The sequence below is a fragment of the Catenuloplanes atrovinosus genome (assembly GCF_031458235.1).
Classification (GTDB): Bacteria; Actinomycetota; Actinomycetes; order Mycobacteriales; family Micromonosporaceae; genus Catenuloplanes; species Catenuloplanes atrovinosus.
Genome location: NZ_JAVDYB010000001.1, coordinates 8,828,711 through 8,886,381 on the forward strand (window position 1 = coordinate 8,828,711; position 57,671 = coordinate 8,886,381).

Genomic DNA, 57,671 nt, shown 5'->3' on the forward strand with positions numbered 1-57,671 from the left:
CCAGCTCGTCCAGGCCGGCGTCGATGTCCGCGGTGGTGCACTGCGGCACGTCCTGGATCTCCCGGCAGCCGAACAGCTCGGAGCTCTCCACGCCGACCGTGACCGCGAGCTTCCCCTCGGCCGCGATCGCGCGGACCTGCTCGGGCGTGGACGCGAGCCGGAACCAGCCCCGGCCGGGCCCGCCGCTCTGCGCGTCCACGTAGTCCTGCATCGAGCGCAGGTAGTCCGCCTGCGCCCGCAGCTGCGCGGTCTCGTCGCAGGACGTGTCGCGGGTCGGGTAGAGCTCGCAGATCACCCGGTTCGCCACCAGCAGCGTGTTGAGCACGCGCTGGCCGGACCGCCAGGCGCGCTCGATGCCGCGGAAGTAGGACTGTTCGTGCAGCAGGCTGTTGTGCTGCGGCCAGTCGCCGAACGTGGGCCAGCCGTCCTCGCGCGAGTCGATCGGGTCGGTGCCCGCGATGATCGCCTCCAGCAGCGCGCCGATGCCGAGCGTGGCGTGCGACGCGCAACCCCTCAGCGCGACCGCGGGGCCTCCGGCCGCCCACGCGTCGGCGCAGTGCAGGTCGCCGCCGAACGCGTCCGCGGCCGTGACGTGCGCGTGGCCGTCGATCCAGCCGTACAGCCGGCCGTCCGCGTCCACGCCGCGCGCCGCGGTGCCGGTCACCCCGGTCGCGATGTCCTCGACCGGGACGCAGCCGGTGGCCGGGGCGGCGGTCAGCGTGGCCGGAGTGCCGGCGCCGAGGCGCCCGAGCAACGTGCCGAGCCCCTGGCCGGTCTCGGTCGAGGTGAGCCGGTAGCGGCCGTCGCCGGTGGTGACCGTGGTCCAGTCGGCGCGGGCGCTGTAGCCGCGGCCGGGAAGAACGAAACCCACGGCGCTCTGGTACGGGTACGCGCCCGCCGCGTCGCGGATCGTGTAGCGGCCGAGCCCGGTGGCGTCGAACCGGAACCGCTCCGCCGCGGCGGCGACCGCGGTGAACCCGTACCCCCCGTTGTTCTTGGTGATGTGCCGGCCGTCCGGCGCGGCGAGCGTCACGCAGTCGTCGTCGAGATCGTAGGCGGCCGCCCACGCCGCGGCCTGCACCGGCGCGGGAACGACGAGGAGCAGGGCGGTCAGCGCGGCCTTCATCGGGCACCTCCGGTTGGGAGATCATCTGATCCACCAAGAGCCACCAGCATAGGGGCGGCGCGACGGGCGCGAAAGGGATAGGGTCCGGTCCATGTCCGTGCTGTCCGTCGACGGCGTCACGCTGGGCTACGGCGGCGAGCCGGTGCTGCGGGACGTCTCGGTGCGCGCCGAGCCCGGCCGGCTGCTGGCCGTCACCGGGCCGTCCGGCGCCGGCAAGACCACGCTGCTGCATGCCATGGCCGGGCTGCTGCGCCCGTCCGCCGGCGAGGTGCGCGTCGGCGACGAGGCCGTCCGCGACCGCGACCACGCGGTGTCCCGGCGCGTCGTGCTGGTGCCGCAGGACAACGGGCTGGCCTCGATCCTCACCGCCGGGGAGAACGTGCAGGTCGCGCTGATGGCGGTCGGCGTGCGCCCGGCGGACGCGCGCGCCGCCACCGCGGCCGCGCTGGCCTCGCTGGGCCTGGCGGAGCAGGCCGGGCAGTTGGTCGAGGAGCTGTCCGGCGGTCAGCAGCAGCGCACCGCGCTGGCCCGCGGGCTGGCGCTGGCCGGTGACGTGCTGCTGGCCGACGAGGTGACCAGCGAGCTGGACGCGGTGAACCGGCAGCGGGTGCTGGAGCGGCTGCGCGCGGAGGCCGACCGGGGCGCGGCCGTCGTGTTCGCCACGCACGACGCGGAGGCGGCCGCGTTCTGCGACGCGGAGCTGCATCTGCGAGATGGCCGCGCGGAGAGCTTAGCGATCGTTAAGTCCGCGCCCTAGACTGGCGGCATGGATGCCGAGCAGATCGCCGCCGGCCGTGCGCGCTGGCAGGCCCGGTACGACGCGGCCCGCAAACGGGACGCGGACTTCACCACGCTCTCCGGCGAGCCGGTCGCGCCGCTCTACGGCCCCCCGCCCGACGCCGACCTGCCCGGCTTCGCGCGGATCGGCTGGCCCGGCGAGTTCCCGTACACGCGCGGGCTGTATCCGACCGGCTACCGCGGCCGGGCGTGGACCATCCGGCAGTTCTCCGGGTTCGGCAACGCGCGGCAGACCAACGAGCGGTACAAGATGCTGCTCGCGGCCGGGGGCGGCGGCCTCTCCGTGGCGTTCGACATGCCCACGCTGATGGGGTACGACTCGGACGACGCCCGCGCGCTCGGCGAGGTCGGGCACTGCGGCGTCGCGGTGGACTCGGCCGCGGACATGGACGTGCTCTTCGACGGCATCGACCTGGGCGCGGTCACCACCAGCATGACCATCTCCGGCCCGGCCGTGCCGATCTTCTGCATGTACCTGGTGGCCGCGGAGCGTCAGGGCGCCGCGCTCGGGTCGCTGGACGGCACGCTGCAGACCGACATCTTCAAGGAGTACATCGCGCAGAAGGAGTGGCTGTTCGCGCCGGAGCCGCACCTGCGCCTGATCGGCGACCTGATGGAGTTCTGCGCGGCGGAGATCCCGCGCTACAAGCCGCTGTCCGTCTCCGGCTACCACATCCGGGAGGCGGGCTCGACGGCCGCGCAGGAGTTGGCGTACACGCTGGCGGACGGCTTCGGCTACGTGGAACTGGGCCTGTCCCGGGGGCTGGACGTCAACCGGTTCGCGCCCGGGCTGAGCTTCTTCTTCGACGCGCACGTGGACTTCTTCGAGGAGATCGCGAAGTTCCGGGCCGCGCGCCGGATCTGGGCCCGCTGGCTGCGCGACGTCTACGGCGCCACCGACGAGCGCGCGATGTGGCTGCGCTTCCACACGCAGACCGCGGGCGTGTCGCTCACCGCGCAACAGCCGGTCAACAACGTGGTACGGACCGCGGTGGAGGCGCTCGCGGCCGTGCTCGGCGGCACCAACTCGCTGCACACCAACGCGCTGGACGAGACGCTGGCGCTGCCCACCGAGGAGTCCGCGGAGATCGCGCTGCGCACCCAGCAGGTGCTGATGGAGGAGACCGGCGTGGCGAACGTGGCCGACCCGCTCGGCGGCTCCTGGTACGTGGAGGCGCTCACCGACCGGATCGAGGAGGCGGCCGAGGCGATCTTCACGCGCATCCGCGACCTCGGCGGCGACGGCACCATCACGTCCGGCATCCTGCGCGGCATCGAGGACGGCTGGTTCACCTCGGAGATCGCCGAGTCGGCGTTCGCGTACCAGGCGGCGCTGGAGAAGGGCGACAAGCGGATCGTCGGCGTGAACGTCCACACCGGTACGGTCACGAAGGACCTGGAGATCCTGCGCATCTCGCACGAGGTCGAGCTGGAGCAGCGCAAGACGCTGGCCCGGCGGCGCGCCGCGCGGGACGGCGCGGGGGTGCGGCGCGCGCTGGACGAGCTGGCGGCGGCGTGCCGTACCGACGTGAACCTGATCCCGGCCATGCTGGACGCCGCCCGCGCGGAGGCCACGCTCGGCGAGATCTGCGGCGTGCTGCGTCACGAGTGGGGCGTCTACCGGGAGCCGGCCCGCTTCTGAGCAACAGCCTGGTATCGGTTCCCGGAGACGGGGACGCCGGACCGGCCCGAGATCGCCTACCGTCGCAGTGACGGGCGGCGATCCATGGGGGTGGGCGGCATGCTGGGACTGCTGGCGGGCCTGATCCGCGGCCATCGCGCCCGGCTGCTGATCTTCGCGCTGCTGGCCGGGCTGTGCGTGGCCGCCGCGGCCGCCATCCCGGCCTGGTCCGGCGCGGCCGCGACCGGCACCACGGTGTCCGCGCTCGGCGACACCGCGCCCGGTGACCGGTCGGCGCGGCTCGGCGGCGTCCTGCGCCCCGACCCGCTCGCGCTGGCCGCCTCCGCGACCGTGGCGGCCGACCTGCTGCCCGGCGCCCGGTTCACGCGGTACGCCGCGGTCGGCGCCACCGTCACCGGCGCCGGCCCGGACGGCCCGGAGACGTTCCGGCTCCACCACCTGGACGGCGCCTGCGCCCGCCTGGTCCTGGACGGCGCCTGCGCGGACGGCCCGGGCGAGATCATGATGTCGGCCGAGACCGCCGCGCGGTTCGGCGTCGCGGCCGGCGACCGGATCGGCCTCCAGGGCGCGCCCGGCGCGGCCGTGCCGTTCACCGTCACCGGCGTGTTCCGGCCGGCCGAGGTGGACGACGAGTTCTGGACCGTGCGCACCGCGCCCGGCCTGACCCCGGACCGCGGCGCGCTGCTCGGCGACCGCGGGGGGTTCGAGCCGCTCGGCGTGCCGGCCACCGACGTGACGTACGACTACGTGCTGCGCACCGACGTGCCGCTGGACGTGCCCGCGATCCGCGCCGACCTGGCCGGGCTCACCCCGCAGCGGCTCGACGACCTGATCCTCAACACCCGGCTGCCCGTGCTGCTCGACGGGCTGCGCGGCAACGAGGACGCGCTGTTCCGCGGCGCCACCGTCACCGCCGCGCAGCTCGCGCTGCTCGGCGGGTTCGTGCTGCTGCTGGCCGCCGCGCAGCTCGCGGCCGAGCGCCGGGACGAGGCCGCGCTCGCGGCGCTGCGCGGCGCGCCGGCCGGCACCAGGAGCCTGGTCGCGGTCACGCCCGGCCTGCTCGCCGTGCTGATCGCGGCGCCGGCCGGGCTGGCCGCCGGCTACGGCGCGGCGGCGCTGGCCGCGCGCGCCGAGTTCAGTGCCGTGCCGCCGCCCGAGCCGTCGCTGGCCTGGGCCGGCGTGGCCGCGCTCGGCTGCGTCGCCGTGGTGCTGATCGCGGCCGTGGTGCACCGGCCGCGCGGCCCGGTGCTGGAGGGGCTGCGCCGCACGCCGTCCCGGCTCCGGGTCCAGCCGCTGGACGCGGTCACGCTGGTCGTCCTGGCGCTCGCGGCCGCGGCCTGGTTCGAGATCGACAGCGCCGGCGCGCCCGCGGCCGAGGGCGTGGCGCTGCTCGGGCCCGCGCTGTTCGCGCTCGGCGGCGGGCTGCTGGCCGCGCGCCTGGTGCCGCCGCTCGCCGCGCGCGTGGCCACGCACCGGTTGCGCACCGGGCGGCTCGGCTCCGGGCTGGCCGCGCTGCAACTGGCCCGGCGGCCCGGCGGCCACCGCGTGATCACGCTTTTCGCCGCTGCGATCGCGCTGCTGGTCCAGGCCGTCGCCGCGGCCGACCTGGGCGTCCGGGCCGCCGGCGAACGCGCCCGGTGGGAGGTCGGCGCGGACCGGGTGCTCGCGGTGCGCTCGACCGGCCCGCAGGCGCTGCGCGACGCCGTGCACCGGGCCGACCCGGACGGGCGGTGGGCGATGCCGGTGCTGCGCGCCCGGCACGGCGGCGCCCCGCTGCTCGCGGTGGAGCCGGAGCGGGCGGTCGCGGTCATGGCCCGGCCGCGCGGGCTCGACCCCGGCCGGCTGGACGCGCTGCCCGGCCTGCTCCGGGCGGACACCAACCCGGTGGTGACGGTCGACGGCGGCACGCTGGTGCTGGACGTGGAGGTGGACGAGCTGTCCACCGCGGACGACCTCGCGGTGCACCTGGTCGACCCGGCCGGCACGCCGGTGACGGTCAGCCTGCCGCTGCCGCTCACACCCGGGCGCACCACGGTCCGGGCGCCGGTCGAGGGCTGCGCGGCCGGCTGCCGGCTGGTCTACCTCGGGTTCGTGCCCGGGCCGGCCGGCCTGCGCCTGCTCGAGCTGCGCCAGGAGGGGCCGGACCGGACCGTGCTCACCGGCGCGGAGCTCGGCGCGCCCGGTCGCTGGCGGCCCGGCTTCAACCTCGGCGCCGCGCTGCTGTCGATGCGGCAGGACGGCCCGTGGCTGGCCGCCCGGTTCGAGGGCACCAGCCCGCGCGACTCGCCGATCGAGGTCCGGGTGCGGCAGGCGGACGTGCCGGTGCCGGTCCCGGTGGTGGTGGCCGCGGCCGAGGCGGGCGTGCAGGCGGACGGCATCCGCGAGGCCACCGGCTTCGACCTCAGCACGTGGCCGGTCACCATGACCGGCGGGCTGCCCTCGGTGCCCGGCCTCGGCCACAACGGCCTGCTGATCGACTACGAGTACGCGGTACGGCTGCTGGAGGGGCCGGCGCTGAACGCGACCTACGAGGTGTGGCTGGCCCCGGACGCGCCGGCCGGGGTGCGCGACGACCTGCGCGCGGCCGGGCTGACCGTGGTGGGCGAGACCACGATCGACGCGCGGGCCGCCGAGCTGCGCGCGCAGGGGCCCGGGCAGGCCGCCCGGCTGCACCTGGCCGCCGCCCTCTTCGGCATGGTGCTGGCGCTGGCCGGGATCGTGCTGGTCGGCACCGTGGAACGGTCCCGGCGCGCGGCCGACCTGGGCGCGCTGCGGGCGCAGGGCCTGTCCGCCTCGGCCGCGGGCACCGCGTCCCGGTGGGACCGGGTGGTGCTGGTGCTGTCCGGCGTCACGGCCGGCGTGCTGCTCGGACGGCTCAGCTGGGCCGTGCACGACGGGCTGCTGCCGGTCTTCGCGGACGGCGCCGCACCGTCCGTGCCCGTGCAGCCGTACTGGGCGGCGGCCGCGGTGGCGGTGGCGACCGCGGCGCTGCTCACCGCCGCGCTCCGCCGCGACTCCCGCCCGGATCGGGCATCACCAGCCCGCGGCCGGGCATCCCGGGCGGGGGACCGGCCGTGATCGCGCTGGTGCGCGCCGCGCTGCGCGCCCGGTGGCGGTCCGCGCTGGTGATGATGCTGCTCGCGGCCGCCGCCGCGGGTGCCGCCGCCGCGCCGCTGCTCTACGAGCCGGCCGCCCGCCGCGCCGCCACCGTCACCGAGGTCGCCGCGGCCCCGGCCGCCGAGCGCCGGCTCACGGCCGAGCGGCACCTCTCACCCGTGGTGCCGGACCGCACACAGCCGGAGCGCGCGTTCCCGCCGGAGCTGATCGGTGACCTGCCGACCGTGGCCGGGTTCGACTCGATCGGCGGGCTCTGGACGAACGGGCTGATCGTCGACCCCGCGGCCCTGCCGCCGGACCCGGGCGAGACGCTGACCGGGCTGAACGGCACGCTCGCCTGGCGGAGTGAGGTGTGCGCGCACCTCACGGTCACGGCCGGGCGCTGCGCCACCGGATACAACGAGATCGTGGCCAGCGCGCGGACGGCCGACCGGGCCGCGCTCGCGGTCGGCGACACCGTGGTCTTCCACACCTCGGACCGGTACCCGCTGAACCGGTACACCGTGGTCGGCCTGTACACGCCGGCCGACCCGGCCGCGGGCTACTGGGCCGGGCGCCCGTTCTTCGCCGGGTGGCAGGCGCGCGATCCGGTCGCGGACCCGTTCTTCACCACCCGGGAGACCGTGCACCGCACGCTCTCCGCCGACTACGTCGAGGCGGCCGACCTGGTCGCCCGGCCGGAGGCGTTCCCGGGCCCGGCGCGTACCGCCACGGACGTGGTGGGCCGCTGGGCGGCCGGCACCGAGTGGTCGGTACGGACCGACCTGCACGCGCTGGACGCCCGGATCACGGCCGGCGACGCCCAGCTCCGCGACGGGCTGGCGCTGGCCGGGCTGCCGCTGGTGCTGCTCGCCTGGCTGGTGCTCTGGTTCGCGGTCTCGTTCGGCGTGGCGCTGCGCCGCACCGAGGCCGGCCTGTTCGCGCTGCGCGGCACGCCGTCGTCGCTGCGCTGGGCGCTGGTCCTCGCGGAGGCGGTGCTCCCGGTGCTGGCCGGCACGCCGCTCGGCTACCTGGCGGCCTGGCTGCTGGTCTCGGTCGTGTCCGCGACCACGCTGGACGGCGCGCCCACGGTGACGCCGGCCGCGGGCTCGATGTGGTACGCGGTCGCGGCCGTCGCCGGCGCGCTGCTGGTCGGCCTGGCCGCGCAGTGGCGGGCCGTGGTCGCGCCGGTCGCGGTGCTGCTGCGCGCCACGCCGGCCCGGCACCGGCAGGTCGCGGTGAGCACGCTGGACGTGGTGGCCGGCGCGCTGGCCGCCGCCGCGGCGTACCAGGTGAGCGCCGTCGACGAGCCGGCCGGCGGGCTGGAACTGCTGGTCCCGATGCTGATCGCGCTCACCGCCGGGCTGCTCGGCGCGCGGCTCGCCGGGCTGCTGGCCGGGCGCGCGGCCGGCCGGGCGCTGCGCCGCGGCCGGCTGGTGCGCGGGCTGGCCGCCGCCGAGTTCGCCCGCCAGCCGGCCCAACTGCGCGTCGTGGCGATCTCCGTCATCGTGTTCGCGCTGGTCGGCTTCTCGGCCACCGCGTCCGTGGTGGCGGCGGAGGGCCGCGGCGATCGGGCCCGGATCGACCTGGGCGCGCCCCGCGTGCTCACCGTCGCGGACGCGGGCGAGCAGGACCTGCTGCGCGCCGTGCGCGCGGCCGACCCGGAGGGCCGGTACGCGATGGCGACCGCGCGGATCACCCGGGCCGAGCTGGACGCGCTCGCGGTGGACAGCACCCGGCTGGCGACGGTCGCGGACTGGGACCCGCGCTTCGGCCCGGACGCGGCCACGGTCGCGTCACTGATCCGGCCCCGCCCGGCCACCCCGCTGCGGATCACCGGCGAGTCCGTGACCGTGCGCGCGACCGCGGTGTCGCCACCGCCGGACACCCGCCTCTGGATCACGCTGCTGCCGGCCACCGGCCCGATCGTCCGGGTGCGGGCCGGCGACCTGCGGGACGGGACGCACGAGTACCGGGCCGCCGTCCCGGCCTGCGCGACCGGCTGCCGGCTCGGCGTGCTGGAGGTGGAGACGCCGTTCGCCGTGGAGTACGCGGTGGACGTGACCGTCTCCGCGATCACGGACGCGACCGGGCCGGTCGACGCGGGCCTGACCGACCCGGCCCGGTGGCGCGTCACCTCCGGCTCCGTGCTGGACAGCCCGGACCTGGCCGTGGACGCGCGCGGCGCCCGGCTGTCCCACACCGGCCGCGGACGGCCCGACCTGCGGCTGATCCCGGTCGTGACGCCGGTCCCGCTGCCCGTGGTCACCGGCGGCGAACCGGACGACGTGCTCCCGTCCGCGACCGGGCCGGTCCCGATCGCGCGCGCCGGGCACCTCGCGGCCGGGCCGGCCGGCGCGATCACACTGGTCGACCTGGAGTACGCGGACCTCGCCGCCTACGACGCCGCGATGGCCGCCGAGCCGCAGGTCTGGCTGCGCGCGGACACGCCGGACTCGGTGGTGACGGCACTGACCACGCACGGGCTGGTGATCACGGGCGAGCGCACGGTGGCGGAGCGGACCACGGTCCTGGCCGGCCAGGGCGCCGCGCTGGCGCTGCGATTCCACCTGCTCACCGCGGCCGGCGCGGTGCTGCTCGGCGTGGGCGCGCTCCTCGTGCTCGGCGCGGACCGGCCGCGGCGGGTCCGGCAGCTGCGCGCGCTGCGGGCGCAGGGCCTGGGCGCCGGGCCGGCGTGGCGGAGCCAACTGGTCGCGCAGCTCGCGGTGGTCGGCGCGGGCGTGGTGCTGGGGCTGGCCGCGGGCGCGCTCGCCTGGTGGATGACGCGCGGCGCGATCACGTACTACGTGGACGACTGGGCGGGTCCGGCCCCGCCGGACTGGCCGCGGGCCGAGGCGCTGCTCGGGCCGGTCACCGCGCTGGTGGTGCTGTCTCTGGTGGCGGCCGGTTCGGCGCTGTCGCTGCGCCGGGCGGTGGAGGAGCGATGAGCCGATCCGGGGGTACGGACGCGCCTCGGTCCGGGCCGCGCGGCGGCGTACCCGCTGATGGTCGTGATGGTGATCTGCGAGGGGTGGTCGGGTGAACGGGATCGCGGTGGTGTGCCGGCGGGTGGTCCACATCTACCGGGTGGAGGGCAACGACGTGGTCGCGCTCTCCGGCGTCGACCTGGACATCGCGCCGGGCAGCACGGTCGCGCTGGTCGGGCCGTCCGGGTCCGGCAAGTCCACGTTGATCGCGCTGCTGGCCGGCCTGATGCGGCCGTCCGCCGGCCGGGTGCAGGTCGGGCTGGTCGACCTGGGCAAGGCGGCCGACGCGGAACTGGCCCGCATGCGCGGCACCGACATCGGCGTGGTGCTCCAGGGCGCCGCGCGCAACCTGCTGCCGCACGCCACGCTCGCCGCGAACATGTGGCTGGCCCAGCGGCGCGCGGCCAAGGTCCGGCCGGCCGACGTCGAGCCGGTCGAGCGGATCCTGGGCCTGGTCGGGCTGGGCGGGTTCGGGGAGGCCACGGTCGGCGAACTGCCGCCCGGCGCCCAGCAGCGCGCCGCGCTCGCGGTCGGCATGGCCGCCTCGCCCGGGCTGCTGCTGGTGGACGAGCCGACGTCCCGGCTGGACCGGTCCGCGCGGGACGAGGTGCTCGACGCGCTGGAGACCGTCAACCGCGAGCGCGGCACCACGATCGTGGTGGTCACCCACGACCCCGAGGTCGGCGCGCGGCTCGGCCGGGCGATCACCATCCGGGACGGCCGGGTCGGCGCGGAGGGCCGCGACGGGCAGGAATTCGCGGTGGTCGCGGGCGACGGGACGGTGCAGTTGCCGCCCGCGATGCTGGAGAGCTACCCGCCCGGCACGCTGCTCGCGGTGGAGAACGTGGAGGGGCAGGTGGTGATGGTGTCGGCCACCCGGCCCGCTGTAGGGGACGGCACACCGTGATCGGCGGTCGGTCGAGGCGGCGGCGCCTGTTCGCGTGCGAGACTAGACAACCATGAGCGACCCACGGATCACCTCGTCGATCTTCACCCGCGGCGCGGTCGACCTCGGTGCGCTGCGGAGCACCCCGCAGCCGACCGCCACGCCCGCGCCCGCGGCGCGTCCCGCCGCACCCACCGCACCCACCGCGGCCCCCGCCTCGCCGTCCGGCGCCGTCACCGTCATCGACGTGACCGACGCCGGTTTCCGCGCCGACGTGCTGGAGCGGTCCCTGACCACGCCGGTCATCCTCGACTTCTGGGCCGAGTGGTGCCAGCCCTGCAAGCAGCTCTCCCCGGTGCTCGAGCGGCTCGCCGAGGAGGGCGGCGGCTCCTGGGTGCTGGGCAAGGTCGACGTGGACGCCAACCCCGGCCTGGCCCAGGCGTTCCAGATCCAGAGCATCCCGATGGTCGCGGCCGTGGTCGGCGGCCAGCCGGTGCAGGGCTTCCAGGGCGCGCTGCCCGAGGCCCAGGTCCGGCAGTACATCGAGGCCGTGCTCAAGGCCGCGGGCGTGCAGTCCCCGCAGCACGAGGACCCGCGCCTGGCCGAGGCCGACGACGCGATGATGGACGGCGACCTCGACGCGGCCGAGGCGGCGTACAAGAAGATCCTCAACGAGTCCCCGGCCGACCAGGCCGCCGAGTCCGGGCTCGCCCAGGTCGCGCTGTTCCGCCGGGTGCAGGGCGTCGACCCGGGCGCCGTGCTCTCCGTCGCGGCCGGCGCGCCCGACGACGTCAAGGCGCAACTGCTCGCCGCGGACGTGGAGGTGCTCAGCGGCAACGCGGCCGAGGCGTACCAGCGGCTGATCAAGCTCATCCGCCGCGTCTTCGGCGACGATCGCGAGACGGTGCGCCGCCACCTGCTCTCGCTGTTCACCGTGGCCGGCCCGGACGATCCCGCCGTCGCCAGCGCCCGCCGCGCGCTGGCGAACGCGCTGTTCTGATCGGCCGCCGCCATGCGCCGGATCGCCGTCCTCGACGCACCCTCCAATCTCGGTCTGCGCCCGCCGACCGCGACGTCGGTGCCGGGCTGCGCCAAGGCGCCAGGCGCGCTGCGGGACGCGGGGCTGCTCCGCCGGCTCCGCGCCCGCGACGCCGGCTGTCTGACGCCGCCGCGGTACGACCCGGGTGACTGGCGGCCCGGCGACGGCGTCAGCCACGCCCCGGAGATCGCGGCGTACTCGGTGGCGCTCGCCGACCGGATCGGCGCCATCATCGACAACGGCGAGTTCCCGATCATCCTGGGCGGCGACTGCTCCGTGTCGATCGGCTCCGCGCTGGCCATGCGCCGCCTCGGCGAGTCCGTCGGCGGCCACGTCGGCCTGGTCTTCGTGGACGGCCACTCCGACTTCCGGCACCCCGGCAACGCGTCCTACGTGGGCGCCGCCGCCGGCGAGGGCCTGGCGCTGATCACCGGGCGCGGGCAGGCGGACCTGACCGCGCTGGAGGGCCGCCGGCCGTACTACCGGGACATCGACGTGGTCGTGGTCGGCATCCGCGCCAACGACGAGTACCGGCTGGACCTCCAGGCCGCCGGCATCGTCACCCGCCCGGTCCCCGCGCTGCGCGCCGAGGGCGCGCCCCGGTCGGCCCAGTGGGCGCTGGACCAGATCGCCGACTGCGCCGGCTTCTGGGTACACATCGACGTGGACGTGCTCGACCCCGCCGTGATGCCCGCGGTCGACGCGCCGGAACCGGGCGGCATCGCGTTCCCCGAGCTGGAGGCGCTGCTCGAACACCTCGTGGGTACGCCGCACTGCCTCGGCATGGAGATCACCGTCTTCGACCCGGACTACGACCCGGACGGCTCGTACGCCAGGGAGATCGTCGCCACCGTCGGCGCGGGAATCGAGGCGGCCGGCCGTCTCCTGGCCACGCCGCGACCGCGGAACGAGGGCTCACCGGAGCCGTCCGGCCCCGCGGAGGTGGTGGCCGCGGCGCCGGCGCCGGGAACGTACGAGGCGCTGGTGGCGCGGGGGGCCGGCGGGTTCCTGGGGGTGAGTGGAGGGCCGGCGGACGCCGCTGATCCGGCGCCCGAGGGTGATGAACCCGGGCCGGCCGGTGACGCGGTCCCCGGGGTGGTGCCCGCGCCGCGGCCGTCCGGCGAGGCCGGCGATCCGGCGTGGTCCGGTCCGCGGTCTCCCGGCGACGCCACGGCGCCGGGGCGGCCGGGTTCGCGGTCCGGTGAGGACGGTGGTCCGGGATCTCCTGGCGATCTCACGGTCGCGGGGCGGCTGGGCGCGCGGTCCGGTGAGGACGGTGGTCCGGGTTCTCTTGGCGACCCCACGGCCCTGGGGCGGCTCGGTTCACGGTCCGCTGAGGACGGTGGTCCGGGTTCTCTTGGCGACCCCACGGCCCTGGGGCGGCTCGGTCCACGGTCCGGTGAGGACGGTGGCCCGGCGTGGTCCGGACTGCGGTCGCCCGGCGACGCCACGGCGCCGGGGCGGCTGGGTTCACGGCCGTCCGGTGCCGACGAGGGGACGCGCGGCGCGTCGTCGTCGGCGAACGACGTCGACGCGGACGGGACGCGCGCCTCGGGCGTGCGCGCCTCGGGTGTGGCCGACGATGCGCCCGGCGCCGGTTTGATCCGGCGCGTGCGGCCGGACGCGGAGCCGTCGGCCGGGGACGCATGGCCGGCCGATGACGACGAGGCGCCGCCGCAACGCTCCGCCGGCCGCGGCGTGCCGGCGCAGCCCCGGCCGCCTGTGGCCGACGATGACGATCTCGCCGCGCCTCCGGTGCCGAACACGATAAGAGAAGCCCTGGCCCGCCGGGAGGCGCAGTCCCGGAAGACCACGCCCACCTCGATAGCCGAGGCCGCGGCGCTGGCCAAGGCCCGATTCGCGGCCGCCGCCGCCGCTGCCGCCGCGAAGCCCGACCCCGAGGACCCCGACCTCCCGCTCTCCGTCAGCGGCCCCGCCGGCGGCGTGATCCCGTCGCCGCTCACCATCGGCGGCCAGCACGTCGACGCCGGCCGCCGGGCCGGCCAGCGCCCCGCCAAGCCCGCGAAGCGCGCCGACACCCCCGCCCGCCGCAGCGGCTGGGACCTCGACGACCTGACCAGCCGCTCCGGCCTGCTCTCCCCTCGGCGTACCCCGGCCCCCGGCACCCCCGCCGACCCCGACGCCGGCCGCCCCGGCGGCCTGCGCCGCCCGGCCGCCGACGAGACACCCCCGGCCGAGCCCACCACCAGCATCAGCGTCACCAACCCCGACGTGGTACGCCCCGGCGGCCTCCGCCGCCGCCCCCCGAAGCAGACCGGCACCCCGCGCCGCCCCTCCACCCCCGGCACGACCGGCGACTCGGCCCCCGACCACGCCGACCCCGAGGATCCCGCGCCGGCACCCACCCCACCGAACGGCACCACTGCGTCCACCGAGCCCGGCACCACACCCGCGGACCCGCAGCCCTCGGCCGCCCCAGCGATGACGCCTCAGCCGGACTCGGCAGCCTCGTCCGGCACTCCACTTCACGACGGGTCCGATTCATCCGCCGAGAGCGACATATCCGGCAACGAGAGGGCCGGTCAATCTTCGTCGGAACCGGACGCATCCGGTGAAAGCGATTTGTCCGATCCTGAGACCGCTGCCGCTGCCGCTGCCGCTGCCGCTGCCGCCGAGGCCGATACTGACGCTGACGCCAAGGCGGATGCTGAGGTTGACGCTGACGCTGCCGCCGAGGCGGATGGTGACGCTGACGCCAAGGCGGATGCTGAGGTTGACGCTGACGCTGCCGCCGAGGCGGATGGTGACGCTGCCGCCGAGGCGGACGCTGATGCTGACGCCGCTGCCGCTGCCGCTGCCGCTGCCGCTGCCGCTGACGGGGACGCGGATGCCGAGGCTGATGCTGACGTTGCCCAGGCGGATGCTGGCGCGGATGCCGAGGCTGATGCTGACGTTGTTGTCCAGGCGGATGCTGACGCTGTTGCCGAGGCGGATGCTGACGTTGTTGTCCAGGCGGATGCTGACGTTGTTGCCCAGGCGGCTGCTGACGCTGACGCTGTTGCCGAGGCGATCGCTGAGGCTGACACAGTCGCCGAGGCGGGCGCCGACGCGGACGCCGAGGCGGATGCTGAGGCTGACGTCTTGCTTCAGCAGACACCGCGGTTCTCGTCTGAAGTGGACAGGGCGACGTCGCACGATGAGCGGAAAACGCACGAATCCAACGTGTCCGACGAAGGCGACATACCCGGTATCGATGATCGGGAGCTGGCCGACGTGACCGCCGATGTGTCGAAAGAAGGCAATTCTTCCGGCATGAAGGGCCTGGCGGGAAGCGACCACCGAGTCGGTGCTTCTGACGCCGGTGGTTCGGAGTCGGGTGATGGGGCGGATGCCGGTAATTCGGAGTCGGGGGATGCTGCGGATGCCGGCCCGGAGCCGGGTGACGCCGCGGATGGCGTGAGCAGTGCGGATGGCGAACCAGAGGGCATCGCGAGTCCTGCGGACCTTGCGGCACCGATAGGCCTCGGGACCGCGGTCGGCCCCGACAATCGGGAAGACGGCGCGGCCGGTGAGCCCGCCGGTCTCCTGGAATCCGCCGATGCGGCGTTGGTCGATACCGCCGGCCAGGCCGACGCCGACGCAGCCATCGACGAGTCCGGCGCGGACCTCACCGCTGATGAGGCCGAGCCTACCGGCCTCGATCCGGCCGAGGAGGGCGCAACGTCCGGTGTGGACGGTCCTGTCGACAGCGTCGATCCGGCCGATTCTCCCGACGCCGCCGGTCTCGTGGATGAGGTTGCGACCGGTTCCGTGGATGAGGCCGACATCAGTCCCGCGCACGCCGCCACCGAGTCGGTGGATCGGGCCGCCACAAGTCCCGCGGACGAGGCCTCGCCCGGTCTTCCGGACGCGATCGATCACGTGAACGAGGCCGCGACCGGCGGCAGCGAGGCCGAACCGGACGGCGAGCCGGACAACAACGATCCCGTATCCGCAGACAACGACGCCGAGCCGCCCGCCGGCGCCGACACTCCACCCCACCCGGACGCGGACCGACAGAACCAAGATCCGGCCGACGCCTGGCCGGACGGTGGCCCTGAGGCGGGCCGAGAGGACCGGGAGCCGGCCGACGGGCCGGACGGTGGCCTTGAAGCGGGCCGAGAGGACCGGGAGCCGGCCGACGCCCGGCCGGACGGTGGCCTTGAAGCGGGCCGAGAGGACCGGGAGCCGGCCGACGCCCGGCCGGACGGTGGCCTTGAAGCGGGCCGAGAGGACCGGGAGCCGGCCGACGCCCGGCCGGACGGTGGCCCTGAAGCGGGCCGAGAGGACCAAGATGCGGCCGACACCCGGCCGGACGGCGGCCCTGAAGCCGGGCGGCAAGACCAAGATTCGGCCGATACCCAGCGGCACCAGCTACCACACCAGCCCACGCCCGCCGAGGTGGATGGCCGGCCGCAAGCCGGTGAGCAGGCCGGGGCCACCACCGTCCTGGGCCGGCTGCGTCGCCTGATCGGCTCCTATCCCGCTCCGGTCGGGCCGCCGCCGTCCGCCGGCCCCGGCCGGCTCCGGCGGGCCGCACCGTCGGAGCCGGACGACCCCGACCGCTGACGGGCCGGGGAACGGGGGCGGCGCTACAGCGCCGAGTAGAAGGATTTCACCACCGGTACGGCCGCGCCCACGCCGGAGCCGCCGCCCTCGACGAACGCCGCCACGGCGATGTCCCCGCGCCACCCGACGAACCACCCGTGCGTCTTCTCCGGGTCGGCCGAGTCGTACTCCGCGGTGCCGGTCTTGCCGTACACCGGGTCGCCCTTCACCGACTTCAGGTCCGTGCCGGTGCCGTTCGTGACGACCTCGCGCATCATGGCCTTCAGCGCCGCCACCGACGTTTCCTTCAGTGGCGCGGCCGGCGCCGGCGAGCCGGCCGGCGCCGGGTCGACCACCAGTTTCGGCCCGATGAAGGAGCCCCGCGCCACGGCGGCCGTGGCCGCCGCCATCGCGAGCGGGCTCACCACCGTGGTGCCCTGCCCGAACGAGGCCGCGGCCAGCTCCGCGGCCGGCGTTCCGGTGGAGGGCTTGCCGGTGTACGCCTCCGCGCCCACGTCCCAGGTGCCGCCGATGCCGAGTTGCGCGCTCGCGCTGGCGAGGCCCGGGGCGCCCAGTTTCGACGACAGCGCCGCGAACGCGGTGTTGCAGGAGCGGGCGAAGTCGGTACGGAACGGCACGGTCCCCAGCTCCAGGTCGTAGGCGTTCTTGAACTCCCGGCCCTCCACCGTGTAGGTCTTCGGGCACGCCACCGGGCTGTCCAATCCGACCGCGTTGGCGTCGAGCAGCCCGAGCGCCGCGACCATCTTGTACGTGGACCCCGGCGGCACCTGGGCGGTGAAGGCCAGGTTCTCCGCCCCGCCGTTCGGCCCGTTCGCCGCCGCGACGATCGCGCCGTCGGAGATCCGGATGGCGACCAGCGCGGTCCGCTTCGTCTCCTTGCCGACCGCGTCGTCCGCGGCCGTCTGGATCTTCGGGTCCAGCGTGGTCTTGACCGGCGTGCCCGCGCCCGGTTCGGCGCGCCACACCTCGGTGAACGTCGGTTCCCCGGACGGCGTGGTCTGCGTGATCAGCACGGCCTCGCCGGGTGTGCCGCGCAGTTGCTTGTCGTACCGCTCCTGGAGCCCGCCGTGCCCGACCTGGTCGCCGATCTCGAACTGGCCGGGGTTGGCGTCCATGTCCTCCTTGGTGACGTCGCCGACCGTGCCGAGCAGCGCGCGGGCGAAGACGCGGGTGGGCGCCAGCATGCGTGTCTCCTGGCGGGTCACCAGCCCGGGCAGGTTTTCGACGTTGGCCCGGATCTTCTCGTAGTCGGTGTCCCGCAGCGTGGCCACGATCACCTCGCTGTCCGGTTCGGCGGCCTCGACCTCGGCCTTGAGCCCGCTGACGTCCACGCCGAACTGCTTCAGCTCCGCGCCGAAGGTGGCGACCGTCTCGTCCAGGTCGGTGGCGAGCTTCGGGTGCAGGCCGACCACAATGATCTTGCGGTCCGTGAAGATCGGCGCACCGGTGCCGTCCATGATCGCGGCGCGGGTGCCGGTGAGCCGCTGCACGCGCAGTTCCTCACCGTCCTTGAGCTGTGGGTGGACGACCGCCGGCTGCCAGATCACGCGCCACCCGTCGTCGCCGCGGGTGAGCCGTACCGGCGTCTGGTATTCCCACAGGTGGCCGCCCGGCAGCGTCCAGGAGACCTTCACGTCGCCGGTGGCCAGCGTGTCCTCCTCGGCCGGCTCGGGCGCGGACAGCTCCGGCGGCGTGTCCTTCAGCTCGCCGGAGAGCGTCTGGATGGCGGTGACCACCTCGGCGGGGGCCATGGTCTGCCCGGCGGCGGAGACCACCCCGACGCCGTCGAGGTTGCCGGCGCGCCAGCCGGCCAGGAACGCGTTGAGCGCGTCGGCGGCGCCGTTGGAGCCGGAGCAGGCGGTGAGCGAGGCCCCCGCCAGCAGCAGCATCGTGACGGCGGTCGCGCGGAGCCTGAGCATGGTTACCTTTCGACAGGCCGTGATCGATGGTCGAAACGGTAGCCGACGCGAGGACCCGAGTGGGGGACCCCGATCGGCGTACCGCCGGATGGGACGCGGCGTACGGCCGTACCCCCGAACGGGTTTGAAGGTTTTGACCAGCGGAAATCCTCACGTGGCCGAGGATGGGACGGTGCGGCCGGGCCCGACTGGCGGGACGACCGCACGGTCGCGCGGCGGATCTGCCGGACCGAGGGCCTAGGCTCGGGGTCGAGAACATGACCCACAGCGTGGTGGGGCGAGGGGAGCTGCACCGATGGACCGGCGCCAGGTGACCGGCGGGGACGACGACATCCAGGACGACGAGGTGGCCGTTCCGGTCCCCGGGTCCGAGGCGATCGAGTCGGGGGTGAGCGCCCGCGAGGTGGAGGACTCCGAGCTCGAGGAGCCCCTGCCGAACGCGGAACGGCTGGTCGCGCAGGCGGTCGCGCTGGCCGGTGAGGATCACGACGCCGCGAGCCTGGTGGACCGGTTCTGGCGCTTCGCCGCCGACGAGGAACTGGTCGGGTATACGCCGAAGTCGCTGCTCGACGCCGCGCTCAAGCACCGTGAGCTGGCCGCGCAACGGGTGCCGGGCGAGCTGAAGCTCACCATCGAGGAGCTGTCCGAGCAGGGCCGCACCGTGATCGGAGTGGTCACCGACGACATGCCGTTCCTGGTCGACTCCGTGACCGCGCTGCTGGAGGGCTACCACCTCGACATACATCTGCTGGCCCACCCGCTGCTGGTGGTGCGCCGCGAGCCGCTGGGCGCGCTGACCGAGGTCGCGGCCGAGGTGGAGCCGGACGAGGGCATCGACGGAGACCTCGTCGAGAGCTGGATGCGGATCGACATCGACCCGGTCCGCGACTCGGCCACCCGCGACCAGCTCTACCGCGAGTTGCAGCGGGTGCTCACGGACGTGCGCGACGCGGTGGAGGACTGGCCGCGGATGCGCCGCCGCGCGCTGGACATCGCGGCCGAGCTGACCGCGGTACGGGAAACGCCGGAGCGCCCGCCGGTGCCGGAGAAGGACCTGACCGACTCGATCGAGCTGCTGACCTGGCTGGCGGAGGAGCACTTCACGTTCCTCGGCTACCGGGAGTACGAGCTGGTCGACGGCGACGACGGGGACAAGGTGCTGCGCGCCACCATGGGCAGCGGGCTGGGCATCCTGCGCGGCGATCAGCAGACGCCGCGCGTGCTGTCCACGATGACCCCGGAGGCGTACGCGAAGGTGCTGGAGAAGCGCCTCCTGATCATCACGAAGGCGAACTCGCGGGCCACCGTGCACCGTTCCGCCTACCTGGACTACATCGGCATCAAGACGTTCGACGCGGCCGGCGAGGTGGTGGGGGAGCGGCGCTTCCTCGGGCTGCTGGCCACGGACGCGTACCGGACCAGCGTCACCGAGTTGCCGGTGGTCAAGCGCAAGGTCGCGGAGGTGGTGGAGCGCTCCGGCCTGTCGCCGCGCAGCCACTCCGGCAAGGACCTGATGGCGATCCTGGAGACGTACCCCCGGGACGAGCTGTTCCAGATCAAGGTGGACGACCTCTACCACGCGGTGATCGGCGTGCTGCGCATGGCCGGGCGCCGCCAGCTGCGCCTGTTCCTGCGCCGGGACGGCTACGGCCGGTTCATCTCCTGCCTGATCTACCTGCCCCGCGACCGGTTCACCACGGTCAACCGGCTGCGCATGCAGGAGATCCTGCTTCGCGAGCTGAACGGCGTGGGCGTCGACTACACCACCCGGGTCAGCGAGTCGATGCTGGCCCGCGTGCACTTCATCGTGCGCACCGACCCGGCGAACCCGCCCGGCGTGGTGAACGCGGACGCGCTGGCCGAGGAGCTGGCGTACGCGACCCGCCTCTGGGACGACGACTTCCGCCTGGTGCTGGACCGCAAGCTCGGCGACGGCCAGGCGAAGCGGCTCTACCAGCGGTACGTGGAGGCGCTGCCGGAGAGCTACAAGGACCAGTACAACCCGTACGAGGCCGTGCAGGACCTGGCCAAGCTGGAGCTGCTCGAAGAGGCCGGCCAGCTGGAGATGCACCTGTTCCCGCAGGACGACGAGGTCCGGTTCAAGGTCTTCCGGTACGGCGAGCCGATGGTCCTCTCCGACGTGCTGCCCGTGCTGCACTCGCTCGGCGTGCGCGTGCTGGACGAGCGCCCGTTCGAGATCTCGCTCGACCCCGCGTCCGTCTTCCTCTACGACTTCGGCCTGCGCCTGCCCGACTCGCACCGCGCGCTGCAGGAGGTCCGCCCGCACGTGGAGAACGCGTTCGCGGCCGCCTGGCGCGCGGAGGCGGAGGTGGACGGCCTCAACGAGCTGGTGCTCCGGGCCGGTCTCACCTGGCGGCAGGTGGTGGTGCTCCGGGCGTACGCGAAGTACCTGCGCCAGGCCGGCGCGGTCTACTCGCAGGAGTACATGGAGGCCACGTTCGTGCAGTACCCGGCGATCGCGGCCGCGCTGGTGCGGCTGTTCGAGACCCGGTTCTCGCCGTGGCTGCAACTCGGCGAGGCGGAGCGCACCCGGCGCGCGGACGCGATCGTCGCCGAGATCACCGAGCGGCTGGACGAGGTGAGCAGCCTCGACCAGGACCGGATCATGCGGTCCTTCCTGACCATGGTGCTGGCCACCCTGCGCACCAGCTTCTACCAGCGCGGCAAGGACAACCGGCCGAAGTCGTACGTGGCGTTCAAGCTGGACCCGCAGGCCATCCCGGACCTGCCCGCGCCGCGCCCGATGTACGAGATCTTCGTCTACTCGCCGCGCTTCGAGGGCGTGCACCTGCGCTTCGGCGCGGTCGCGCGCGGCGGCCTGCGCTGGTCGGACCGGCGCGAGGACTTCCGTACCGAGATCCTCGGCCTGGTCAAGGCGCAGATGGTGAAGAACGCGGTGATCGTGCCGGTCGGCGCGAAGGGCGGTTTCGTGCTGAAGCAGGCGCCGCCCTCGTCCGACCGCGACGCGTTCCTCGCCGAGGGCGTGGCCTGCTACCGGCAGTTCATCGCCGCGCTGCTGGACGTCACGGACAACATCTCCGGCGGTAAGATCGTCCCGCCGCGCGAGGTGGTCCGGCACGACGGCGACGACCCGTACCTGGTGGTCGCCGCGGACAAGGGCACGGCCACGTTCTCCGACATCGCGAACGAGATCTCGGTCGGCGCGGACTTCTGGCTCGGCGACGCGTTCGCGTCCGGCGGCTCGGCCGGCTACGACCACAAGAAGATGGGCATCACCGCGCGCGGCGCCTGGGAGTCGGTCAAGAAGCACTTCCGCGACCTGGGGCTGAACACGCAGACCGAGGACTTCACCGTGGTCGGCGTGGGCGACATGTCCGGCGACGTGTTCGGCAACGGCATGCTGCTCTCCGAGCACATCCGGCTGGTCGCCGCGTTCGACCACCGGCACATCTTCCTCGACCCGACGCCGGACGCGGCCACCTCGTTCGCGGAACGGCAGCGCATGTTCGCGCTGCCGCGCTCCTCGTGGGCCGACTACGACACGTCGCTGATCTCCCCGGGCGGCGGCGTGTTCCCGCGTACCGCCAAGTCCATCCCGGTCTCCGCGGAGGCCGCTGCCGCGCTGGGACTGAGCGGCCCGGCGAACCTGAGCCCGCCGGAACTGATGCGCGCGATCCTGCTCGCCCCGGTCGACCTGCTGTTCAACGGCGGCATCGGCACCTACGTCAAGGCCGAGTCCGAGTCGCACGGCGACGTCGGCGACAAGGCCAACGACGCGATCCGGGTCAACGGCGGCCAACTGCGGGTGCGCGTGGTCGGCGAGGGCGGCAACCTGGGCCTCACCCAGCGCGGCCGGATCGAGTTCGCGCTCAACGGCGGCAAGATCGGCACCGACTTCATCGACAACTCGGCCGGCGTCGACTGCTCCGACCACGAGGTCAACATCAAGATCCTGCTCGGCGGCGCGGTCGCGGACGGCGAACTGACCGTCTCCGACCGGGACGCGCTGCTGGCCGAGATGACCGACGAGGTCGCCGCGCTGGTGCTGCGCGACAACTACGAGCAGGCCGGCGCGCTCGGCACCGCGTGCGCGCAGTCCCAGTCGCTGCTGCCGGTGCACCGGCGCATGGTCACCGACCTGGTCGCGGCCGGCCACCTCAACCGTGAGCTGGAAGCGCTGCCCAGCGACGCCGAACTGGACGCGCGCGGCGGCGGCTTCACCGCGCCCGAGTTCGCGGTGCTGCTCGCGTACACCAAGATCGTCCTGGAGAAGGAGCTGGAGGACGACCCGATCGCGGACGAGCCGTGGACCGCGGACGTGCTCAGCCGCTACTTCCCGACCGCGCTGCGCGAGCGCTTCGCCGACCGCATGCCCGGCCACCGCCTGCGCCGCCAGATCGTCACCACCTCGCTGGTGAACGAGGTGGTCAACCGCGGCGGCACGTCGTTCGTCTACCGTGCCATGGACGAGTCCGGCGCGTCCGCCGCCGACGTGATCCGCGCCTACACCGTGGTCCGCGACGTCTTCGGCCTGCCCGACCTGTGGGCCGCGGTCGAGGCGCAGGACAACCGCATCCCCACCCACGCGCAGATCCTGGTCTACCTGGAGGGCCGCCGGCTGCTCGACCGCGCGGTCCGCTGGCTGGTCGGCAACCGGCGCTCCCCGCTGGACGTACCCGGCGAGACCGCCCGGCTCAGCGCCGGCATCGCCGCGCTGCTCCCGCGCCTGGAACGCCAGCTCCAGGGCGCCGAACTGGAGGCCTTCGAGGCGCGCGTCGCCGAGATGACCGCACAGTCAGTGCCGCGCGACCTCGCCGTCTGGGCCACCCGCCTGGTCTACAGCTTCGGCCTGCTCGACATCGTCGAGACCGCGTCCCTCACCGGCCGCGACGTCAACGAGGTCGCCGAGGTCTACTTCGTCATCTCCGAACGCCTCCGCGTCGACGCGCTGCTCTCCAAGGTCTCCGCGCTCCCGCGCAACGACCGCTGGCAGACCCTCGCCCGGATGGCGCTGCGCTACGACCTCTACGCGGCCCTGGCCGCGCTCACCGCCGAGGTCCTCCAGTCCTCCGACGACACCATCGCCGCCGAGGACCGCGTCGACGCCTGGGAACGCGCCAACGCCTCCGCCCTCACCCGCGCCCGCCGCTCCATGGCCGACTTCGACGACTCCGCCGGCGACCTGGCCGCCCTCTCGGTCCTGCTGCGCCAGATCCGTACCCTGGTCAAAACCTCAGCCGCGGGCTGACAAACCGCTTTCGAGGGTACGCGTTCCGCGCGCGTACCCTCGGGCGGCTCCACGGCCGGCCACCCCGGTTCACGTCTTCAGATCGAGCAGCCCCACGACCGCCAGGCCCAGCGTCGCCACGGCGGCGAACACGGCGCCGCCCGCGACCACCATCCCCCACAGCGCCTCCCGCGGCAGCACGACCCCGTCCGCGGCCAGTCCTCCGAACAGCATCACCGCGACAAGGCCGCAGACCACCGCGACGAGCAGCGCGATCACCACCCCGGCCGCCTTCACGCGGTCACCCACCCGGTCCGCGAATCCTCATCAACCGCCGAGCGCACGTTCCGATGGGAACAGCGACAACCGCGGTACGCGAAAACAGGACACTCGGATATCAAGGCTCACCCCCGGAAGCACCTCTGAGCGGAACGTCGCACACACGATGCCCGGAACAAAGCTTCCGGGAATTTCCGGTCGCCGCGCCGTTCGCTACTTTCACATGCTACGAGCGATCGAGACGGCGAGCGTCAACAGCGCGTTATTCGGAGCGATTTTCCGGCGGAGCGCTCCCACGAGCTCCGTGTCCGGTAGTGGGAATGTCGCCTCACCCTTTCCGCACCCGACGAATCCGGGTCGGCGCCGACCCGATGCCGTGTGACCGGATGCCGCACCGTGCGGTCCGCAGTCCCGACGCCGCGGCCCCCGAACGCGGGGCAGCCTGCCGAGCGGCCGAACCCGGCCCGTCCCCGGTGGGCCGCCTCGCGCGGCACCGGTCGCGCACGGCCGTGCCCGTGTCGTTCTTCGGGAGAAGGGCCGGCCGGCCGACGAGGAGATCGCTGAGACAATCGTCGCTTTCCTGTGGTGTTGGTCAGCCTCGCTTGCGTCGCCCGCGCGGTGCGGGAAAGCTGATTTCCTCCCACTCATCGGAGCGTCGGCAAGGAGCGCCACAATGCTGGACAAGCGCCTCTATCACCACCTGGTGGCGTGGCTCGGGCAGTGGCCTCCGCGACAGACGACCGCGGTCGTCGGCTCCGAGCGCCGCACGCTTCCCGGCTGGGACGGCAAGATCCATCCCTTTCTCGGCGTAGGATCGCCGTCGACCGGCACCGTACTGTCCGCGGCGGTTCCGCGGGTGGCGGCGCTACGGGCGATCGCCGACCTCCCGGTGCCGGATCTGCTGGCGAAGGTGCCGGATGCGGTCGGTGCGCCGGACCGCCAGGCGTTTCTCGGGGTGTTCCGGTGGACCACCGAACCGGCGCCGCTGCCGGACGCGGGCGAGTGGACACCGGTCACGGACCCGGTGGTGCCGGAGTGGTTGCGCGTCTTCGCCCCCGAGGTGCTGATCCATCGCGATCCGGACTCTGGTGCTTATCTGGCCGGGGTCGGGATCAAGCGGCATGACCGGCACGGCAACGAGATCTCCGTCGGTACGGAGCCGGCGGCGCGGGGCAAGGGGCTGGCCAGACGTCTGGTGGCACAGGCGGCCCGGCGGATCCTCGACGAGGGGGCCGTGCCGACGTACCTGCACGACGTCACGAACCTCGCGTCGTCGCGCGTCGCGGAGTCGGCCGGGTTCGCGGATCGCGGCTGGTCGTTCTACGGGTTGGAGGACTGAGCCGGAGGCCTTGAGGCGGCCCTGTCTCGTAGGTCGGGTGCGGCTTCAAGGTTTGCCTTCGGTTGGGTCTCTGGTTCTGGGGTGGGTCGGGGGTTTGCCTTCGGTGGGTCTCTGGTTCTGGGGTGGGTCGGGGGTTTGCCTTCGGTGGGTCTCTGGTTCTAGGGCAGGTCAAGGTCTGCCTTCGGTTGGGTCTCTGGCTTTGGGGCGGGTCAAGGTCTGCCTCCGGCGGATCTCTGGCTTCGGGGCATGGGCGTGCGTTGCCTGGTCACGGCGGGGTTCGTCGGCCCCGTTGTCTTTTCGTGGGTGGTATGGGTTGCGTGTCGTGTGCCTGGCTGCCCCGTCACCGTCTCCCGGGCGAAGCCGAGCAGATCATCGGCAGGGCCGCCAGCTTTGGTCTCGTCGGTTGTGGTGTCGTGGTGTGTGGCGGCCCTGCCGATGATCTGCACCCCAAGGGCAGGTCGACGGCGACGGGGCAGCCAGGCCGGCGCGGTCCGTGCTGGCGCACGAAACAAGCCCAGGCGCTGACGCGCCACCGTCCTCCTGCCGGCGCTGACGCGCCACCGTCCTCCTGCCGGCGCTGACGCGCCACCGTCCTCCTGCCGGCGCTGACGCGCCCGGCAATGCGGCGTCTGTCCCGGCGATGCGGCGTCTGTCCCGGCGATGCGGCGTCTGCCCCAGCAACGCGGCGTCCGTCCCGGCAATGCGGCGTCCGATTCCGTCGGCTAACCGGGCGCGCTGCGCCCGATATTTCGGCTTATCGCGGCATGTCACTAAAGGTGACGGCCGCTATGTATACGTGGTCAACGTTATGAGCCGCCCATTACGTTGACCACGTATACATAGTCAGTTGATCACCAAAGAAACCCGATCGATCGCCTGCCGACGGCAGGCAGGCCGCCCGACATATCCGACATGCTCGACGCGAAGGTTGGCCCCGGAGCCGGAATCGGTGCGACCGGATCGCCGGCCCCGCCACGGCCATCACACCGCGTCACCTTTGTGCGGGGGCGGTAGCGGCCACCGCACGCCCCGGCGGGCCGCCGGCCATCGGCGACCCATGCGCGCCACCCGAACTACGCCGGCGAGGCCACCCTCACCGGCGACCGGGCGGTCAGCGCATGACCTCGCCGAACCGCCACCCGAACCCGAACCGCCCGGCCGCCGCGTACGGGGACCGGGCGGGCGCGTACCGCCGGAGGAGAGGGTTGTCAGGGCTTGAGCAGTGCCGCTGCGGCCTTGGCCAGCGGCTGGGTCGCCCCGTGCGTACGGATGAACGCGCACGCCCCGGCCGGGCGCCAGGACGACGACGGCCACCCTAGCTCGACGATCACGGTCGGGTGGGAGGCGGCGAGTGACTCCGCGAGCGCCCGGCTCGCCGGGAAGCGGTGGAGGTGCCGGCCCACCAGGATGATCGGCCGTTCGCCGGCCCGGGCGGCCAGCGCCTCCGCCGTCACCTCCGACGCGGCGGCGTGCAGCAGGTCCGCGTGCGGGAGGTAGCCGCCGAGGCCCCACGGCACCCGGCCCTCCGCGATGTTCGACGCCGAGCCCAACTGGACCATCAGCGGCGCCGAGAGGTCCAGGCCGGAGACCGTGCCGTCGATGCGGACGGCGCGGCGCGCGACCGTGTCGGGCAGGGACGGGTCGACGGGGCCGGCGGCGACCGGCTGTGCGGTCCACGCGGCCAGCGCGGCGTTGCGGGAGGCGGCGTCGGCGAGGCGGTCGGGGGAGAGACGGCCGTCGCCGACGGCGGCGATGATCTCGGTGACGATCTCCTCGACCAGGTCGGCGTCGACGTCGGCGCCGATGCAGAGCAGGTCGGCGCCGGCGGAGAGTGCGCGGACGGCGGCGGGGGCGATGCCGCCGGCGGCGACGGCGGCGCCCTTCATCTCCAGCGCGTCGGTGATCACGGCACCGGTGAAGCCGAACTCGTCGCGCAGCAGATCGCGCAGGACGGCGGGGCTGAACGTGGCGGGGTCGTCGCCGGTCAGCACCGGCACCCGGATGTGCGCGGTCATCACGGTCCGCGCGCCCGCGCCGATCGCGGCCTCGAACGGCGGCAGCTCACGCGAACGGAGTACCTCGAGCGGCACGTCCACGGTGGGCAGCTCGGTGTGCGAGTCCGCGACCGTGTCGCCGTGGCCGGGGAAGTGCTTGGCGCAGGCGGCGACGCGCGCCTCCTGGAGGCCGGCGACGGCGGCGGCGGTGTGCGCGGACACCAGCGCCGGGTCCGCGCCGAACGAGCGGGTACCGATCACCGGGTTGTCGTCCGCGGAGTTCACGTCCACGGTGGGGGCCAGGTTGACGTTGATGCCGAGCGCGGCCAGGTCCAGGCCGATCGCCCGGTAGATGGCGCGGGTGGCCTCGACGTCACCGGCGGCCCCGAGCGCGGCGTTCCCCGGGTACGGGCTGCCGGTCGCGTGCGCCAGCCGGGTGACGTCGCCGCCCTCCTCGTCGATCGCGAGCAGCACGGACGGGCGAATCTCGCGCAGCGACGCGGTCAGCGCGGCCAGCTGCTCGGGCGTCTCCACGTTGTAGCCGAAGAGCGTGAACCCGGCGAGTCCCTCGGCGGTGAGGTCACGGGCCCATTCCGGCGCGACCGGGCCCCGGAACGCCGCCAGCAGCGTCCCCAGCGCCAGGCGCCGCAGACCGGGATCGATGGTGGTCATGAATTCCCCCCATTGCCAGCCGGCGACAGCGGCTTCCTGACCGTACGTGGGACCAGGGTGTCAGGGTGTCACAGCTACGCTACGGCTTATCTCAGTCAAGGCTTGCCACAGTAATTGGAAAGTTTCCTAAATACTAGGGGGACGCATGGCCGTCACGCCGAGACCCGGCACTCCGCGGCTGCTCCGCGCCTTGAACGACCGCGCCGCCCTGGAGCTCCTGCTGGCCCGCGGCCCGCTCACCCGCGCGCAGCTCGGCGAGATGACCGGTCTCAGCAAGGTCACCGCGTCCCAGCTGGTGGAACGCCTGGAGGGGCGCGGGCTGGTCACCCGGGTCGGCGAGCAGGCCGGCGGCCGTGGGCCCAACGCGCAGCTCTACGCGGTCACGCCGGGCAGCGCGCACGTGGTCGGCGTCGACTTCGGCCCGGACCGGGTGGTCGCCGCGTGCGCGGACATCACCGGCGCCGTGATCGGCCGCGTCGAACTGTCCACCAAGGACACCGACGACCCGGTCGGCGTGGTGCACACCGCGGTCGTCCGCGCCGCGACCAGCGCGCACGCGGAGATGGCCACGGTGCGCCGGGTGGTGCTCGGCACGCCCGGCCTGGTCGAGCCGGACACCGGCGACATCCGCTTCGCCTGGGACCTGCCGCGCTGGCGGCACGGCCTGCGCGACGCGCTCGGCGAGGACCTGCACACGCCGATCGCGTTCGCCAACGACGTGAACCTGGCCGCGATCGCGGAGGCGCACGTCGGCGCGGCCCGCGGCGTCGACGACTTCCTGCTGCTCTGGGCCGGCCGCGGCGTCGGCCTCGCGGTGGTCCTCGGCGGGCGCCTGCACCAGGGCTCGACCGGCGCGGCGGGCGAGATCGGCTACCTTCCCGTGCCCGGCGCGCCGATCCCGCGGGACACCGGCAAGCGCGGCGCGAAGGGCGCGTTCCAGCTGCTCGCGGGCGCCGAGGCGGTCCGCGGGATCGGCCGCGAGCACGGCTTCCGCGGCGGTTCCGCCGCCGAGGTGGTCCGCGCCGCCGTGGCCGCCGGCACCAAGGGCGGCCCGTTCCTGGACGAGCTGGCCGCCCGGCTCGCGCTCGGCGTGTCCAGCGCCGCCGTGGTGCTCGACCCGCCGATGGTGGTGCTGGCCGGCGAGGTCGGCCAGGCCGGCGGCAGCGCACTCGCCGAACGCGTGCAGCACGAGGTCGCCGCCACCACACTGGTCGCCCCGAAGGTGGTGGTCACCGAGGTCACCGAGGAGCCGGTCCTCCAGGGCGCGCTCCGCACCGCGCTGGACGCGGTCCGCGACGAGGTCTTCGGCAGCACCGTGTGAAAAACCCGAAAACCTTTGTTCTTCCCGCTTCCGGCGTGGTCGCGGTCCGCATGCTCCCGCGGGCACCGGTCGGCCGCGGGCGGCCTCCCTGCCGGTCCCGCGGTGGCACCACGGGACCGCCGGCCGGGTGATTCCCAACCGGTTCCGCGTCGCACCGCGCGGGCCCGGCGGGTGGATTCCCGACCGGTTCCGCATCGGCACCGCGGGGGCCTGGCGGGTGGATTCCCGACCGGTTCCGCATCGGCACCGCGGGCACCGGCCGGCGGCATGGGCGCAGCGTTCATTCCGCGCAGGGGCAGGCGGTCCGGGCTCGCTGCCGTGGCACCGCGCCGGCTTGCTGCCGGTGGCACCGCGCCGGCTCGCTGCCGTGGCACCGCGTTCAGGTGAGGGGCGGGGGCCGCCAGTCGGCGTAGCGGGCCATCGAGCGCAGGGCCAGTCCCGGCGGGGTCAGCCGCATGACGGCGTTGCGGGCGGCCACCGCGAGCGGATTGTCCAGTTGCTGGCCGAACCGCCCGATCGCGCGCGACGCCCTGGCGACCCGCTGGCTGCGCGGCCGGCGCTGACGGTCGTACTCGGCGAGCCCGTCCGGCCGGCCGGCGACGGCGGCCAGCACGACCGCGTCCTCCAGCGCCTGGTTCGCGCCCTGGCCGAGGTTGGGCGTCATCGGGTGCGCGGCGTCGCCGACCAGCGCGACCCGCCCCTTCACGTAGCTGCCGAGCGGCTCGTCCAGACACGCCAGATCGTCCCGCAGCACCGTGCCGGTCGCCGCGAGCAGATCCGGGATCGGCGCGTGCCAGCCGCCGAACCGGGCGCGCACCCGTGCGGCCTCGTCCCCGGCCGGCTCGCCCGGCGCCGCGTTGACCGCGCCGTACCAGTAGACGCGGCCGTCGATCAGCGGCACCATGCCGAACTCCGCGCCCCGGTCCCAGCTGATGGCCACGTCCAGGTCACCGTCCCAGACCGGCGTGATCCCGCGCCACGCGGTCACGCCCACGTGCACCGGCTCGGCCGCCTCCGGCCACAGCAGCCGGCGTACCGTGCTGCGGATCCCGTCCGCGCCGACGACCAGGTCCGCCTCGATCCGCCCCGGCCCGTCCGCGGCCTGCCAGGTGACCTCGCCGTTTTCGGTCAGCGACCGCACCTCCGCGCCGGTCCGGACCGCGCCCTCCGGCAGCGCGCCGAGCAGCAGTTCGTGCAGCGCGGCACGATGGATGCCGAGCGCCAGCGTGCCCAACCGGCGCTCCAGGTCGCCGGCCCCGATCCGCGCCAGCCATCGTCCGTCCGCCCGCCGCGTGCCGCCGGACACGTCCACCCGGGCCCGGTCCCGCAGGCCACCGCCGAGCCCCAGTGCCTCCAGGCACCGCGCCCCGTTCGCCTGCACCACCAGCCCCGCACCCACCGGCCGGAACGCGGCGACCCGCTCCAGCACCGTCACCCGCCAGCCCGTCCGCCACAGCCCGGCCGCCGCGCTCAGCCCCGCGATCCCACCGCCGATCACCACCGCGTTTCCCGCCATGACCCGCCCCCTAGGCCAGGTTGCTCGACCGCGGGTAGGCGTCGGCCGGGTCGGTGAGCACGTTGACCAGGTACGGCACGCCGGACTCGAACGCGCGGGTGAGGGCCGGGCCCAGGTCGCCCGCCTTGGCCACGGTCTCGCCCGCGCCGCCGAGCGCGCGCACCACCTCGTCGTAGCGGAGCTCGGGCTGGAGGTCGGCGGCCACGTCGTACCCGTACATCGCGTGCATGGGGTGTTTCTCCAGGCCCCAGATGCCGTTGTTGCCGACCACGATCACCATTGGCAGCCGCTGCCGGACCAGGGACTCCACGTCCATCAGGGAGAACCCGGCCGCGCCGTCGCCCATCAGCACGCAGATCTGCCGGTCGGGGTACGTCACCCGCGCGCCCATCGCGTAGCCCGTGCCGGTGCCGAGGCACCCGTACGGCCCGGGGTCCAGCCAGGTGCCCGGCCGCGCCGGCTCCAGGTAGCGGCCCGCGTACGACACGAAGTCCCCGCCGTCGCCGATCGTGATCGCGTCCGGCTCCAGCACCCGCCGCAGCTCGCCGTAGACCCGGGCCGGCTTGATCGGGTCGGTCTCCGCCGCCATCTCCGCCGCGTGCTTCGCGGCCGCCGCGTCCTCCTCGTCGCGCAACCCGCTCACCCAGTCCTGGTGCGAGGTGCGAGGCCCGGCGTGCGCCGCGAACGCGGTCAGGATCGCGCGCAGGTCACCCGCGGGTGACGCGGCCGGCGTGACGTGCGTGGCCCGCTGCGACGGCGCGTCCACCACGTGCACCACGGCCGCGGCGCCGAAGTCACCGAACCCGAGCCGGAAGTCCAGCGGCGTGCCGATCACCGCGACCACGTCCGCGCCCTTGAGCGCGGCCCGCCGCGCCTTGGCGAACGCCAGCCGGTGACCGGGCGGCAGTGCGCCGCGGCCCATCCCGTTCGTGAACACCGGCACGTCCAGCGCCTCGGCCGCGGCCCGCAGCGCGTCGACCGCGTCGCCGGCCCAGACGTCCGACCCCGCGATGATCACCGGCCGGTCCGCGGCGGCCAGCAGCGCGGCGGCCCGGGACGCCTCCTCCGGGTCGTGCTCGACGGCCGGGACCGCGGCGGCCTCGAACGACGCGGACGCCACCGAGAAGACCACCTCCAGCGGCAGGTCCAGGAAGACCGGGCCGCGGTGCGGCGTGAGCGCGGCCCGCAGCGCGGACCCGATCGCGGCCGGGATCTCCGGCGCGGACGCCACGGTGCCGGCGTGCTTGGTCACCGGCGCCACGATCGGCACGTGGTCGATCTCCTGCAGCGACCCGGACCCCCAGCGGAACGCCGGCGCCCGGCCGCCCAGCACCAGCACCGGTGACGCGTTGAAGAACGCACTGGTCAGCCCGGACACGCCGTTGGTGACGCCGGGCCCGGCCGTGAGCACCGCCAGGCCCGGCGCCCGGCGCAGCTTCGCCACCGCCTCCGCGGCGAACACCGCGGACTGCTCGTGCCGCACGTCGTAGATCGGGAACCCGGCCCGGTGCGCGGCGTCGTAGAGCGGGAACACGTGCCCGCCGGAGAGCGTGAACATCTCCGTGACGCCGTACGCCCGCACCGCCGCCAGCGCCAGCTCGCCGCCGTGGCCCTCGATCTCCGTCATGTGACGCACGTTACCCCGAAGTAACGTCGCTCAGGAACCGGTGAAGCCGGGTTTCTCCTTCGCGATGAACGCGGCCATCCCGATCTTCTGGTCCTCCGTGGCGAACAGCGACGCGAAGAGCTGACTCTCCCAGGCCAGGCCGGATGCCAGGTCCATCTCCAGCCCGCCGTCGATCGCCGCCTTGGCCGCGCGCAGCGCCATCGCCGGGCCGTTCCGGTACGCCGACACCAGCTCCACCGCCGCGATGTAGACGGAGTCGGCCGGCACCACGCGGTCGGCCAGCCCGATCCGCAGCGCCTCCTCCGCGCCCACCATCCGGCCGGAGAAGATCAGCTCCTTGGCGCGGGCCGGGCCGATCAGCCGGGCCAGCCGCTGGGTGCCGCCCGCGCCCGGGATGACGCCCAGCTTGATCTCCGGCTGGCCGAGCCGCGCGTCGTCCGCGACCACCCGCCAGTCGCAGGCCAGCGCCAGCTCGCAGCCGCCGCCCAGCGCGTACCCGGTGATCGCGGCGACCACCGGCTTCGGGATGCGCGCCACCGCGTCGAACGCGCTGGACAGCGCGCCGGCCCGCGCGCTCATCCCGGCGTAGTCCATGCCGGCCATCTCCTTGATGTCCGCGCCGGCCGCGAAGACCGTCTCGCCGCCGTAGACGACCACCGCGCGCACCGCGTCGTCCGTGGCCGCGGCCGTGGCGGCGGCCCGCAGTTCCTCCTGCACCTGGCTGTTCAGCGCGTTCATCGGGGGCCGGTCCAGCCTTATCGTCCCGATGCCGTCCGCGACCTCGAGCCGCACGAACTCGCCCATGAGACAGTCCTCCCGTCGGGTAGGGATCAGACTACGGACAGAAACATCGGGTACACAGGAAGCATGGTCACGTACTACCGGGACGCGACGGTCGAGATAACCTCCGACCGGCTCCGGGTCGGGCCGGCCGGGTACCCGATCTCCGCGCTGCACCGCGTCTGGCACCGTCGCGGCTCCCGCCGGTGGAGCGGCGTCGTCAACCGCGGCGCGCTCGGCCTGCTCATGCTCGGCCCGCTGGTCGCGGCCACGTTCGGCATCCTGGTCGCGCTGCTGCTGGAGACGTCCATCGCGGTCACGGCCGCGATCGTGGCCGGCTCCGTGGTGGTCGGCCTGGCCGCGGTGCCGGTCGCGGACCTGCTGCTCGACCAGGTCGACCGCTCCTACGACCGGGGCACCCGCGAGCTGGAGCTGTGGGCGCTGATCGGCGGCGCGCCGGTGCGGCTGCTGCACAGCACGGACGCGCGCCGGTTCAACCAGATCTACCGGGCCCTGCAACGGGCCGTGGAGAGCAGCGGGGTCAGGAGCTAGCCTCGACCGCCCGCTGGACCGCGCGGTAGATCTGCCCGAACCGGGTCGCGTCGTGCGTCTGCAACAGCAGCACCTGCTCGCCGACGATCTGCGCCCAGAGTTCGTGCTGTTCCACGCCGCGGTCGTTGATCCGGTCCAGCACCGTGAGCGGCACCTCCAGCAGCGGCGCGAGCGCGATCGCCAGCACCGCGCAGGCGACCAGGCCGAGCGCCAGCACGCCGAGGTTCAGCTCGCCGTCGACCTGGATGAACGGCAGCCCGATCAGGACCAGCGCGAGCAGCACGCCGGGCACGGTGAGCACCGTGACGATCAGCCAGCGGATCAGCCGCCGGGCCGCGCCGCGCGAGGTGAACCGGCTGCGCGTGTGCCAGACGTACTCCAGCTGGGAGATCGGGTACGCGGCCGCCTCGACCCGGAGCTGGGCGGAGGTCACCTCGACGCTGTCGTCCCGGTAATAGACGGTCACGCCTATAGGGAACCTCATCCGCGTACCGGCCGGAAAGTCTTCCAAACCCCCGTCATCCATCAGCCCGATCGCGCACCATTCTCATGAACGCTCTTTTCGCGCGGAGGCGGTGACGACATGAGACGCACGGACGTGCGCCCGACCGGTGTCGAGCGGACCTTCGCCGATCACGAGATCATCGTGACCAAGACGGACATGAAGGGCGTCATCACGTACGCGAACGACGTGTTCCTGCGCCTCTCCGTCTTCGACGAGGACGAGGTCATCGGCCGGCCGCACAACATCATCCGGCACCCGGACATGCCCCGCGCCGTGTTCAAGCTGCTCTGGGACACGCTCCGCGAGGGCCGGGAGATCTTCGCGTACGTGGTGAACATGGCCTCGGACGGCGCCGAGTACTGGGTGCTCGCGCACGTCACGCCGTCCCGCGACGCCGCCGGCCGGATCGTCGGCTACCACTCGTCCCGCCGCCGGCCCGACCGGCCCGCGATCGCCGCGGTCAAGGACCTCTACGCGCGGCTGCGCGCGGAGGAGAGGCGGCACCACAGCGCCGCCGAAGGGCTGGACGCGTCGTGGCGGATGCTCCAGGACGAGCTGGCCGCGCGCGGCCGTACGTACGAGGAGTTCGTCTTCGACCTCACGCTCGGCGCGGAGCCGCCGCCGTCCGCCGCGCACAACGCGCCCCACCAGGCCACCCCGGCCCGCACCGGCCGGCTCAACTCCGGTCCCGCGCCGTCCCCGGCCGGCCCCCGGAACCGCAAACCGGTCAAGGTCGTGAAGAACGTGACGTCCGGCAGGCACGCGTGAGGCGCCGCGCCAAGGCCGCCCCGGAGGCCTCCGACGGCGAGGCGCTGACCCTCATCGCGCAGATCTGTGACCGCGCCGCCGCCGGCGACCTGGAGGCCCGGGTCCCGCAGCTCGGCGACGACCCGCGCGCCGAGGCCGCCCGCCAGGCGGTGAACCGGCTGCTCGACACCACGGACGCGTTCGTCCGCGAGTCCGGCGCCGCGCTCACCGCGTCCGCCGAGAACCGCTTTCACCGCCGGTTCCTGCCGCGCGGCATGCGCGGCTCGTTCGAGCAGGCCGCCACCACGATCAACCGGGCCAGCGACAACATGAAGGAGGGCGTGCACGCGGTCGACGCCGCCAAGCTCGGCCGGATGGGACTCGCCGACCAGCTCGAATCCGCCGTCCTCACCGTCTCCGAGCAGGTCGCCACCGCCGCCACCGAGATGGGCGCCACCGCGAACAACCTCTCCACGTTCGCCCGGGACGCGGTCGCGGACGCGGAGCGCGGACTCGGCTCGGTCAGCTCGCTGCGCGACGCGTCCGACCAGATCCGCCAGGCCGTCGACCTGATCACCCAGATCGCCTCGCAGACCCGCCTGCTCGCGCTGAACGCGACCATCGAGGCCGCGCGCGCCGGCGAGGCCGGCCGGGGCTTCAGCGTGGTCGCCAACGAGGTCAAGACGCTCGCCACCGAGACCGCGAACTCCAGCGAGAGCATCATCAACCAGGTCTCGACGGTCCAGGCCGCCGCGGTCGGCGCCATCCAGGTCCTGGAACGCGTCACCGGCAACATCCGCGAGATGAGCGGCCTCGTCGAGGGCATCGCCACCGCCGTCGACGGCACCCACGACTCCGGACAGGCCGGCCTCTCCCAACTCGCCGAGGTGCTGCGCTCCGAGGTCAGCCGCTTCGTCACCCTCGTCCGCGAATCCTGAGGACCACGTTTCGTCCCGCTGCCCGCGGCGAAGGCCGGGCGCGCCCGGGAAGCGCGCCCGGCCGCCTGACTAGCCGCCCCAGCCGTACCTCTTGACGAACAGCTTGACGCCGCCCCAGCCGCCGCCGACGCACTTGGAGTCGCGCCAGCGGTGCGAGATCTCGCCCAGGTAGCCGACCTTCTCGCAGCTGTGCCAGCTGCGGTAGGTGCCGGCGTACTGCCAGCTCGACCGGCGGTCGTGGTCGTCCCAGCGGCCGTCGTGCCGGTCGCGGCCCCAGTCGCGGTCGTGGTCCCGATCGCGGTCGCGGTCGCGCTCGTGGGTCACGGCGACCCCGTCGTGGGACGGCGAGGCCTGCGCGGCACCGGCCGCACCCAGGCTCACGGCACCGCCGGCCGCGAGCGCGACCAGGGACAGGGCAACCGAACGCTTAACACTTCGCATTTCAGACATCTCCCTTCAGAGTGCCCATTATGAGGCACTCCAGGATCATGTCCGACTTTGCGGACTTCACTCAGCGAATCCGTACGATGACCGTCAGTTATAACTGATCGGCTGATACGCGACCGGCCGCACGGTCAAAACCGGCAAAACGGATATACGACCTCGACCGCGCACGTGTCAGGCCAGATCCCGCCGCTGCGTCAGCACGAACGCCGCGACCGCGGCCGCCACCGTGACCGCGCCGCCGACCAGCGTGCCGTCCACCCAGGTCAGCACGTACTCGTTGGAGCAGTCCACGCTGTAGATCTCGCACCCGGCGTACGAGCTGTAGAACGTCACCCGCCCGTCCACGAACGCGGCCAGATAACTGGTCAGCATCCACAGGTCCGGCTTCGACGCCTCCACGGTGGCCAGCACGATCCGCAGCCCGACCTCCCAGAGCACCGCGTACGCCGCCACCACGCCCAGCGCCGCCGCGGTGTGCCGGCCCAGCGCCGCGATCGAGAAGCCGATCACCGTGCAGGCCAGCACCAGCAGCAGCGAGCGCACGGCCAGCAGCGTCAGATCCGGCCAGAACGTGCCCGACGTGTCACCCGCGAACCCGCTGATCGCGCTCACACCCCAGAACGCGCCGATATACCCGGCGACCACCACGACCGAGAGCACGCCCACCGCCGCCGTCACCACGCCCAGCTTCGCGCCCAGCACGACGCCGCGCCGCGGCCGCCAGAGCAGCAGGTTCGTCAGGCCGCCGGAGGACATCTCGGCGCCGATGAACGACGCGCCGACCAGGAAGCCGAACAGCGCCAGGAAGACCGCCACGAAGTACACCAGGCCCGGGATCTCCTTGGCGAACACGAACGTGCCGTAGAGGTAGTCCTCCGCCCGGTAGTCGGCCGGGTCCGGCTCCACGCACGGCATGGTGGGCCGGCTGCCGGCCGAGCACATCCGGTAGTACTCGCGGTCGTCCGCGAGCCGGTCGGCCGCCTGCCGGGTCGCGTCGCGCAGCTCCGCGTCGGTCGGGGTGTGCGAGCTGGCCACGGTGCTGACCATCGCGATCAGGCACGCGCCGACCAGGAGCACGGCCATCAGCTGTACGAACCGGCGAGCCACCAGGCGCCGGAACTCCGCCAGCAGGAGGCTTCCGGTGTGGGTGGGGGTCGTCATCGGGGCACCTCCGGCTGGACCGTGAACTCGTTCAGCGCCGACGGCGGCGCGGGCGGCAGCACCGAGTCGTCCACCTGCTTCGCCTCGCCCGACGCGGGCGCGGTGTCGGTGAGCCGCAGGAAGACGCTCTCCAGGTCCGGCGTGAGCGGCGACAGCTCGGAGATCCACAGCCCCTGGCCGCCGAGCAGTTCGGTCAGCCGGGCCGGCTCCGTGACGCGGTGCGCCACCAGGTGGTCCGGCGCGGCCGTCACCGCGACGCCGGCCGCGCTCAGCGCCTGCGCGGCCCGGGGCAGGTCGGACACCCGGATCCGGAAGTCGCCGCGGTCGAAGTCGTCCAGCACGCCGCTGACCGGCCCGGCGAGCACCCGCCGGCCGCGCGAGATGATCGTGACCGAGTCACAGATCAGCTGGATCTCGCCGAGGATGTGACTGGAGATCAGCACCGTCACGCCCTGCGCCGCGAGCGCGCGGACCAGCTCGCGCATCTCCCGGATGCCGGCCGGGTCCAGCCCGTTCGCCGGCTCGTCCAGGATCAGCAGCTCCGGCGCCTTGAGCAGCGCGGACGCCACGGCCAGGCGCTGCTTCATACCCAGGGAATAGGTCTTGATGATGTCCTTGCCGCGCTCCCGCAACCCGACCTGGGCCAGCACCTCCTCCACCCGCGTCTGCGGCACGCCGCCCGCGGTCGCCAGCAACGAGAGCATGCGGCGCCCGCTGAAGTTGCCGAAGAACTGCGGGCTCTCCACGATCGCACCGACCCGGCCGATCACCTGCGGCAGCGCGGACGGCGAGGAGTGGCCGAGAATCCGCATCTCGCCGGCGTCCGCGCGGACCAGCCCGAGCAGCGCGCGCAGCGTGGTGGTCTTGCCCGACCCGTTCGGCCCGAGAAACCCGTGCACCTGCCCCGGCTCGACCAGCATGTCGAACCCGTCCAGCGCGCGGTGCGTCCCACCGCGCAGCCTGCGGTAGCCCTTGCGGAGCCCCGCGATCTCGATCACCGGAGGCATCCGTCTCCCCTCGTCGTCACGCGGGCAGCCTACGGCCCGGCCGTCCCCGGTCGCGGCATTGCCGAGGTGTCGCCCGTGACGACCGCCACGCCGCGCGGGATGCGCGAACGAGTTCCCCAGCCGGGGCGCCGCGGAGAATGCGTGGTTGGATGGGAAGCGTGTCTGAGGATCTCGTGATCGCCCTGGAGTCGGCCGGCGTCGTTCGTTCCGGCACGCACCTGCTGCGGGACGTGAGCTGGCAGGTCGAGCTGGACGAGCGGTGGGTCGTGCTGGGCCCCAACGGCGCCGGCAAGACCACCCTGCTCAACCTGGCCTCCGGCCGGCTGCACCCGACCACGGGCACGGTCCACGTGCTGAACGAGCGGCTCGGCCGCACCGACGTCAACGAGCTGCGCACCCGGATCGGCATCTCCACCGCGCACCTGGCACAGCAGATCCCGGGCGAGGAGCGGGTGGTCGACGCCGTGCTCACCGCGGCCTGGTCGGTGGTCGGCCGCTGGCGGGAGCGCTACGAGCGGCAGGACGAGGCGCGCGGCCGGGCGCTGCTGCACCAGTTCGGCGTGGGACACCTCGCCGACCGTACGTTCGGCACGCTCTCCGAGGGCGAGCGCAAGCGCGTGCTGATCGCCCGCGCGCTGATGACCGACCCGGAGCTGCTGCTGCTCGACGAGCCGGCCGCCGGGCTCGACCTGGGCGCGCGCGAGGACCTGGTCGGCCGGCTCGCCACGCTGGCGATGGACCCGGACGCGCCGGCCACCGTGCTGGTCACCCACCACGTCGAGGAGATACCGCCCGGGTTCACCCACGCGCTGCTGCTGCGCGAGGGCGCGGTCGTGGCGCAGGGCCTGCTGACCGACGTGATCACCGGCGACAACCTGTCGAAGGCGTTCGGCCTGCCGCTGGTGGTGGAGCGCTCCGCCGGGCGGTACACCGCCCGTGCGGCCTGATCCCGGCTTCGGAAAGGTGCGCGGATGACTCGGGTGGTCGTCGCCGGCAGCGCGAACATGGACCTGGTCGGCATCGCGCCGCGGCTGCCGCGGCCCGGCGAGACCGTGCTCGGCACCGAGTTCCTGCAGATGCCCGGCGGCAAGGGCGCCAACCAGGCGATCGCCGCCGCCCGGGCCGGCGCGCAGACGTGCTTCCTGGGCGCGATCGGCTCCGACTCGTTCGGCGTGACGCTGAAGGCCCGGCTCGGCGCCTCCGGCGTGGACGCGTCCCGGGTCCGGATCGTCTACGGCACGTCCGGCGTCGCGGTCATCATGGTCGACACCAGGGGTGAGAACTCGATCATCGCGACGCCCGGGGCGAACGCCGCGTTCACCCGCCTGACCGACCAGGAACTCGCCGCCGTACGCGAGGCCGACGTGCTCCTCTGCCAGCTCGAGATCCCGCTGGAGACCGTCACCGAGGCCGCCGTCGCCGCCCACGCCGCCGGCACCCGCGTCATCCTCAACGCCGCCCCCGCCCGCACGCTCCCGCCCGACCTGCTCGACGCCGTCGACCTGCTGGTGGTCAACGAGGGCGAGGCCGCCACCATCACCGGCAGGGGCCGCGACGAGCCCCGCGCCCTGCTCGACTACGTCACCCGCGCCGTCCTCACGCTCGGCGCCGAGGGTGCCTGCTTCGTCGACCGCGACGGCACCGACCTGCGCGTCCCCGCCTTCCCGGTCCAGACCGTCGACTCCACCGCCGCCGGCGACGCCTTCACCGGCGCCCTCGCCGTAGCCTGGGGCGAGGGCCGCCCCCTCCCCGACGCCGTCCGCTGGGCCGCCGCCGCCGGCGCCGCCTGCGTCCGCCGCCTCGGCGCCAGCAACTCCCTCCCCATGCGCTCCGACATCGACGCCCTCTTCGCCACCACCCCCTAACCCACACCGCCCCAGCGGCGCCGCACTGTCGGCGCCGCACTGTCGGCGTCGATCAAGGGCGGATTCCGGCGCATCGATCTCTAATCACGTGAATTGCGCCTAGATCGACGGGAGTGGGCGTGCCGGGGCGCGCGATCGGCGCGCGGGTGGGGGTGGACAGGCCGGAGGGGGGTTAGGCGTCGCCGTTTTTTTCGTTGCGGAGTTCGGGGTTGTGGGGGTCCTCGTCGTGGCGGAGTTGTTCCTCGCGGCGGCGGAGGTCGTCCTCCCAGCGCTCGAACAGTTCACGGTCGCGGCGGGCCTTGTCCGCGTCGAGGGTGCGGAGGAAGTCCGGGTCGTCGTCGGGGGCCGTGGGGCGGCGAGGGGTGGAGTCGGCGCCGTCGGACGGGCGGGAGCGGCCGGTCGTGAACCAGAGGATCGGGCCGGCGACCGGGATGAACACGATCACGGCGGCCCAGAGCAGGCGGGGCAGGCGCCGGATCTGCTCCGGCTCCGCGGAGAGACAGCTGATCAGGGCCACGACCGCCATCGCGATCTGCAGCAGGAAGACGAGCGCGAACAGTCGAGCCATCTCGCAATGATGCCGCGCGAAACGCCGGATCGGCAGTCAGTGCCGTCAGAGGATCATCAAAACGGCACCGATGATGACGTAACCGGCCGTCAGTATCGCGCACAGTAGTAACACTCGGGCGTTGAGTGAGGTGCGGCCGTGCCGTAGGGCGGCCACCCGGCGCCGGGTCGCCAGCACCGCGACCGCGCAGGCGGCGAGCGCGGCGAGCGCGCCGCCCGCGGCGACCGGGGCGCCGGCGTCGGAGGTGAGCGCCAGGCGCAGCGCCAGCAGCGTGACCGCGGCGAAGGACAGCGCGGTGCGTCGCCAGGCCAGGCCGGTCCGGATGATCGGTACGCCGGGTCCGTGCACCGGCTGGGTCACGGCGTCTCCTGCGCGGCCTGGTAGATCAGGATCGCGGCGAGCGCCAGCGCGCCGAGCGTGACGCCGCCGGCCAGCAGCGCCGGGAAGTGCGAGGGCGGCAGGTCCTGGTCCAGCCGCATCGCCCGTTCGGTGCGGGTCCAGTGCCGTACGGAGTGGAACGCGACCGCGCCGCCGAGTGCCAGCAGCACCACCGCGATCGTCTCGCGCAGGTACGTCAGCGGCATCCGCGGCAGGAACTGGAACGCGGCCAGCCCGCCGGCCACCAGCGCCAGCCCGGTGCGGATCCAGGCGAGGAAGGTGCGCTCGTTGGCCAGCGAGAAGCGGTAGTCCGGCGTGGAGCCGACCCGCTGGACGTCCGCGGGGTCGAACCAGCTCTTGAGCAGCGCGCGCACGCGGTGAGCCTAACCGGCTGGCGGTAACCCGCGCGCTGTGCTGGGCTGGTGCTCGTGACCACACCGGATCTCCACGCCACCGACCTGCTCGCCGCGTACGACTCGCAGCTGCGCGCACACCTGCCCGACCCGCTGCCGGCCGGCGCCACGGTCGAGCGGGACGGCCCGCTGGTGCGGCTGCGCGGCCTGGACGAGGGCGGCTTCATCACCTACCCCGACCTGGGCGGGCTCGACGGTGCGGAGCTGGACGCGCTGATCGCCCGGCAGACCGCGTACTTCGCGGAGCGCGGCGAGAGCGTGGAGTGGAAGCTGCACGGTCACGACCGCCCCGCGGACCTGGCGGACCGGCTGCGCGCGGCCGGGTTCGTGCCGGAGGCGACGGAGACCGTGGTGGTCGGCGCGGTCGCGCCGCTCGCGGCCGCGGTGCCGGTGGTGCCCGAGGGGGTACGCCTGCGCGAGGTCACCGCACGCGCGGACCTGGACCGGATCGCCCGGCTCGGGGAGATCATCTACCCGGGTACGTCCCGGCAGTGGTGGGCGGACGCGATGGAGCGGGAGATCGCGGCCGACCCGCAGTCGGTGACGATCGTGGTGGCGGAGACGGACGACGAGGCGCGCACCGTGGTCTGCGCCGCCTGGATCCGGTACGTCGCCGGCACCGCGTTCGGCACGCTGTGGGGTGGCGGCACGCATCCGGAGCACCGGCGGCGCGGCATCTACAAGGCGCTGGTGGCGTACCGGGCGCGGCTGGCCGACCAGCGCGGGTTCACGCTGCTCCAGGTGGACGCGTCCGACTCCAGCCGCCCGATCCTGGAACGGCTGGGCTTCACGCCGCTGACCACCACCACGCCGTACGTGTTCCGCCCCTGACTCAGACGCTCCAGAGCGCGCGGACGGCGACGCGGACGCACTCGTCCCGGAGCCGTCCGCAGACGCAGAGATGGTCGTCGGGGCGCTTCCGGCGGCGGTGGCCGGTCGCGGTCACGCGGCCGGTGAACCACGGTGCCGTCCACCCGGCATCCGCCCGCACTGGAGCGATTTGCACTGACATATCACGACTCCTCCCGCTGGGTTGACTCTAGCGGTTTCGGGGCGCGCCCGGGTGAGGTGTGTCACTCTCCGTGCGGGGCCGGGGTAACTTACCTGCAAGTAACATGGGGCGTGGTCGACCGCACACGCCGGGTGGTTGACCCCGATGACGCAGCCGGGCAAGCCTGAACCTGCCCCGGTTGCTCCCAGGACTTGGTTCCGGACGAGAATTCAGGCGTCGGGCGAGAACCGTTTAACAGGAGGGTCGTCGAAGCGCGATGAACATTGTGGTACTGGTCAAGCAGGTACCGGACTCCGGTGCCGAACGGTCTCTGCGTGCTGACGACAACACCGTGGACCGCGGGTCGGCGAGCAACGTCATCAACGAGATGGACGAGTACGCCATCGAGGAGGCGTTGAAGATCACGGAGGCGCACGGCGGCGAGGTCACGGTGCTGACCATGGGCCCGTCCGGCGCCACCGAGTCGATCCGCAAGGCGCTCTCGATGGGTCCGGCCAAGGCCGTGCACATCGTCGACGACGCGCTGCACGGCTCCTGCGCCGTCGCCACCTCCAAGGTGATCGCGACCGCGCTCGGCCGGCTGAACGCGGACATCGTGCTGTGCGGCGCGGAGTCCACCGACGGCCGCGTCCAGGTGCTCCCGCACATGCTCGCGGAGCGGCTGGGCGTCGCCGCGCTCACCGGCGCGCGCAAGCTCACGGTCGACGGCGGCACCCTGACCGTCGAACGGCAGACCGAGGAGGGGTACGAGGTGGTCACCGCCTCCACCCCGGCCGTCGTCTCGGTGTGGGACACGATCAACGAGCCGCGGTACCCGTCCTTCAAGGGCATCATGGCCGCGAAGAAGAAGCCGGTGGAGACGCTGTCCCTGGCCGACCTGGGCGTGCCCGCGTCCGAGGTCGGCTTCGCGGGCGCCACCAGCACCGTCGTCGACCACGCGAAGCGCCCGCCGCGTTCCGCCGGTCAGAAGATCGTCGACGAGGGCGACGCCGGCGTGAAGCTGGTCGAGTTCCTCGCCACCGAGAAGTTCGTCTGAGAAGGGGCCTGCGGACATGGCAGAGGTTCTCGTCGTCGTCGAGGCCACCGCGGCCTTCGGCGTGAAGAAGGTCACCCTGGAGCTGCTCACGCTCGCGCGTGAGATCGGCTCCCCGTCGGCCGTCGTGCTCGGCGGCCCCGGCGCCGCCGCGGCACTGACCGACAAGCTCGCGGAGTACGGCGCGGAGAAGATCTACGCGGCGGAGAGCGAGGAGATCGACGGCTACCTGGTCGCGCCCAAGGCGACCGTGCTGGCCGAACTGGTCCGGAGCGTCTCCCCGGCCGCCGTGCTGCTCGCCTCCACCCAGGAGGGCAAGGAGATCGCGGCCCGGCTCGCGATCAAGCTGGACAACGGCGTGCTCACCGACGCGGTCGGCCTGGACGCGGACGGCACCGCCACCCAGGTCGCGTTCGCCGGCGCCACGATCGTCAAGTCCAAGGTGACCCGTGGCCTGCCCATCGTGGCGCTCCGGCCGAACTCGGTCACCCCCGTGCCCGCCCCGGCGAACCCGGCGGTCGAGCCGGTCGCGGTCACCCCGGCCGAGACGGACAAGCTGGCCAAGGTCGTCGACCGGGTCGCGGAGCAGAAGGGCTCGCGCCCGGAGCTCACCGAGGCGTCGGTCGTGGTGGCCGGCGGCCGCGGCGTGGCCAGCGCGGACAACTTCAAGCTGGTCGAGGAGGTGGCCGACCTGCTCGGCGGCGCGGTCGGCGCGTCCCGGGCCGCGGTCGACAGCGGCTTCTACCCGCATCAGTTCCAGGTCGGGCAGACCGGCAAGACCGTGTCCCCGCAGCTGTACGTCGCGCTCGGCATCTCCGGCGCGATCCAGCACCGGGCCGGCATGCAGACCTCGAAGACGATCGTCGCGGTGAACAAGGACGCCGAGGCGCCGATCTTCGAGCTGGCCGACTTCGGCGTGGTCGGCGACCTGAACAAGGTGGTGCCGCAGGCCGCGGACGAGATCCGCAAGCGCAAGTAGGGTTTTCACGGCCGGGGCCGGGCGCACGTCTCGTGGTGCGCCCGGCCCTTACCCGTCCGCGCGGCGTCTCGCCGTGCGCGTCCGCCGGGCCGTCGCGCGGGCCACTGCGTACCGTGGCGATTCTGTGGTTTTGATGGGGTTCGCGGGGTGGCGCCCAGACTGTGGTCAGCGCCGATGGGCCGGTAGGTAAGGACCGGTACGCTAAGGGGTGATGGCCTACCTGGATCACGCCGCGACCACGCCGATGCTCAGCGAGGCGCTCGAGGCATATGTCGCCACGGCCCGCGAGGTCGGCAACGCGTCGTCGTTGCACGCCGCGGGCCGCCACGCACGCCAGCGCGTCGAGGAGTCGCGGGAGCGGATCGGCGCGGCGCTCGGCGCCCGGCCCTCCGAGGTGATCTTCACGAGCGGCGGGACCGAGAGCGACAACCTCGCGGTCAAGGGCCTGTTCTGGGCGCGGCGCGCGGCCGACGCGGCCCGCACCCGGGTGGTCGCCAGCGGCGTCGAACACCACGCGATCATGGACTCGGTCGACTGGCTGGTCGCGCACGAGCGCGCCGGCGCGGGCTGGCTCGACGCGGACGCCAGCGGCCGGATCCGGCCCGAGACGCTCGCGGCCGAACTCGACGCCTACGGCGACGCGATCGCCATGATCACCGTGATGTGGGCCAACAACGAGGTCGGCACGCTGCAGCCGATCGCGGAGCTGGCCGCGCTCGCCGCCGAGCGCGGCATCCCGTTCCACACCGACGCGGTGCAGGCCGTCGGTCAGGTCCCGGTCGACTTCGGCGCGAGCGGTGCGTCCGCGCTCACCGTCACCGGGCACAAGCTGGGCGGCCCGGTCGGCGTCGGCGCGCTGCTGCTCGGCCGCGACGTCGCGGTCACGCCACTGCTGCACGGCGGCGGCCAGGAGCGTGACGTCCGCTCCGGCACGCTCGACGCGGCCGGCATCGTCGCGTTCGCGGTCGCGGTCGAAACCGCGGTCAAGAACCAGCAGGAGTACGCGGCACGCGTCGGCGGCCTCCGCGACCGGCTCGTCGCCGGTGTGCGCGAGGCGGTGCCGGACGCGATACTCAACGGCGCGCCCGAGGACCGGCTGCCCGGCAACGCGCACTTCTCCTTCCCCGGCTGCGAGGGCGACGCGCTGCTGCTCCTGCTGGACGCGCAGGGCATCGACTGCTCCACCGGGTCCGCCTGCTCGGCCGGCGTGGCGCAGCCGTCCCACGTGCTGATCGCGATGGGCGCGGACGACGACCGCGCGCGCTCGTCGCTGCGGTTCACGCTCGGCCACACCTCCACGCCCGCCGACGTCGACGCGCTGATCACCGCGCTGCCCGCCGCGGTCGAACGGGCACGCCGGGCCGGGGTAATCAAATCGGTTCTCGGCTGAGCCGCTAGTACCGTTGATCTGAGCTTTCCCGGGGAGGGTGTTTCACGTGCGTGTTCTCGCGGCTATGTCCGGCGGCGTCGACTCGGCGGTGGCGGCGGCCCGCGCCGTCGACGCCGGCCACGACGTGACCGGCGTCCACCTGGCGCTGTCCCGCAACCCGCAGACGTTCCGCACCGGCGCCCGCGGCTGCTGCACGGTCGAGGACTCCCGGGACGCGCGGCGCGCCGCCGACGTGCTCGGCATCCCGTTCTACGTGTGGGACATGGCCGAGCGCTTCCACGCCGACGTGGTCGACGACTTCGTCGCGGAGTACGCGGCCGGCCGCACGCCCAACCCGTGCCTGCGCTGCAACGAGAAGATCAAGTTCGCCGCCGTGCTGGACCGCGCGATCGCGCTCGGCTTCGACGCCGTCGTCACCGGCCACCACGCCCGCCTCGGCGCCGACGGCCTGCTCCGGCGCAGCGTCGACCTGCCCAAGGACCAGTCGTACGTGCTGGCCGTGCTCAACCGCGCCCAGCTCGACCGCTCCATGTTCCCGCTCGGCGACTCGACGAAGGCGCAGGTGCGCGCGGAGGCCGCCGAGCGCGGCCTGGGCGTCGCGGAGAAGCCCGACTCGCACGACATCTGCTTCATCGCCGACGGCGACACCCGCGGCTTCCTCGAGTCCCGCCTCGGCTCCGCCCCCGGCGACATCGTCGACTCGACGACCGGCGAGGTGGTGGGCGCGCACTCCGGGGCGTACGCGTACACGGTCGGCCAGCGCAAGGGCCTGGGGCTGACGGTCCCGGCCCCGGACGGCCGCCCGCGCTACGTGCTGTCCATCACGCCGAAGACGAACACGGTGACGGTCGGCCCCGCGTCGGCGCTGGCGGTGTCCACCGTGCACGCCGCCCGCCCGGTGTGGACCGGGCTCGCGGACGGCGTCGACGGGCCGCTGGACTGCGTGGTGCAACTGCGGGCGCACGGCGAGACGTATCCGGCCCGGGTGTCGGTGACCGGCGGTGAGCTGACGGCGGAGCTGGCGACGCCGGCCCGCGGAGTGGCGGCCGGCCAGGCACTCGTGGTGTACCGGCCGGACCCGGCGGGAGACGTGGTGCTGGGCTCGGGGACGATCACGCACACCTGATCGCCGCGGCCGTCACACCGCCTCCGGCGGCACCGCCTCGTACGCCGCCTCCAACATGCCCACCACCGCCCGATCCGGCGCGAACGTGACCTCGTCCACCGCCGCCAGCGGGCGCACCGGGCTGATCGAGTTGGCGGCGAACGCGAACGGGAACCGCCCCACCCCGCCCACCGGCACCGGCCGCACCTCCCACGGCACCCCGGCCAGATCCAGCCCGTCCCGGAGCAGCCGCATCGACACGCCGTGCAGCATCCCCGCCTCCGGCCACACCACACGCGCACCGTCGTAGAAGCCGACGTTCCACACCGTACCCTCACTGACCAGGCCGTTCCGGTCCACGAACAGCGCGTCGTCGAACCCCGCGGCCCGCGCCCGCCGCCAATGCCAGGCCAGCCCGAACGTCGCCACGTGCTTCACCTCCGGCAGGTCCCGCTCGTAGCGCACCGCGCACACCCGGATCGGCTCGGTCCGCGCGGGCGCCGGCGGATCCACCGTGACCAGCACACGCAGCTCCCCGGGCGCCACCGCGCTCGGCCGCCGCCCCTCGTCCGCGAAGACCGTCACCCGCACCGACGCGTCCCCGGCCCCACCCAGCGCATGCCGCAGATGATCGCGTACCCGCTCACCGTCCAGCCCTCGGCCGAACAGCTCGTGCGACTGCCGGTCGAGCCGCTCCAGGTGGTACCGCAGCCCGCGCACCCGCCCGCCGCGCACCTGCAGCGACGTGAAGTGCCCGTAGTTGGACAGCGCGAGCGCGCGCAACTGGTCCGCCGTCGCCTCGCCGCCGTCGATCTCCGCCACCGTCACCGCACACCTCCACGCAGGCGAATCAGCTCAGCGAATCCTCGTGCAACCGCCGCCCCGCGTCACGGCACGCGGACAGCACGGCCCGCGCGTACGCCGGCGTCGCCCCCGCCAGCCCGCACGCCGGCGTCACCACCACCTGCTTCGCCAACCGCGCCGCCGGGAAGCCGAGCTCCCGCCACACCTTGCGCACCCGGTCCGCGACCCCCGCCGACGTGACCGCCCGCGCCCCCGGCAGCGTGGGCGCCGCCCCCGCCAGCAGCCCCAACCCCGCGTCGAGCGCCTCACCCAGCGGATCGAGCCGCGTGACCAGCGACAGATCCAGCGCCACACCGGCCGCGCCGGAAGCCCTGATCACATCCAGCGGTACGTCCGGCGCGCAGCAGTGCACGACCACCGGCACCCCCGCCGCGTCCACCACCTGCCGCAGCAGCTCGGACGCGAGCGTCGACTCGACCGCCCGATACGTGCCCAGCCCGCTCTCGGTCGGCACCCTTCCCGCGAGCGCCGCCGGCATCGACGGCTCATCCAGCTGCAACACGACCGTGCTCCCCGGCAGCCGCGCCGCGACGTCCCGCACGTGCGCCGCCAGCCCCTCCGCCAGCGAGGCCGTCAGATCCCGTACCGCACCGTGATCCCGCAGCAGCCGCCCCCCGATCGGCAACTCCACGCTCGCCGCCAGCGTCCACGGCCCGGCCGCCTGCACCTTGACCGTCCCGCCTCGCAGACCCGCCGCCTGCTCCGTCAACTGGTCGACATCCCGTTCCAGCAGGTCACGCGTCCGCCGCAGATCCTTGCCCGGCCGCCCCGCGACCCGCCACCGCCCCGCGTACAACTCGACCGGCAGATCGACGAGAAACCCCGCGCCCCGGCCGACGAGATCCGCCCCCGGCCCTCGGCCCGGCAGCTCGGCCAGATGCGGAAAATCGGGCAACTCTCCCAGAATGATCCGCTGCGCCTCGGCGACATCACTCCCCGGCAGCGACCCGACCCCCGTCGCCGCCCCCTCCGGCCACGGCCATCCCGCCTCGTCACTCATACCGCCGACTCTACTGATCCCGTTCGGACAACCATCCCACGGTACGTACGAGGCCAACCCCGGCCCGTAGAGCCGCGACCCCGAAGAACTCAGCCCACGTCTGTCGCGTTGGCCATGTTCTCCGGCGGTGACCCGCGCGTCTTTCGCGTTAGCCCGCGTCTCTCCCGTTGGCCGGCGTCTCTCTCGTTGGCCCGCACCGCTGCCCTCCGCGACTCTCCCGCCGCGCCTCTTGCGCCGGCCCGCGCCCTTCGCGGACCGGCCCAAGAGGCGTCCGGCCGAGACTCGCGGGTCTGCATCTCTTCAGGTCGCGGTTGGGCTCTTATCCCGCCTGTTGAGGCTGTCCGGCCCGGACGGTGGGCCGCATCGCGTCAGAACGCGGCCGGCGCAGTTCAGCGGTCGGCGGGGCGGGGGTCACCCCGGAGCGGCGCGACGATCCGGTTGGGGCCGGCCGCGGTTATGCGGGAACCGACGGTAGATCGGCGATGGCGGCCGAGAACTGCTCGTCCGTGAGCGCGTGGTCGGTCATCTCGCCGGACAGGTAGGCGCCGTACGCGGCCAGGTCGAGGTGGCCGTGACCACAGAGCGCGGTCAGAATGACCTTCGGCTCGCCCGTCTCCTTGCAGCGCAGTGCCTCGTCGATGCAGGCGGCGAGCGCGTGGGTCGGCTCCGGAGCCGGGACGATGCCCTCGGTCCGGGCGAAGCGGACCCCGGCCGCGAAGCACGCGGACTGCGGGATCGCGACCGCCTCCATCAGCCCGAGCTCGTAGATGTGCGAGATGAGCGGGGACATGCCGTGGTAGCGCAGGCCGCCGGCGTGGATCGGGTCGGGGATGAAGTCGTGGCCGAGCGTGTGCATCTTCATCAGCGGCGTCATGCCCGCCGTGTCGCCGAAGTCGTAGGCGTAGACACCCCTGGTCAGCGACGGGCAACTGGCCGGCTCCGCCGCGCGGATCGTCACGTCCACGTTCCCGGCCAGCTTCTCGCGCAGGAACGGGAAGACCAGGCCGCCGAAGTTCGAGCCGCCGCCGGTGCAGCCCACGATCACGTCCGGCGTGACCCCGATCTTCGCGAACTGGAGCAGCGCCTCCTCGCCGATCACGGTCTGATGCAGCAGCACGTGGTTGAGAACGCTGCCGAGCGCGTAGTTCGTGTCCGCATTCTGCGCGGCGACCTCGACCGCCTCGGAGATGGCGATACCGAGCGAACCCGGCGAGTCCGGATTCTTCTCCAGCACCGCCCGCCCGGCCGCGGTCAGCCGCGACGGCGACGGATGAATCACGCCCCCGAACGTCTCGATCATGATTTTCCGGTACGGCTTCTGGTCGTACGAGGCGCGCACCTGCCACACCTCACAGTCCAGCCCGAACTGTCCCGCCGCGAAGCTCAGCGCCGTGCCCCACTGCCCCGCCCCGGTCTCCGTGGTCAGCCGCCGAATCCCGGCGACCGCGTTGTAGTAGGCCTGCGGCACCGCGGTGTTCGGCTTGTGCGACCCGGCCGGCGAGACACCCTCGTACTTGTAGTAGATCCTCGCCGGCGTGCCGAGCGCCTTTTCCAGCCGCCGCGCCCGGTAGAGCGGCGACGGCCGCCACAGCCGGTACACGTCCAGCACGTCCTCCGGGATGTCGACGTACCGCTGGCTCGTGACCTCCTGCTCGATCAGCGCCATCGGAAAGAGCGGCGCGAGATCATCCGGCCCGACCGGCTCCAGCGTGCCCGGATGCAGCACCGGCGGTGGCGCCGACGGCAGATCGGCCACGATGTTGTACCAGCGTCGCGGCATCTCCGACTCGTCGAGAAGCACCTTGGTGACGTTCTGCTCGCTCATTCCCGCTGCACCCGCTCTCGATCCACGCGCCCGTCCGCCCAGGGCGCCTCCCGGCGACGCTAACCGCCAATAGCCGCCGATTTCAGCAATGCCGCGAAGCCACGCCCGCGGAACCCGGACGATCGCCGCCTCGCGCGGCGGATCTGCTCTCGTGCGGCTGGGCGCCTGCCTCATGCAGTGGAAAGCTGCCGCACAACGACATCCGGACCGCGCGACGTCCTCCGGCCGCGCACGTTCCCGGTTGCCTTAGCCGCCCTCAGCTGCCGGAACCCGCAGGGACAACGTCATCCGGACCGCGCGAGGTTCTCCGGCCGTGCACGTTTCCGGTTGCCTTAGCCGTCCTCAGCTGCCGGAACCCGCAGGGACAACGTCATCCGGACCGCGCGAGGTTCTCCGGCCGTGCACGTTTCCGGTTGCCTTAGCCGCCCTCAGCTGCCGGAACCCGCAGCGACAACGTCATCCGGACCGCGCGATGTCCTCCGGCCGCGCACGTTCCCAGTCGTCCTAGCCGCCCTCAGCTGCCGGAACCCGCAGGGACAACGACATCCGGACCGCGCGATGAACTCCGGCGCGCACGTTCCCGTCGCCCTAACCGTCCTCAGCCGTCGAAATGAGTAGCCACAACGGCAACCGGCCGGGCAACCATCCCAACGGATGATCGCCCGGCCGGCCGCTCGCTGACTCGCAGATCCAGCTCAGTCTTCCGGGGGTTCACCGGGCTTGTTGCGGACATACACGGCGTCGCCCTGATAGCCGACCAGGAGCTTCTCCGCCTTCAGCATGTTGATCACGGTATTGAGCGTGCCGTACGAGATGCCGTACTGCTCCTGCAGCAACCGGGTGGACGGCATCTTGTGCCCGCTCGGCAGATCCCCGCTGAGTATCTGCGCCTTGATGGCCGCATACACTCGATCTTTCTTCGACGTCGCCATTCGGCTTCTCCTAATCTCCCTGGCTCGCAAGGCCAAGTAGATCACCGAATTCGAATTCTGGTCAATCAAGTCGATGTAGTTGACATAGTCGATATAGTCGATTAAGTGGCGCTGAGCTGCGATGCTATCGGGATATGACTCGAATTTGCTCCGCGGTGACATCGGCATGACGACTCTGTCCGTGCCGGCTGCGTGGCCACTCCGCACTTCCGGCCCCCATGCGGTGGCGTCCGTGCTGGTCGTGGCCGCCAGGGTGTGGGTCGGGAGGCCGCCGGAAATGGCGTGAAAGTGCTGTCGGGTTAGCCGAGAGTAGCCATGCCGCGCGGTGGCTCCTGTGTCGTCCGCGTCGCGGAACCGGCTAATTCATACGTCCGCCGTCGATCCGGCTCGACCGTCACGGGCGCCTGCGTAATTCGGTTGCATTCGCATTCGCAGAGCCCGTTGCGCGTGGCTGAGTTGCAGTCATGGGCGACTGTGATTCGCCGGCGGGTGCTGGCGCGAAGCGAATGCCGGCCCAGAAGGTGACCCGCCCCCGCTTGGTGCGCGGATGCCAGGCGGCGCGATGGGCCGTCACTCACCGTCGACATAGTCGATTAAGTGCCCTAGGCTGAGGTATGCCTCTCCCTGGCTCGCAACCTGACGGAGAGGCCGAGCCCCGGCGTCGACTCAAACCGAGCGGCGAGACGCCGGGGCTCACCGTGGCGCTGGGGTGGCATGTGTGTGTGGGGCGGCGCGCCGCCAGGTGGCTGTATGCCGCCCTGGCCGATCCGGAAACGGCCCCCCACGGTGCCGATCGTTCCTCCGCTCGGTCGGTCGCCGCCGATGTGCTCCGAGGCTGTGGCAGCTGGTGTCGCTCGATGGCGGCGGAACGTGTCCTATGGCCAGGCCGGGCTCCTTCTCGGTCAGTGCCGTGCAGGCTGTCGGGTGCGGCCGTTCTTGCCCGCGTCGTGATGAGGACTCTTCGTGCGCTTGCGGGCGGCGCGGTTGCCGCGGCGGGCGTGTGGCTTGTTCAGCGCGATCACCACGCCGGGCTGCGAAGGAACCGGGGCGGGCCGGTGGATGTCGGTCGTCGCGGCGGAGCGGGGGACGGCGTCGAGGGACAGGCGGCAGACCTCGACGAGAGCGTCGGCGCGGCGCTCCGCGGCGGTCGCGGTGCCGGCCGGGATGCTGGGCGGGCGCGCGGTCGAATCGGCGGGGGAGGGCGGGGCGCCGTGGCGGCTGAGAGCGGCCTCGACGACCGCGGCGGATCGTGCGTCGAGCACGCCGGACAGGCGTACGCCGTCGCCGTGTGGGACGGGGGTGACGGAGAGGCGGCGCCGGGCGCGCGTTTCGGATCGGGCGGCCTCGCGGCCTGCGCGGACGGTTTCGCGGGCGTGGGCGCCGGCCGGATCGAGGACGTCGAGGACGCGGTCGCCGGACCGGGCGAGGCGCCACGGGTCGAGCTGGTCGGCCTCGGCGATGAGCATGGTCTCGGCGGCGTCGGCGCGCGCGGTGTCGACCGTGTCCGGCAGGGTGTGGACGGCCTGGGCGATCGCGCCGGCCTGGTCGGCGTTGATCTCGCCGTTGCGGAGCGCGGCGGCGAGGCGGGGCCGCGCGCAGACCTGCCGGGCGCGTTTGGCCAGGCGGCGGGCGGCGGGCACGGTGAGCCGCAGCTCCTCGGCGAGCCATGTGCTCGTACCCGCGCGTCTCTTGATCTTGGTTAGCGAACGAATGTCGGCCTGCTGGATAAGATGGAGCAGGATCGCTGTCATGGCCTGCTGGGCGGCGTGGGCCTCGGTGATGGCGGCGAGCAGGTCGTCGTCCGGCGCGGACCAGGCAGGGCTGTTTGCGCAGGTGGCCGCGGCCGCACGGAGATCGCGGAGTGCGGCGAGCAGGGACGACGGATCGGTCTGACCGGGGATGGCCGGGGTGTGCGTCATGGCGTCGATAGTCGTACTGGCGTGTCAATGATCGCAATAAAGTTGATCGATCGGTTTGTTGCGGGTTTCGGCTGTCGATGGTCGAAAACGTCGGTCCCGGTCGTTACCGTGCATGGGACGGCTGAGGCGCCGGAGGCGGCGCGACGAGGCGGACGGGGGACGGTGCGATGGCGGCGGACGAGGCACGGGACGACGGCGGGGTGCCCGAGGTCGATGCGAACGCCGAGGTCACGGCCGAGCAGGTGGCCGCGGCCGGTCCGCCGCCCACGGCTGAGGCGAGCCGGCGGCACGCGGAGCTGAGCGCCGAACTGACCGATCATCAGTACCGGTACTACGTGCTCGACGCCCCCACGATCCCGGACGCCGAGTTCGACGCGCTGCTGCGTGAGCTGGAGGCGATCGAGCGGGAGTTTCCCGCGCTCAGGACGCCGGACTCGCCCACCCAGCGGGTCGGTGGCACGTTCTCGACGCTGTTCACTCCGGTGCGGCATGCGGAGCGGATGATGTCGCTCGACAACGTGTTCAGTAAGGAGCAGCTTGCAATCTGGGTCGAAAGGGTCGTCCGGGACGCGGGCGGTCCGGTGCGGTTCATCTGTGAGCTGAAAGTGGACGGGCTCGCCATCAACCTGACCTACGAGAAGGGCCGGCTGGTCCGGGCGGCCACGCGCGGCGACGGCTACACCGGCGAGGATGTCACGGCGAACGTGCGCACCATCCGCGAAATCCCCGAGCGTCTCGCGGGCGACGACGTACCGGAACTGGTGGAGGTGCGCGGCGAGATCTACTTCCCGGTCGAGGCGTTCGCGGGCCTCAACGCGAGCCTGGTCGAGCAGGGCAAGGCGCCGTTCGCCAACCCGCGCAACGCGGCGGCGGGCAGTCTCCGGCAGAAGGATCCGCGGATCACGGCGTCCCGGCCGTTGCGCATGGTCGTGCACGGCATCGGCGCGCGGACCGGCTTCCAGCCGGTCAGTCAGTCCGAGGCGTACGAGGCGCTGCGGGTCTGGGGGCTGCCGACCAGCGACCGCTGGCGTCTCGTGGAGACGGCGGCGGAGATAGACGCGTTCATCGACGAGTACGCGAAGAATCGCCACTCGGTCGAGCACGAGATCGACGGCGTGGTGGTGAAGGTCGACGCGGTCTCCATCCAGGGGCGGCTCGGCTCGACCAGCCGGGCGCCGCGGTGGGCGATCGCGTTCAAGTACCCGCCGGAGGAGGTCACCACGGTCCTGCTCGACATCCAGGTCAACGTGGGGCGCACCGGGCGGGTCACCCCGTTCGCGGTGATGGAGCCGGTTCTGGTGGCGGGCTCGACCGTGGCGCTGGCGACGCTCCACAACGCACGCGAGGTCGAGCACAAGGGTGTGCTGATCGGCGACACGGTGGTGCTGCGCAAGGCCGGTGACGTGATCCCCGAGGTGCTCGGGCCGGTGCTGGACAAGCGGCCGGCGGACGCCCGCGCGTTCGTGATGCCCGCGCGCTGCCCGTCGTGTGACGCGGAGCTGGCGCCGGCGAAGGAGTCGGACATCGACATCCGATGCCCGAACACCCGGTACTGCGTCGCGCAGCGGCGCGGGCGCCTGGAGTACCTGGCCAGCCGCGAGGTGCTGGACATCGAGGCGCTCGGCAGCAAGTCCGCCGCCGCGCTCATCGACGACGGCGTCATCGCCGACGAGGGCGACCTGTTCGCGGTGGATGCGGAACGGCTGATGACGTCGCCGTTCTTCGTGAACAAGGACGGCACGCTCGGCAGCAACGCGCAGAAGCTGCTGGAGAACCTGGCCGAAGCCAAGCGGCGCCCGCTGTGGCGGCTGTTGGTCGCGCTGTCGATCCGGCACGTCGGGCCGAGCGCGGCCAAGGACCTCGCGCGGTCGTTCGGCTCGATCGAGGCGATCGCGGGTGCGAGCGTGGAGGAACTGACCGCGGTCGACGGCGTCGGCAAGACCATCGCGGAGAGCGTGGTCGAGTGGTTCCAGGTCGACTGGCACCGGGAGATCGTGGAGAAGTGGCGGGGCGCGGGCGTGGTGCTCGCGGAGGAGCGTGACCTCGACACGCCGCGGCCGCTGGAGGCGCTGACGATCGTGGTCACCGGCACGCTGGCCGGCTTCTCCCGCGACGCCGCGAAGGAGGCCATCGAGTCGCGGGGTGGCAAGGTGAGCGGGTCGGTGTCGAAGAAGACGCACTTCGTCGTGGTGGGGGAGAACCCGGGCAGCAAGGCGGACAAGGCGGTCGACCTGAAGGTGCCGATGCTGGACGAGGCCGGGTTCGCGGTCCTGCTGGACGAGGGGCCGGAGGCCGCGCGGGCCGTCGCGACCAATCGCGCGGAGGAGGAGAAGTCCGCCGACTGAAGTTGTCGGGCGAACGGATGATTGTTTCCTGCAACTTAGAGTTATCACAGCAGAACTCACGGTAATTGCGGGTGCTTATGACGTATATCAAGTTAGTCACGGCTACGCCCGTTTCATGCCTCGGTGGGCCGGTCCACCTATCGTGAATGCGGTCGACGCAGGCCTATCAGTCGACTGAGGCCTACAACACGGGGGAGGTCTCGTGGAGCCCGCATCGCCGCGGAACATGGTGCCGCCGGAACGGGCAGTGCCGTTCCTGGGCTTCGTGTGGGCCGTGATCGTGGCTGCGGCCGGCGCGTCCGTCGTGCCGCTGCTCGCGCTCCCCGGTCAGGTCGCCGACCTCCCGGCCGCCTTCTGGGTCATGGCCGGCCTCGCCGTGCTGATCGACGCCCGGCCGTTCACGTCCCTCGGCGGGCGCCGGCTGGGCGCGGCCATCCTGGCCTCCGTCTGCATCACGTTCGCGATCATGCTCGGCTGGGGGACGGGGCCGGCACTGGTCGTGCAGGCCGTCGCGGTCGCGGTCTCCGGGTGGCGCATGCGGAGCAGCATCTGGCGCACCGGCTTCAACGTCGCCCAGCACCTGCTGGCGCTGGCCGCGGCCGGCGCGGTGCTCACGGCCGGGCCGGAGACGGCGTTCCGCGCCGGTGGCGATCCGTCGTGGACGGACGTGCTCGCGGTCGTCGCCGCCTCGGCGGTCTGGTTCGCGGTCACGTACGGCACCGTCACCACCGCGGTCTGGCTGCGGTTCGGCGGGCGGTGGCCGGCCATGTTCGTCAGCGGCGTGGGCTTCGAGCTGCTGTCCGCCGGGGCGCTGCTGTTCCTGAGCCCGCTGCTGGTCGTCGCGGCGCACGTCAGCGCCGCACTGATCCCGCTGATCCTGGTGCCGCTCTACGCGGTCTACCGGATGGCGCGGCTCTCCACCGCGTACGAGAAGATCTCCCGCCTCGACCCGCTCACCGGTCTCGGTAACCGGAAGGCGCTGCTCACCGAGGTCGCCGACCAGATCGCGGCGCACGCGGAGCGGGCCGCGCGCGGCGACACCGACCGGCACATGGCGCTGCTCGTGCTCGACCTCGACCGGTTCAAGCGCGTCAACGACGCGCTCGGCCACGCGGTCGGCGACCGCCTGCTCACCGAGGTCGCCAAGCGGCTCGCGACCGTCGTGCGCGCGCCCGCCACGCTCGCCCGCCTCGGCGGGGACGAGTTCGCGGTGCTCGCGCCCCGCCTGGAGGACACCGCGGCCGCCCGGCGGCTCGCGACCGGGATCGCCGAGGCGCTGGACGAGCCGGTCCTGCTCGACGGGTTGCCGCTCGACATCGGCGGGTCGATCGGCGTCGCGGTCTACCCCGAGCACGGCACCGACTTCGAGACGCTCATGCGCCACGCGGACGTCGCCATGTACGAGGCCAAGCACCGTGGCGACGCGGTCGCGGTCTACGCGCCGGAGGCGGACCACAACTCGCCCGAGCGGCTCAGCCTGCTCGGTGACCTGCGCACCGCGCTCGAGGTGACCGGCGGCGTCGCCGCGTCACCGGACGCGGGTGGCGGCGGCCGTGCCGAGAGCGCCGACGTGCCGCAACTGCCGGGCGCCGGCGAGATCCGCATGTACTACCAGCCGCAGGTCGCGATCGACACCGGCGAGGTGGTCGGCGTGGAGGCGCTGCTGCGCTGGCGGCACCCGGACCGCGGCATGGTCCACCCGGAAGAGCTGATCAAGGCGGCCGAGCACACGGCCGTGATGCGGCTGCTCACCCGCCGCGTCATCGACGACGTCATCGAGCAGCTCGCGACGTGGCGGGACGCGGGCCTGCCGATGCGCGCCTCGCTCAACGTCAGCGTCCGGGACCTGCACAGCGGCGACATCGTCGACCAGATCGAGGACAGGCT

At 73.4% G+C, this 57,671-nt stretch carries 39 protein-coding genes and 2 pseudogenes (2 of these 41 running past the window's edge); 22 read left to right on the top strand and 19 right to left on the bottom strand.

The window, feature by feature from the left end; translation table 11 throughout:
* Positions 1-1,126, bottom strand: the 5' portion of a protein-coding gene (locus J2S41_RS39490) for a hypothetical protein (protein ID WP_310376103.1). 881 nt of this gene lie to the left of the window's left edge; only the first 1,126 of its 2,007 coding nucleotides appear in the window; its start codon is at positions 1,124-1,126; its stop codon lies off the left edge, out of view.
* Positions 1,127-1,217: 91 nt separating this feature from the next.
* On the opposite strand from J2S41_RS39490, the gene J2S41_RS39495 reads away from it, so the two are divergent.
* The 7 genes and pseudogenes from J2S41_RS39495 to J2S41_RS39525 all read left to right on the top strand — a co-directional run.
* Complete coding sequence (locus tag J2S41_RS39495; protein ID WP_310376105.1) at positions 1,218-1,883, top strand: ATP-binding cassette domain-containing protein; 666 nt, start codon at positions 1,218-1,220, stop codon at positions 1,881-1,883.
* Between the two features lie 9 nt (positions 1,884-1,892).
* Entirely contained in the window at positions 1,893-3,566 is a 1,674-nt protein-coding gene (icmA, locus tag J2S41_RS39500) for a coenzyme B12-dependent isobutyryl-CoA mutase large subunit (protein WP_310376107.1), read from the top strand.
* A gap of 99 nt (positions 3,567-3,665) precedes the next feature.
* Complete coding sequence (locus tag J2S41_RS39505) at positions 3,666-6,644, top strand: FtsX-like permease family protein (protein ID WP_310376109.1); 2,979 nt, start codon at positions 3,666-3,668, stop codon at positions 6,642-6,644.
* Positions 6,641-9,610 carry an FtsX-like permease family protein gene (locus tag J2S41_RS39510; RefSeq protein WP_310376111.1) on the top strand — a complete coding sequence of 990 codons (2,970 nt, stop codon included), beginning with the start codon at positions 6,641-6,643 and terminating at the stop codon, positions 9,608-9,610. The genes J2S41_RS39505 and J2S41_RS39510 overlap by 4 nt, the downstream gene beginning before the upstream one ends.
* Before the next feature lie 91 nt (positions 9,611-9,701).
* Entirely contained in the window at positions 9,702-10,556 is an 855-nt protein-coding gene (locus J2S41_RS39515) for an ABC transporter ATP-binding protein (protein WP_310376112.1), read from the top strand.
* Between the two features lie 52 nt (positions 10,557-10,608).
* A complete protein-coding gene (locus tag J2S41_RS39520; protein WP_310376114.1) occupies positions 10,609-11,535 on the top strand; it encodes a tetratricopeptide repeat protein in 927 nt (308 codons plus the stop codon).
* 12 nt (positions 11,536-11,547) lie between these two features.
* Positions 11,548-12,504 (top strand): annotated as a pseudogene (locus tag J2S41_RS39525) (arginase family protein); the annotation flags it as partial.
* A 3,662-nt stretch (positions 12,505-16,166) separates the two neighbouring features.
* Here the strand turns inward: J2S41_RS39525 and J2S41_RS39530 are convergent.
* On the bottom strand, positions 16,167-18,062 hold the full coding sequence (locus J2S41_RS39530) for a penicillin-binding transpeptidase domain-containing protein (RefSeq protein ID WP_310376116.1): 1,896 nt from the start codon (positions 18,060-18,062) through the stop codon (positions 16,167-16,169).
* Between the two features lie 295 nt (positions 18,063-18,357).
* On the opposite strand from J2S41_RS39530, the gene J2S41_RS39535 reads away from it, so the two are divergent.
* Positions 18,358-23,292 carry an NAD-glutamate dehydrogenase gene (locus J2S41_RS39535; protein WP_310376118.1) on the top strand — a complete coding sequence of 1,645 codons (4,935 nt, stop codon included), beginning with the start codon at positions 18,358-18,360 and terminating at the stop codon, positions 23,290-23,292.
* Between the two features lie 69 nt (positions 23,293-23,361).
* Here J2S41_RS39535 and J2S41_RS39540 read toward each other — a convergent pair whose 3' ends face one another.
* Positions 23,362-23,580 carry a hypothetical protein gene (locus tag J2S41_RS39540; RefSeq protein WP_310376120.1) on the bottom strand — a complete coding sequence of 73 codons (219 nt, stop codon included), beginning with the start codon at positions 23,578-23,580 and terminating at the stop codon, positions 23,362-23,364.
* Between the two features lie 643 nt (positions 23,581-24,223).
* Here J2S41_RS39540 and J2S41_RS39545 point away from each other — a divergent pair.
* Positions 24,224-24,889, top strand: coding sequence for a GNAT family N-acetyltransferase (locus tag J2S41_RS39545; RefSeq protein ID WP_310376121.1), 666 nt, complete (start codon positions 24,224-24,226; stop codon positions 24,887-24,889).
* 1,208 nt (positions 24,890-26,097) lie between these two features.
* On the opposite strand, the gene J2S41_RS39550 is transcribed toward J2S41_RS39545, so the two are convergent.
* Positions 26,098-27,555 carry a glycoside hydrolase family 3 protein gene (locus J2S41_RS39550; protein WP_310376123.1) on the bottom strand — a complete coding sequence of 486 codons (1,458 nt, stop codon included), beginning with the start codon at positions 27,553-27,555 and terminating at the stop codon, positions 26,098-26,100.
* A gap of 145 nt (positions 27,556-27,700) precedes the next feature.
* On the opposite strand from J2S41_RS39550, the gene J2S41_RS39555 reads away from it, so the two are divergent.
* The gene (locus J2S41_RS39555) at positions 27,701-28,876 is read left to right on the top strand and encodes an ROK family transcriptional regulator (protein WP_310376125.1); all 1,176 of its coding nucleotides are present in this window, start codon (positions 27,701-27,703) and stop codon (positions 28,874-28,876) included.
* A 379-nt stretch (positions 28,877-29,255) separates the two neighbouring features.
* On the opposite strand, the gene J2S41_RS39560 is transcribed toward J2S41_RS39555, so the two are convergent.
* From J2S41_RS39560 to J2S41_RS39570, 3 genes are read right to left on the bottom strand one after another with little or no spacing between them, the layout of a single operon-like run.
* A complete protein-coding gene (locus J2S41_RS39560) occupies positions 29,256-30,392 on the bottom strand; it encodes an FAD-dependent monooxygenase (protein WP_310376127.1) in 1,137 nt (378 codons plus the stop codon).
* Positions 30,393-30,402: 10 nt separating this feature from the next.
* Positions 30,403-32,019: an acetolactate synthase gene (locus tag J2S41_RS39565; RefSeq protein WP_310376129.1), complete on the bottom strand. Its 1,617-nt coding sequence runs from the start codon at positions 32,017-32,019 to the stop codon at positions 30,403-30,405.
* Between the two features lie 30 nt (positions 32,020-32,049).
* Positions 32,050-32,823 (bottom strand): enoyl-CoA hydratase/isomerase family protein, encoded by a 774-nt coding sequence (locus tag J2S41_RS39570; RefSeq protein ID WP_310376131.1) that lies wholly within the window; start codon positions 32,821-32,823, stop codon positions 32,050-32,052.
* 63 nt (positions 32,824-32,886) lie between these two features.
* Between J2S41_RS39570 and J2S41_RS39575 the strand changes: the two genes are divergently transcribed.
* A complete protein-coding gene (locus J2S41_RS39575; protein WP_310376132.1) occupies positions 32,887-33,351 on the top strand; it encodes a DUF6232 family protein in 465 nt (154 codons plus the stop codon).
* Here J2S41_RS39575 and J2S41_RS39580 read toward each other — a convergent pair.
* Complete coding sequence (locus J2S41_RS39580; RefSeq protein ID WP_310376133.1) at positions 33,341-33,817, bottom strand: DUF6232 family protein; 477 nt, start codon at positions 33,815-33,817, stop codon at positions 33,341-33,343. The genes J2S41_RS39575 and J2S41_RS39580 overlap by 11 nt on opposite strands.
* Before the next feature lie 117 nt (positions 33,818-33,934).
* On the opposite strand from J2S41_RS39580, the gene J2S41_RS39585 reads away from it, so the two are divergent.
* Complete coding sequence (locus tag J2S41_RS39585; RefSeq protein WP_310376134.1) at positions 33,935-34,624, top strand: PAS domain-containing protein; 690 nt, start codon at positions 33,935-33,937, stop codon at positions 34,622-34,624.
* The gene (locus J2S41_RS39590) at positions 34,621-35,541 is read left to right on the top strand and encodes a methyl-accepting chemotaxis protein (protein WP_310376136.1); all 921 of its coding nucleotides are present in this window, start codon (positions 34,621-34,623) and stop codon (positions 35,539-35,541) included. Before J2S41_RS39585 ends, J2S41_RS39590 begins: the two co-directional genes overlap by 4 nt.
* Positions 35,542-35,610: 69 nt before the next feature.
* On the opposite strand, the gene J2S41_RS39595 is transcribed toward J2S41_RS39590, so the two are convergent.
* The 3 genes from J2S41_RS39595 to J2S41_RS39605 form a co-directional block, all read right to left on the bottom strand.
* Positions 35,611-35,982, bottom strand: coding sequence for a hypothetical protein (locus J2S41_RS39595; RefSeq protein ID WP_310376138.1), 372 nt, complete (start codon positions 35,980-35,982; stop codon positions 35,611-35,613).
* A 177-nt stretch (positions 35,983-36,159) separates the two neighbouring features.
* Positions 36,160-37,149: an ABC transporter permease subunit gene (locus J2S41_RS39600; RefSeq protein WP_310376139.1), complete on the bottom strand. Its 990-nt coding sequence runs from the start codon at positions 37,147-37,149 to the stop codon at positions 36,160-36,162.
* Entirely contained in the window at positions 37,146-38,156 is a 1,011-nt protein-coding gene (locus tag J2S41_RS39605) for an ATP-binding cassette domain-containing protein (RefSeq protein WP_310376141.1), read from the bottom strand. Before J2S41_RS39605 ends, J2S41_RS39600 begins: the two co-directional genes overlap by 4 nt.
* A gap of 137 nt (positions 38,157-38,293) precedes the next feature.
* On the opposite strand from J2S41_RS39605, the gene J2S41_RS39610 reads away from it, so the two are divergent.
* Positions 38,294-39,103, top strand: coding sequence for an ABC transporter ATP-binding protein (locus J2S41_RS39610; RefSeq protein ID WP_310376143.1), 810 nt, complete (start codon positions 38,294-38,296; stop codon positions 39,101-39,103).
* 24 nt (positions 39,104-39,127) lie between these two features.
* The gene (locus J2S41_RS39615) at positions 39,128-40,021 is read left to right on the top strand and encodes a ribokinase (protein ID WP_310376145.1); all 894 of its coding nucleotides are present in this window, start codon (positions 39,128-39,130) and stop codon (positions 40,019-40,021) included.
* Positions 40,022-40,193: 172 nt separating this feature from the next.
* Here J2S41_RS39615 and J2S41_RS39620 read toward each other — a convergent pair whose 3' ends face one another.
* Genes J2S41_RS39620 through J2S41_RS39630 form a run of 3 tightly spaced genes read right to left on the bottom strand, consistent with a single transcriptional unit; the run spans position 40,194 to position 41,341 of the window.
* Positions 40,194-40,589 carry a PLD nuclease N-terminal domain-containing protein gene (locus J2S41_RS39620; protein WP_310376147.1) on the bottom strand — a complete coding sequence of 132 codons (396 nt, stop codon included), beginning with the start codon at positions 40,587-40,589 and terminating at the stop codon, positions 40,194-40,196.
* Between the two features lie 45 nt (positions 40,590-40,634).
* Positions 40,635-40,949, bottom strand: a complete 315-nt coding sequence (locus J2S41_RS39625) for a DUF202 domain-containing protein (RefSeq protein WP_310376149.1) — start codon at positions 40,947-40,949, stop codon at positions 40,635-40,637.
* Entirely contained in the window at positions 40,946-41,341 is a 396-nt protein-coding gene (locus J2S41_RS39630; RefSeq protein WP_310376150.1) for a YidH family protein, read from the bottom strand. Before J2S41_RS39630 ends, J2S41_RS39625 begins: the two co-directional genes overlap by 4 nt.
* A 54-nt stretch (positions 41,342-41,395) precedes the next feature.
* Here J2S41_RS39630 and J2S41_RS39635 point away from each other — a divergent pair, with 54 nt between their 5' ends.
* From J2S41_RS39635 to mnmA, 5 genes are all read left to right on the top strand, one after another.
* Positions 41,396-42,211 carry a GNAT family N-acetyltransferase gene (locus J2S41_RS39635; RefSeq protein ID WP_310376152.1) on the top strand — a complete coding sequence of 272 codons (816 nt, stop codon included), beginning with the start codon at positions 41,396-41,398 and terminating at the stop codon, positions 42,209-42,211.
* 437 nt (positions 42,212-42,648) lie between these two features.
* Positions 42,649-43,428 carry an electron transfer flavoprotein subunit beta/FixA family protein gene (locus J2S41_RS39640; RefSeq protein WP_310376154.1) on the top strand — a complete coding sequence of 260 codons (780 nt, stop codon included), beginning with the start codon at positions 42,649-42,651 and terminating at the stop codon, positions 43,426-43,428.
* A 16-nt stretch (positions 43,429-43,444) separates the two neighbouring features.
* Positions 43,445-44,404 carry an electron transfer flavoprotein subunit alpha/FixB family protein gene (locus J2S41_RS39645; RefSeq protein ID WP_310376156.1) on the top strand — a complete coding sequence of 320 codons (960 nt, stop codon included), beginning with the start codon at positions 43,445-43,447 and terminating at the stop codon, positions 44,402-44,404.
* Between the two features lie 211 nt (positions 44,405-44,615).
* Positions 44,616-45,794: a cysteine desulfurase family protein gene (locus J2S41_RS39650; protein WP_310376158.1), complete on the top strand. Its 1,179-nt coding sequence runs from the start codon at positions 44,616-44,618 to the stop codon at positions 45,792-45,794.
* 46 nt (positions 45,795-45,840) lie between these two features.
* A complete protein-coding gene (mnmA, locus tag J2S41_RS39655) occupies positions 45,841-46,920 on the top strand; it encodes a tRNA 2-thiouridine(34) synthase MnmA (RefSeq protein ID WP_310376160.1) in 1,080 nt (359 codons plus the stop codon).
* A gap of 12 nt (positions 46,921-46,932) precedes the next feature.
* Here the strand turns inward: mnmA and J2S41_RS39660 are convergent, their stop codons facing one another.
* The 5 genes from J2S41_RS39660 to J2S41_RS39680 all read right to left on the bottom strand — a co-directional run bounded on the left by J2S41_RS39660 (position 46,933) and on the right by J2S41_RS39680 (position 53,439).
* Positions 46,933-47,727, bottom strand: a complete 795-nt coding sequence (locus tag J2S41_RS39660) for an aminotransferase class IV family protein (protein ID WP_310376162.1) — start codon at positions 47,725-47,727, stop codon at positions 46,933-46,935.
* Between the two features lie 22 nt (positions 47,728-47,749).
* Entirely contained in the window at positions 47,750-48,763 is a 1,014-nt protein-coding gene (locus J2S41_RS39665) for a uroporphyrinogen decarboxylase/cobalamine-independent methonine synthase family protein (RefSeq protein WP_310376164.1), read from the bottom strand.
* A 454-nt stretch (positions 48,764-49,217) separates the two neighbouring features.
* A complete protein-coding gene (locus tag J2S41_RS39670; RefSeq protein ID WP_310376166.1) occupies positions 49,218-50,588 on the bottom strand; it encodes a TrpB-like pyridoxal phosphate-dependent enzyme in 1,371 nt (456 codons plus the stop codon).
* A 695-nt stretch (positions 50,589-51,283) separates the two neighbouring features.
* A complete protein-coding gene (locus J2S41_RS39675; RefSeq protein WP_310376168.1) occupies positions 51,284-51,520 on the bottom strand; it encodes a winged helix-turn-helix domain-containing protein in 237 nt (78 codons plus the stop codon).
* 902 nt (positions 51,521-52,422) lie between these two features.
* Positions 52,423-53,439, bottom strand: a complete 1,017-nt coding sequence (locus tag J2S41_RS39680) for a DUF222 domain-containing protein (RefSeq protein ID WP_310376169.1) — start codon at positions 53,437-53,439, stop codon at positions 52,423-52,425.
* Positions 53,440-53,606: 167 nt separating this feature from the next.
* On the opposite strand from J2S41_RS39680, the gene ligA reads away from it, so the two are divergent.
* Together ligA and J2S41_RS39690 are read left to right on the top strand one after the other, a co-directional pair.
* On the top strand, positions 53,607-55,784 hold the full coding sequence (gene ligA / locus J2S41_RS39685) for an NAD-dependent DNA ligase LigA (protein ID WP_310376171.1): 2,178 nt from the start codon (positions 53,607-53,609) through the stop codon (positions 55,782-55,784).
* A 202-nt stretch (positions 55,785-55,986) separates the two neighbouring features.
* Positions 55,987-57,671, top strand: a pseudogene (locus J2S41_RS39690) (putative bifunctional diguanylate cyclase/phosphodiesterase); its annotated part runs 427 nt beyond the window's last position; the annotation flags it as partial.

What these genes read in the sequence shown, in the direction of transcription:
- J2S41_RS39520 (WP_310376114.1), top strand. Translation starts at nt 10,609, where the DNA reads ATGAGCGACCCACGGATCACCTCGTCGATCTTCACCCGCGGCGCGGTC.
- J2S41_RS39595 (WP_310376138.1), bottom strand. Translation starts at nt 35,982, where the DNA reads ATGCGAAGTGTTAAGCGTTCGGTTGCCCTGTCCCTGGTCGCGCTCGCG.
- J2S41_RS39605 (WP_310376141.1), bottom strand. Translation starts at nt 38,156, where the DNA reads ATGCCTCCGGTGATCGAGATCGCGGGGCTCCGCAAGGGCTACCGCAGG.
- J2S41_RS39585 (WP_310376134.1), top strand. Translation starts at nt 33,935, where the DNA reads ATGAGACGCACGGACGTGCGCCCGACCGGTGTCGAGCGGACCTTCGCC.
- J2S41_RS39675 (WP_310376168.1), bottom strand. Translation starts at nt 51,520, where the DNA reads ATGGCGACGTCGAAGAAAGATCGAGTGTATGCGGCCATCAAGGCGCAG.
- J2S41_RS39565 (WP_310376129.1), bottom strand. Translation starts at nt 32,019, where the DNA reads ATGACGGAGATCGAGGGCCACGGCGGCGAGCTGGCGCTGGCGGCGGTG.
- J2S41_RS39615 (WP_310376145.1), top strand. Translation starts at nt 39,128, where the DNA reads ATGACTCGGGTGGTCGTCGCCGGCAGCGCGAACATGGACCTGGTCGGC.
- J2S41_RS39600 (WP_310376139.1), bottom strand. Translation starts at nt 37,149, where the DNA reads ATGACGACCCCCACCCACACCGGAAGCCTCCTGCTGGCGGAGTTCCGG.
- J2S41_RS39550 (WP_310376123.1), bottom strand. Translation starts at nt 27,555, where the DNA reads ATGACCACCATCGATCCCGGTCTGCGGCGCCTGGCGCTGGGGACGCTG.
- J2S41_RS39650 (WP_310376158.1), top strand. Translation starts at nt 44,616, where the DNA reads ATGGCCTACCTGGATCACGCCGCGACCACGCCGATGCTCAGCGAGGCG.
- J2S41_RS39610 (WP_310376143.1), top strand. Translation starts at nt 38,294, where the DNA reads ATGCGTGGTTGGATGGGAAGCGTGTCTGAGGATCTCGTGATCGCCCTG.
- ligA (WP_310376171.1), top strand. Translation starts at nt 53,607, where the DNA reads ATGGCGGCGGACGAGGCACGGGACGACGGCGGGGTGCCCGAGGTCGAT.
- J2S41_RS39560 (WP_310376127.1), bottom strand. Translation starts at nt 30,392, where the DNA reads ATGGCGGGAAACGCGGTGGTGATCGGCGGTGGGATCGCGGGGCTGAGC.
- J2S41_RS39620 (WP_310376147.1), bottom strand. Translation starts at nt 40,589, where the DNA reads ATGGCTCGACTGTTCGCGCTCGTCTTCCTGCTGCAGATCGCGATGGCG.
- J2S41_RS39680 (WP_310376169.1), bottom strand. Translation starts at nt 53,439, where the DNA reads ATGACGCACACCCCGGCCATCCCCGGTCAGACCGATCCGTCGTCCCTG.
- J2S41_RS39570 (WP_310376131.1), bottom strand. Translation starts at nt 32,823, where the DNA reads ATGGGCGAGTTCGTGCGGCTCGAGGTCGCGGACGGCATCGGGACGATA.
- J2S41_RS39495 (WP_310376105.1), top strand. Translation starts at nt 1,218, where the DNA reads ATGTCCGTGCTGTCCGTCGACGGCGTCACGCTGGGCTACGGCGGCGAG.
- J2S41_RS39645 (WP_310376156.1), top strand. Translation starts at nt 43,445, where the DNA reads ATGGCAGAGGTTCTCGTCGTCGTCGAGGCCACCGCGGCCTTCGGCGTG.
- J2S41_RS39505 (WP_310376109.1), top strand. Translation starts at nt 3,666, where the DNA reads ATGCTGGGACTGCTGGCGGGCCTGATCCGCGGCCATCGCGCCCGGCTG.
- J2S41_RS39535 (WP_310376118.1), top strand. Translation starts at nt 18,358, where the DNA reads ATGGACCGGCGCCAGGTGACCGGCGGGGACGACGACATCCAGGACGAC.
- J2S41_RS39640 (WP_310376154.1), top strand. Translation starts at nt 42,649, where the DNA reads ATGAACATTGTGGTACTGGTCAAGCAGGTACCGGACTCCGGTGCCGAA.
- J2S41_RS39545 (WP_310376121.1), top strand. Translation starts at nt 24,224, where the DNA reads ATGCTGGACAAGCGCCTCTATCACCACCTGGTGGCGTGGCTCGGGCAG.
- J2S41_RS39575 (WP_310376132.1), top strand. Translation starts at nt 32,887, where the DNA reads ATGGTCACGTACTACCGGGACGCGACGGTCGAGATAACCTCCGACCGG.
- J2S41_RS39670 (WP_310376166.1), bottom strand. Translation starts at nt 50,588, where the DNA reads ATGAGCGAGCAGAACGTCACCAAGGTGCTTCTCGACGAGTCGGAGATG.
- J2S41_RS39665 (WP_310376164.1), bottom strand. Translation starts at nt 48,763, where the DNA reads ATGAGTGACGAGGCGGGATGGCCGTGGCCGGAGGGGGCGGCGACGGGG.
- J2S41_RS39530 (WP_310376116.1), bottom strand. Translation starts at nt 18,062, where the DNA reads ATGCTCAGGCTCCGCGCGACCGCCGTCACGATGCTGCTGCTGGCGGGG.
- J2S41_RS39555 (WP_310376125.1), top strand. Translation starts at nt 27,701, where the DNA reads ATGGCCGTCACGCCGAGACCCGGCACTCCGCGGCTGCTCCGCGCCTTG.
- icmA (WP_310376107.1), top strand. Translation starts at nt 1,893, where the DNA reads ATGGATGCCGAGCAGATCGCCGCCGGCCGTGCGCGCTGGCAGGCCCGG.